Annotated in this window: 60 protein-coding genes and 2 tRNA genes (1 of these 62 only partly in view); 32 read left to right on the top strand and 30 right to left on the bottom strand. The window is 61.3% G+C overall.

What is annotated here, in order from left to right; genetic code table 11:
* From rfaD to RTQ83_RS17990, 3 genes are all read right to left on the bottom strand, one after another.
* Positions 1-834 carry the 5' portion of an ADP-glyceromanno-heptose 6-epimerase gene (gene rfaD, locus RTQ83_RS18000; RefSeq protein WP_312517397.1) on the bottom strand. 174 nt of this gene lie to the left of the window's left edge, so only the first 834 of its 1,008 coding nucleotides appear in the window; the start codon lies at positions 832-834; its stop codon lies beyond the left edge, outside the window.
* Positions 835-876: 42 nt separating this feature from the next.
* Complete coding sequence (gene waaF, locus RTQ83_RS17995) at positions 877-1,899, bottom strand: lipopolysaccharide heptosyltransferase II (protein ID WP_312517394.1); 1,023 nt, start codon at positions 1,897-1,899, stop codon at positions 877-879.
* Between the two features lie 100 nt (positions 1,900-1,999).
* Positions 2,000-3,613: an ABC-F family ATP-binding cassette domain-containing protein gene (locus tag RTQ83_RS17990; RefSeq protein ID WP_312517391.1), complete on the bottom strand. Its 1,614-nt coding sequence runs from the start codon at positions 3,611-3,613 to the stop codon at positions 2,000-2,002.
* A 227-nt stretch (positions 3,614-3,840) separates the two neighbouring features.
* Here RTQ83_RS17990 and RTQ83_RS17985 point away from each other — a divergent pair, with 227 nt between their 5' ends.
* The 3 genes from RTQ83_RS17985 (at position 3,841) to RTQ83_RS17975 (ending at position 8,144) form a co-directional block, all read left to right on the top strand.
* Positions 3,841-4,245: a DUF2946 domain-containing protein gene (locus RTQ83_RS17985; RefSeq protein WP_312517388.1), complete on the top strand. Its 405-nt coding sequence runs from the start codon at positions 3,841-3,843 to the stop codon at positions 4,243-4,245.
* 130 nt (positions 4,246-4,375) lie between these two features.
* Complete coding sequence (locus RTQ83_RS17980; RefSeq protein WP_312517385.1) at positions 4,376-6,529, top strand: TonB-dependent receptor; 2,154 nt, start codon at positions 4,376-4,378, stop codon at positions 6,527-6,529.
* Between the two features lie 13 nt (positions 6,530-6,542).
* Positions 6,543-8,144: a PepSY domain-containing protein gene (locus RTQ83_RS17975; RefSeq protein WP_312517382.1), complete on the top strand. Its 1,602-nt coding sequence runs from the start codon at positions 6,543-6,545 to the stop codon at positions 8,142-8,144.
* Positions 8,145-8,337: 193 nt separating this feature from the next.
* Here RTQ83_RS17975 and RTQ83_RS17970 read toward each other — a convergent pair whose 3' ends face one another.
* Positions 8,338-9,144: a fatty acid desaturase gene (locus tag RTQ83_RS17970; RefSeq protein ID WP_312517379.1), complete on the bottom strand. Its 807-nt coding sequence runs from the start codon at positions 9,142-9,144 to the stop codon at positions 8,338-8,340.
* A gap of 351 nt (positions 9,145-9,495) precedes the next feature.
* On the opposite strand from RTQ83_RS17970, the gene RTQ83_RS17965 reads away from it, so the two are divergent.
* The gene (locus RTQ83_RS17965) at positions 9,496-10,539 is read left to right on the top strand and encodes a biotin carboxylase (RefSeq protein ID WP_312517377.1); all 1,044 of its coding nucleotides are present in this window, start codon (positions 9,496-9,498) and stop codon (positions 10,537-10,539) included.
* A 73-nt stretch (positions 10,540-10,612) separates the two neighbouring features.
* Here the strand turns inward: RTQ83_RS17965 and RTQ83_RS17960 are convergent, their stop codons facing one another.
* The 5 genes from RTQ83_RS17960 to RTQ83_RS17940 form a co-directional block, all read right to left on the bottom strand.
* A complete protein-coding gene (locus tag RTQ83_RS17960; protein ID WP_312517374.1) occupies positions 10,613-12,178 on the bottom strand; it encodes a TerC family protein in 1,566 nt (521 codons plus the stop codon).
* A 90-nt stretch (positions 12,179-12,268) separates the two neighbouring features.
* Positions 12,269-13,621: an amidohydrolase family protein gene (locus RTQ83_RS17955; protein ID WP_312517371.1), complete on the bottom strand. Its 1,353-nt coding sequence runs from the start codon at positions 13,619-13,621 to the stop codon at positions 12,269-12,271.
* A 75-nt stretch (positions 13,622-13,696) separates the two neighbouring features.
* Positions 13,697-14,518, bottom strand: coding sequence for a sterol desaturase family protein (locus RTQ83_RS17950; RefSeq protein WP_312517368.1), 822 nt, complete (start codon positions 14,516-14,518; stop codon positions 13,697-13,699).
* 21 nt (positions 14,519-14,539) lie between these two features.
* Entirely contained in the window at positions 14,540-15,277 is a 738-nt protein-coding gene (locus RTQ83_RS17945) for a PEPxxWA-CTERM sorting domain-containing protein (protein ID WP_312517366.1), read from the bottom strand.
* Between the two features lie 348 nt (positions 15,278-15,625).
* Positions 15,626-16,069, bottom strand: coding sequence for an FKBP-type peptidyl-prolyl cis-trans isomerase (locus RTQ83_RS17940; protein ID WP_312517364.1), 444 nt, complete (start codon positions 16,067-16,069; stop codon positions 15,626-15,628).
* Positions 16,070-16,338: 269 nt separating this feature from the next.
* Between RTQ83_RS17940 and RTQ83_RS17935 the strand changes: the two genes are divergently transcribed.
* The gene (locus RTQ83_RS17935) at positions 16,339-17,886 is read left to right on the top strand and encodes a carboxylesterase family protein (RefSeq protein WP_312517361.1); all 1,548 of its coding nucleotides are present in this window, start codon (positions 16,339-16,341) and stop codon (positions 17,884-17,886) included.
* A gap of 252 nt (positions 17,887-18,138) precedes the next feature.
* Entirely contained in the window at positions 18,139-19,230 is a 1,092-nt protein-coding gene (locus RTQ83_RS17930; RefSeq protein WP_312517358.1) for a DUF4062 domain-containing protein, read from the top strand.
* A 391-nt stretch (positions 19,231-19,621) separates the two neighbouring features.
* Here the strand turns inward: RTQ83_RS17930 and RTQ83_RS17925 are convergent, their stop codons facing one another.
* From RTQ83_RS17925 to RTQ83_RS17900, 6 genes are all read right to left on the bottom strand, one after another.
* Complete coding sequence (locus RTQ83_RS17925) at positions 19,622-20,095, bottom strand: hypothetical protein (RefSeq protein WP_312517355.1); 474 nt, start codon at positions 20,093-20,095, stop codon at positions 19,622-19,624.
* A 1-nt stretch (position 20,096) separates the two neighbouring features.
* Positions 20,097-20,444, bottom strand: coding sequence for a hypothetical protein (locus RTQ83_RS17920; RefSeq protein WP_312517352.1), 348 nt, complete (start codon positions 20,442-20,444; stop codon positions 20,097-20,099).
* 283 nt (positions 20,445-20,727) lie between these two features.
* Entirely contained in the window at positions 20,728-21,756 is a 1,029-nt protein-coding gene (locus tag RTQ83_RS17915; RefSeq protein ID WP_312517350.1) for a hypothetical protein, read from the bottom strand.
* A gap of 84 nt (positions 21,757-21,840) precedes the next feature.
* Positions 21,841-22,413 (bottom strand): hypothetical protein, encoded by a 573-nt coding sequence (locus tag RTQ83_RS17910; RefSeq protein WP_312517347.1) that lies wholly within the window; start codon positions 22,411-22,413, stop codon positions 21,841-21,843.
* A complete protein-coding gene (locus tag RTQ83_RS17905) occupies positions 22,406-23,236 on the bottom strand; it encodes a hypothetical protein (protein WP_312517344.1) in 831 nt (276 codons plus the stop codon). The genes RTQ83_RS17910 and RTQ83_RS17905 overlap by 8 nt, the downstream gene beginning before the upstream one ends.
* A 228-nt stretch (positions 23,237-23,464) precedes the next feature.
* Positions 23,465-23,555 (bottom strand) — tRNA-Ser (locus RTQ83_RS17900).
* A gap of 201 nt (positions 23,556-23,756) precedes the next feature.
* Between RTQ83_RS17900 and RTQ83_RS17895 the strand changes: the two genes are divergently transcribed.
* Positions 23,757-26,441, top strand: a complete 2,685-nt coding sequence (locus RTQ83_RS17895) for a polysaccharide deacetylase family protein (protein ID WP_312517341.1) — start codon at positions 23,757-23,759, stop codon at positions 26,439-26,441.
* Between the two features lie 122 nt (positions 26,442-26,563).
* Here RTQ83_RS17895 and acs read toward each other — a convergent pair whose 3' ends face one another.
* A complete protein-coding gene (gene acs / locus RTQ83_RS17890; protein WP_312517338.1) occupies positions 26,564-28,564 on the bottom strand; it encodes an acetate--CoA ligase in 2,001 nt (666 codons plus the stop codon).
* Positions 28,565-28,841: 277 nt separating this feature from the next.
* Here acs and RTQ83_RS17885 point away from each other — a divergent pair, with 277 nt between their 5' ends.
* The 6 genes from RTQ83_RS17885 (at position 28,842) to RTQ83_RS17860 (ending at position 34,659) form a co-directional block, all read left to right on the top strand.
* Entirely contained in the window at positions 28,842-29,441 is a 600-nt protein-coding gene (locus tag RTQ83_RS17885) for a TIGR00645 family protein (RefSeq protein WP_312517335.1), read from the top strand.
* Positions 29,442-29,494: 53 nt separating this feature from the next.
* Positions 29,495-31,030 (top strand): fumarate hydratase, encoded by a 1,536-nt coding sequence (locus RTQ83_RS17880; RefSeq protein ID WP_312517332.1) that lies wholly within the window; start codon positions 29,495-29,497, stop codon positions 31,028-31,030.
* Positions 31,031-31,118: 88 nt separating this feature from the next.
* Positions 31,119-31,988 (top strand): glutamate racemase, encoded by an 870-nt coding sequence (gene murI / locus RTQ83_RS17875; RefSeq protein WP_312517329.1) that lies wholly within the window; start codon positions 31,119-31,121, stop codon positions 31,986-31,988.
* 80 nt (positions 31,989-32,068) lie between these two features.
* Positions 32,069-32,144, top strand: a tRNA-His gene (locus RTQ83_RS17870).
* Positions 32,145-32,213: 69 nt separating this feature from the next.
* Positions 32,214-32,885 carry a pentapeptide repeat-containing protein gene (locus tag RTQ83_RS17865; protein WP_312517326.1) on the top strand — a complete coding sequence of 224 codons (672 nt, stop codon included), beginning with the start codon at positions 32,214-32,216 and terminating at the stop codon, positions 32,883-32,885.
* 202 nt (positions 32,886-33,087) lie between these two features.
* Positions 33,088-34,659 carry a sensor domain-containing diguanylate cyclase gene (locus RTQ83_RS17860; RefSeq protein ID WP_312517323.1) on the top strand — a complete coding sequence of 524 codons (1,572 nt, stop codon included), beginning with the start codon at positions 33,088-33,090 and terminating at the stop codon, positions 34,657-34,659.
* A gap of 54 nt (positions 34,660-34,713) precedes the next feature.
* Here RTQ83_RS17860 and RTQ83_RS17855 read toward each other — a convergent pair whose 3' ends face one another.
* The 4 genes from RTQ83_RS17855 to dusA all read right to left on the bottom strand — a co-directional run bounded on the left by RTQ83_RS17855 (position 34,714) and on the right by dusA (position 39,010).
* Positions 34,714-35,115 (bottom strand): YXWGXW repeat-containing protein, encoded by a 402-nt coding sequence (locus RTQ83_RS17855; protein WP_312517320.1) that lies wholly within the window; start codon positions 35,113-35,115, stop codon positions 34,714-34,716.
* 267 nt (positions 35,116-35,382) lie between these two features.
* Entirely contained in the window at positions 35,383-35,727 is a 345-nt protein-coding gene (locus tag RTQ83_RS17850; protein ID WP_312517318.1) for an energy transducer TonB, read from the bottom strand.
* A gap of 148 nt (positions 35,728-35,875) precedes the next feature.
* The gene (locus tag RTQ83_RS17845) at positions 35,876-37,654 is read right to left on the bottom strand and encodes a methyl-accepting chemotaxis protein (RefSeq protein ID WP_312517315.1); all 1,779 of its coding nucleotides are present in this window, start codon (positions 37,652-37,654) and stop codon (positions 35,876-35,878) included.
* A gap of 357 nt (positions 37,655-38,011) precedes the next feature.
* Positions 38,012-39,010: a tRNA dihydrouridine(20/20a) synthase DusA gene (dusA, locus tag RTQ83_RS17840; RefSeq protein ID WP_312517312.1), complete on the bottom strand. Its 999-nt coding sequence runs from the start codon at positions 39,008-39,010 to the stop codon at positions 38,012-38,014.
* A gap of 112 nt (positions 39,011-39,122) precedes the next feature.
* On the opposite strand from dusA, the gene RTQ83_RS17835 reads away from it, so the two are divergent.
* Positions 39,123-40,076: a site-specific integrase gene (locus RTQ83_RS17835; RefSeq protein ID WP_312517309.1), complete on the top strand. Its 954-nt coding sequence runs from the start codon at positions 39,123-39,125 to the stop codon at positions 40,074-40,076.
* Positions 40,077-40,172: 96 nt separating this feature from the next.
* Entirely contained in the window at positions 40,173-41,267 is a 1,095-nt protein-coding gene (locus RTQ83_RS17830) for a hypothetical protein (RefSeq protein ID WP_312517306.1), read from the top strand.
* Here the strand turns inward: RTQ83_RS17830 and RTQ83_RS17825 are convergent.
* From RTQ83_RS17825 to RTQ83_RS17810, 4 genes are all read right to left on the bottom strand, one after another.
* The gene (locus RTQ83_RS17825) at positions 41,258-41,734 is read right to left on the bottom strand and encodes a hypothetical protein (RefSeq protein WP_312517303.1); all 477 of its coding nucleotides are present in this window, start codon (positions 41,732-41,734) and stop codon (positions 41,258-41,260) included. The genes RTQ83_RS17830 and RTQ83_RS17825 overlap by 10 nt on opposite strands.
* Positions 41,734-42,045 carry a hypothetical protein gene (locus RTQ83_RS17820; protein WP_312517300.1) on the bottom strand — a complete coding sequence of 104 codons (312 nt, stop codon included), beginning with the start codon at positions 42,043-42,045 and terminating at the stop codon, positions 41,734-41,736. The genes RTQ83_RS17825 and RTQ83_RS17820 overlap by 1 nt, the downstream gene beginning before the upstream one ends.
* A 193-nt stretch (positions 42,046-42,238) precedes the next feature.
* Positions 42,239-42,397 carry an HNH endonuclease signature motif containing protein gene (locus tag RTQ83_RS17815; RefSeq protein WP_312517297.1) on the bottom strand — a complete coding sequence of 53 codons (159 nt, stop codon included), beginning with the start codon at positions 42,395-42,397 and terminating at the stop codon, positions 42,239-42,241.
* 142 nt (positions 42,398-42,539) lie between these two features.
* Entirely contained in the window at positions 42,540-42,758 is a 219-nt protein-coding gene (locus RTQ83_RS17810; protein WP_312517295.1) for a hypothetical protein, read from the bottom strand.
* Between the two features lie 230 nt (positions 42,759-42,988).
* Here RTQ83_RS17810 and RTQ83_RS17805 point away from each other — a divergent pair, with 230 nt between their 5' ends.
* Positions 42,989-43,726 carry a PEP-CTERM sorting domain-containing protein gene (locus RTQ83_RS17805; RefSeq protein WP_312517293.1) on the top strand — a complete coding sequence of 246 codons (738 nt, stop codon included), beginning with the start codon at positions 42,989-42,991 and terminating at the stop codon, positions 43,724-43,726.
* Positions 43,727-43,902: 176 nt separating this feature from the next.
* On the opposite strand, the gene RTQ83_RS17800 is transcribed toward RTQ83_RS17805, so the two are convergent.
* A complete protein-coding gene (locus RTQ83_RS17800) occupies positions 43,903-44,505 on the bottom strand; it encodes a hypothetical protein (RefSeq protein ID WP_312517291.1) in 603 nt (200 codons plus the stop codon).
* A 222-nt stretch (positions 44,506-44,727) separates the two neighbouring features.
* On the opposite strand from RTQ83_RS17800, the gene RTQ83_RS17795 reads away from it, so the two are divergent.
* Positions 44,728-45,033: a hypothetical protein gene (locus RTQ83_RS17795; protein ID WP_312517289.1), complete on the top strand. Its 306-nt coding sequence runs from the start codon at positions 44,728-44,730 to the stop codon at positions 45,031-45,033.
* A 370-nt stretch (positions 45,034-45,403) separates the two neighbouring features.
* Positions 45,404-45,964: a hypothetical protein gene (locus RTQ83_RS17790; protein ID WP_312517287.1), complete on the top strand. Its 561-nt coding sequence runs from the start codon at positions 45,404-45,406 to the stop codon at positions 45,962-45,964.
* A gap of 48 nt (positions 45,965-46,012) precedes the next feature.
* On the opposite strand, the gene RTQ83_RS17785 is transcribed toward RTQ83_RS17790, so the two are convergent.
* Together RTQ83_RS17785 and RTQ83_RS17780 are read right to left on the bottom strand one after the other, a co-directional pair.
* A complete protein-coding gene (locus RTQ83_RS17785; protein WP_312517285.1) occupies positions 46,013-46,372 on the bottom strand; it encodes a RusA family crossover junction endodeoxyribonuclease in 360 nt (119 codons plus the stop codon).
* Positions 46,369-46,803: a nuclease domain-containing protein gene (locus RTQ83_RS17780; RefSeq protein ID WP_312517283.1), complete on the bottom strand. Its 435-nt coding sequence runs from the start codon at positions 46,801-46,803 to the stop codon at positions 46,369-46,371. Before RTQ83_RS17780 ends, RTQ83_RS17785 begins: the two co-directional genes overlap by 4 nt.
* Before the next feature lie 103 nt (positions 46,804-46,906).
* Here RTQ83_RS17780 and RTQ83_RS17775 point away from each other — a divergent pair, with 103 nt between their 5' ends.
* Together RTQ83_RS17775 and RTQ83_RS17770 are read left to right on the top strand one after the other, a co-directional pair.
* Positions 46,907-47,320 (top strand): hypothetical protein, encoded by a 414-nt coding sequence (locus RTQ83_RS17775; RefSeq protein WP_312517281.1) that lies wholly within the window; start codon positions 46,907-46,909, stop codon positions 47,318-47,320.
* Positions 47,321-47,420: 100 nt separating this feature from the next.
* Complete coding sequence (locus tag RTQ83_RS17770; protein ID WP_312517279.1) at positions 47,421-47,756, top strand: hypothetical protein; 336 nt, start codon at positions 47,421-47,423, stop codon at positions 47,754-47,756.
* Between the two features lie 7 nt (positions 47,757-47,763).
* On the opposite strand, the gene RTQ83_RS17765 is transcribed toward RTQ83_RS17770, so the two are convergent.
* The 3 genes from RTQ83_RS17765 to RTQ83_RS17755 all read right to left on the bottom strand — a co-directional run bounded on the left by RTQ83_RS17765 (position 47,764) and on the right by RTQ83_RS17755 (position 49,901).
* Complete coding sequence (locus RTQ83_RS17765) at positions 47,764-48,684, bottom strand: DNA cytosine methyltransferase (RefSeq protein WP_312517277.1); 921 nt, start codon at positions 48,682-48,684, stop codon at positions 47,764-47,766.
* Positions 48,685-48,891: 207 nt separating this feature from the next.
* Entirely contained in the window at positions 48,892-49,617 is a 726-nt protein-coding gene (locus RTQ83_RS17760; RefSeq protein ID WP_312517276.1) for a phage antirepressor KilAC domain-containing protein, read from the bottom strand.
* Positions 49,618-49,634: 17 nt separating this feature from the next.
* Complete coding sequence (locus RTQ83_RS17755) at positions 49,635-49,901, bottom strand: hypothetical protein (RefSeq protein ID WP_312517275.1); 267 nt, start codon at positions 49,899-49,901, stop codon at positions 49,635-49,637.
* Positions 49,902-50,214: 313 nt separating this feature from the next.
* Here RTQ83_RS17755 and RTQ83_RS17750 point away from each other — a divergent pair, with 313 nt between their 5' ends.
* The 12 genes from RTQ83_RS17750 (at position 50,215) to RTQ83_RS17695 (ending at position 55,072) form a co-directional block, all read left to right on the top strand.
* Positions 50,215-50,721 carry a hypothetical protein gene (locus RTQ83_RS17750; protein WP_312517274.1) on the top strand — a complete coding sequence of 169 codons (507 nt, stop codon included), beginning with the start codon at positions 50,215-50,217 and terminating at the stop codon, positions 50,719-50,721.
* Between the two features lie 7 nt (positions 50,722-50,728).
* Positions 50,729-50,866, top strand: coding sequence for a hypothetical protein (locus RTQ83_RS17745; protein WP_312517273.1), 138 nt, complete (start codon positions 50,729-50,731; stop codon positions 50,864-50,866).
* 5 nt (positions 50,867-50,871) lie between these two features.
* Entirely contained in the window at positions 50,872-51,054 is a 183-nt protein-coding gene (locus RTQ83_RS17740) for a hypothetical protein (protein WP_312517272.1), read from the top strand.
* Entirely contained in the window at positions 51,051-51,440 is a 390-nt protein-coding gene (locus RTQ83_RS17735) for a hypothetical protein (RefSeq protein ID WP_312517270.1), read from the top strand. The genes RTQ83_RS17740 and RTQ83_RS17735 overlap by 4 nt, the downstream gene beginning before the upstream one ends.
* Positions 51,441-51,534: 94 nt before the next feature.
* Positions 51,535-51,660 (top strand): hypothetical protein, encoded by a 126-nt coding sequence (locus RTQ83_RS17730; protein WP_312517268.1) that lies wholly within the window; start codon positions 51,535-51,537, stop codon positions 51,658-51,660.
* Entirely contained in the window at positions 51,657-51,839 is a 183-nt protein-coding gene (locus RTQ83_RS17725; protein ID WP_312517266.1) for a hypothetical protein, read from the top strand. The genes RTQ83_RS17730 and RTQ83_RS17725 overlap by 4 nt, the downstream gene beginning before the upstream one ends.
* Complete coding sequence (locus RTQ83_RS17720) at positions 51,839-52,519, top strand: DUF551 domain-containing protein (RefSeq protein ID WP_312517264.1); 681 nt, start codon at positions 51,839-51,841, stop codon at positions 52,517-52,519. Before RTQ83_RS17725 ends, RTQ83_RS17720 begins: the two co-directional genes overlap by 1 nt.
* Before the next feature lie 2 nt (positions 52,520-52,521).
* Entirely contained in the window at positions 52,522-52,920 is a 399-nt protein-coding gene (locus RTQ83_RS17715) for an HNH endonuclease signature motif containing protein (protein ID WP_312517424.1), read from the top strand.
* Entirely contained in the window at positions 52,917-53,909 is a 993-nt protein-coding gene (locus RTQ83_RS17710) for a hypothetical protein (protein WP_312517262.1), read from the top strand. The genes RTQ83_RS17715 and RTQ83_RS17710 overlap by 4 nt, the downstream gene beginning before the upstream one ends.
* Complete coding sequence (locus RTQ83_RS17705; protein ID WP_312517260.1) at positions 53,902-54,576, top strand: hypothetical protein; 675 nt, start codon at positions 53,902-53,904, stop codon at positions 54,574-54,576. The genes RTQ83_RS17710 and RTQ83_RS17705 overlap by 8 nt, the downstream gene beginning before the upstream one ends.
* Positions 54,573-54,758 carry a hypothetical protein gene (locus RTQ83_RS17700; RefSeq protein ID WP_312517258.1) on the top strand — a complete coding sequence of 62 codons (186 nt, stop codon included), beginning with the start codon at positions 54,573-54,575 and terminating at the stop codon, positions 54,756-54,758. Before RTQ83_RS17705 ends, RTQ83_RS17700 begins: the two co-directional genes overlap by 4 nt.
* Positions 54,759-54,802: 44 nt before the next feature.
* Positions 54,803-55,072 (top strand): hypothetical protein, encoded by a 270-nt coding sequence (locus RTQ83_RS17695; RefSeq protein WP_312517256.1) that lies wholly within the window; start codon positions 54,803-54,805, stop codon positions 55,070-55,072.
* Positions 55,073-55,083: the final 11 nt, after the last annotated feature.

Genomic DNA, 55,083 nt, shown 5'->3' with positions numbered 1-55,083 from the left:
GTCCAAGATCTGCTGCAGCGACAGCGGCGCGTTGCCCTCGTTGGCCAGCGCATTGACCGTGGCCACCGCCAGGTCGTTGAACGGCTGCGCGCGGCCGGTGCCGAGGTTGAAGATACCGCTTTGCTCCGGGTGATCCAGGAAGAACAGGTTGACCTTGACCACGTCTTCGACGTAGATGAAGTCGCGCATCTGGGCGCCGGCCTCGTAGCCGTCGTTGGCGCCGAACAGCTTGACCTTGCCGTCTTTCTGGAACTGGTTGAACTGGTGGAACGGCACCGAGGCCATGGTGCCCTTGTGCCCTTCCAGCGGACCATAGACGTTGAAGTAGCGCAGGCCCACCACCTGGCTGCCGGCGTCCTTGCCCTTGCTCTGCCAGTAGCGGCGCAGGTACTGGTCGAACAGGAATTTCGAGTAGCCGTAGACGTTCAGCGGGCGCTCCAGCGGACGCTCTTCGCGGAAAGTGGTGCCGGCGCCGTACACGGCGGCCGACGAGGCGTAGATGAAGGGGATGCCCTGGCGCTGGCAGAACTCGAACAACGCGACCGTGTAGTCGTAGTTATTCTTCATCATGTAGCGGCCGTCCATCTCCATCGTGTTGGAGCAGGCGCCCTGGTGCAGCACGGCGCTGAACTTGTTGTCGAATTCGCCGGCCTTCAGGCGCACCAGGAAGTCTTCCTTATCCGCGTAGTCCGCGATCTCGGCGTCGACGATGTTGTGGAATTTTTCGGGACGCGACATATTGTCGACCGCGAAAACGGAAAACGGCTGGCGGCTTGAGAGCGCGTGCACCAGGTTCGCGCCGATGAAGCCTGCTGCGCCTGTGACCAGAATCATGGGATGTCCTCTTCGATATTCAATGGAGCGGCCGCGCGCGGATTACGCTGCGGCCAGCATGGGTTGCAAGGGCTGCCACACGGCGCTCGGCAGGATCTGCTTCATGCAGTTCTGGTGCCCCAGCGGGCATTCGCGCTGCTGGCACGGCGAGCATTCGATGTGCAGCCACAGGATCTGCGCCAGTTGCGACAAGGGCGGCGTGTGGCGCGGGTCGGTGGGGCCGTAGATCGCCACCACCGGGCGACCCAGCGCGGCGCCGATGTGCATCAGGCCAGAATCGTTAGTGACCACCGCGGCGGCCTGCGAGATCAGGGCGATCGCCTCCGACAACGAGGTGGATCCGGCCAGGTTGTGCGCCTGCGGCACGATGGCGGTGATCTCGTCGCACACGGCGCGGTCTTTCGGGGAGCCGAGCAGCAGTATCTGGGCGTCCGGACGGTTGGCCAGGATGGTCTGCGCCAGTTCGGCGAAGTAGGACGCCGGCCAGCGCTTGGCCGGGCCGAATTCGGCGCCGGGCGCGAAGGCGACGTACACGCCGCTCGGCAGCTGCAGGCGTTCGATCGCGGCCTGCGCTTCGCCATCCTTGACCGCCATCCTTGGCTCCGGCAGGCGTTCGGGCCGCGCCAGATGCCGCACCGGTTCGTCGGCCAGCGCCTGGTAGAACTGCGCCATCGGACGCGGCGCCGTCTTGTCGTCGTGGTGCATCACGTTGACCAGGCCATAGCGCATCTCGCCCTTGTAGCCGACCCGCTTCGGGATCCCGGCCAGCCAGGGAATCAGGGCGAACTTGAGGGTATTGGGCAGCACGTAGGAATCCGCATAGCCGCGCGCTTTGAGCATTTTCGCGAACGCCTTGCGTTCCTTCCACTGCAGCGAACCGTGCTTGAACGGCGACTCGATGACGGTATCGACTTCCGCCATCGCGCGCCACACCGGCGCCACCCAGGTCGGCGCCAGCACGTCGATCGGACGATCCGGGTGGTGCTCCCTGAGCCGGCGCAGCAGCGGCTGGGCCATGACGGCGTCGCCGATCCAGTTCGGGGAGATGACAAGGGTGCGCTGCATGGTGTGGTCTGGCGTTGGTTGGCTGCGATATGGTCCGGGTCCGGCCCCGGCGGGCCGCAATCCCCGATTATAGCAATCGAATACGGGGCCTGCGGAGCGTTCAGCATTCCTCCAGGCGCCAGCCGGCGTCGGTGGCGCGCAAGCGATGGGTCAGCTCCACGCGCTCCAGAAAGACGCGGTCGTGCGAGACCAGCACCAGCGCGCCGCCGTAGGCGCCCAGCATCGCTTCCAGCGCGCCAAGGGACGCCAGGTCGAGGTGGTTGGTCGGCTCGTCGAGCAGCAGCAGGGATGGCGGCGGATCGGCGTACAGGGCGCAGGCCAGCGCCGCCTTAAGGCGCTCGCCTCCGCTCAGCTGCCCGCTCGGCTGGTTCACCAGGCGCGCGTCCAGGCCAAGCTGCACCAGCCAGGTGCGCAGCATGTCCTGGCCGGCGCTGCGGTTCACGGCCAGCAGCTGGTCGAGCGTCGAACGCGCCGGATCGAGGGTGCTCAATTGCTGGTCGAGATAGGCAACGTCCGGCACCAGGCTGCGATGGCCCGCGACCGGGTCGAGCCGTCCGGCGAGCACCTTGAGCAGGGTCGACTTGCCGCAGCCGTTGGGGCCGACGATGGCGATGCGCTGGCGTCCGTCCAGGTGCAGATCGATGCGCCCGAGCGGCGGCGCTACATAGGGCAGCGTCACCGCCTCGAGTTCGGCCACGCGGCGCTGGGCCGGCTGCGCACCGGATACGACGTGGATGCGAACGGCACTGTCCTGATCCGCCTGGCGCGCCGCATCCTGCACCCGCGCCAGGCCCTCGCCGCGGGCGGCATCGTGCAGGCGCTGCAAGCGACCGGCACTGCCCTCGCTGCGTTCCCTGGCGCGTCCCAACAGGATGGCGGCCTGGTTGGCGTCCTTGCCGCTGCGGTTGCCGTGCGCCTGGCGCCGTTCCTGGCGTTCGCGCTGCTCGCGCCGCGCCTGTTCGTCGCGCTTGAGTTCCAGGCGCGCATGCGTCAGGGTCTGCTGCGCGCTGTCCTGTTCATGCCGGCGTGCCTGCTGGTAGAAGGTGTAATCGCCGCCGTAGCTGCGCAGGCCGTGCGCCGACAGTTCGACGATGCATTCCATCTCTTTCAATAGTTCGCGGTCGTGGCTGATCACCAGCAGGCCTTTGTTCCATTCGCGCAGCTGGGCGATCAGGGCCTGGCGGTGCACCGCATCGAGGTGGTTGCTCGGCTCGTCGAGGATCAGCATGTCGGGCTCGGACAGCATGGCGCCGGCCAGCGCCACGCACATCGCTTCGCCGCCACTGAGAGAAGCAACCGGCGTATCGAGCACCACCCCGCCCAGCCCTTGCCGTTCGAGCGCCTGCTGCAGGCGTGCAGCGATGTCCCAATGCTCGCCAACGGAGTCGAAGTCGGCGGCATCGACGCTGCCGGCCTCGATCCGCGCCAACGCGCGTGTGATGGAGGCGATGCCGGCCAGCTCGGCGACCGAGTGCGCACCACAGTCACCGGCTTGCTGCGACAGGTAATGGACCGAACCGCGTCGCGTGCAGCGGCCGTGCGTCGGCGTCAGTTCGCCCGCAAGCAGCCGCGCCAGCACCGACTTGCCTGCGCCGTTGCGGCCGACCAGGCCCGTCCGGCGCGCGTCGGATTGCCAGGTGAGATCGGAGAACAGCGTCCTGCCGTCGGGCAGGATGAAGGAGACGCCTTCCAGCGTCAGAAGTGGATTCGTCATGTAAATTTTTCCATAGGATGCCCGAACGCTTCCCGCTGTTGGCTGGGAAGAGGAAGAAGAACCGTCATGGACGGCGGCATCGGGGAAAAATTACACTGAGGTCTCCGGCGGGAATCGAACCCGAATGGTAGCAACGACAACAGGGCATGACAAGTAGCGGCGCCGCGCCGTGTGGACAAATTGCCCACCCGTGCGCGCCCTTGTACTGCCGACGCTATAATTTTGCCATGCATACGCTCCGCACAACGCGCGTCTTTTATGGCTGGACCGTCCTGGTGGCGTTCCTGTTCGGCCTGATCGCGCCCGCGGTTTCACAGGCGATGCCGCACCACGCACCAAAGGCGGACCTGTCGTACATGACCGAGATCTGCAGCGCCAGCGGCACCCGCCACGTGATGGTGCTGGCCGACGATGGCGCGCATGACAGCATCCCCGCCGTGCCGGACATGTCGCACTGCGACCTGTGCTGCCCGCAGCACCACGCCTCGCTGGCGCCCCCGCCGCACCTGACGCCGGTGCTGGTCCTGGATCAGCAGCGCGATGCCTACCCTCCCCTGTTCTACCACGCACCCAGCCCGCAGTTCGCCTGGTCGCCCACGCAGTCGCGCGGGCCGCCGTCTTCGCTTTCCTGATCCCTTCGCAGGTTTCCGGCGCGCTCGCACCGGAACCCCTTGACCACTGCCGCCCGCAAGCACGCATCGTGCGCTGCGCCGGTACACCTGCGCGACGCCGCCATCGAACCGTCGCGCTCCAGGAAGCATCATGAAGACACGTTGTACCCATCCGCGCACCCGGCTCGCCTTCGGCATCGCCTGCGCCCTCGGCGCCTGGCAGGCGCAGGCCCAGACCAGCGGCGCCATCCCCACCGTCGAAGTCAGCGCCGAAGCCCCACGCGCGGACGGCCTACTCAATCTCGATACGGTGACTGACACCGGCAGCCGCCTGGGCCTGAGCGCGCGCGAAACGCCGGCCACGGTCACCGTGGTCGACCGCGGCATCATCGACGTGCGCGGCGCCGCCGACACCCAGGAAATCCTGCGCGCCATCCCCGGCGTCACCGCGCACAGCGCGCCGGGCAATATCGGCGTCAGCTACCGCGGCTTCGGCAGCGGCTCGGTGAGCCAGCTGTTCAACGGCATCAACGTCCAGTATTCGATCGCGGCGCGGCCGGTGGACAGCTGGATCATCGACCGGGTCGAGGCGATCGGCGGGCCGTCCAGCTTCCTGTTCGGCTCCGGCGCGGTAGGCGGCTCGATCAACTACGTCACCAAACTGGCCGAGCGGCGTGACTTTTCAGAGGCGCGGCTGCGCCTCGGGTCCGATCAGTTGAAGGAAGCCTCGGCCGGCATCAACCGCCAGGTGGGCGACAACCATTACGCGCGCATCGACGTCAACCACCGCGACGGCGGCAACTGGACCGACGGTACCGACAGCCGCTCGACCCAGCTGGCGGCGTCGCTGCGTTCCGACTTCGGCGGCGGCTTCACCCACGTGCTGGCCTACGAATACCAGGAAGAAGACGTCGACCGCCCCTACTGGGGCACGCCGCTGCGCAACCCGGTTGCCGGCCGCCTGCAGATCGACGAAGGCACGCGCTTCAAGAACTACAACAGCCAGGACGGCGTCTACGACCAGCGCGTCAACTGGCTGCGCTCGGTCGCCGGCTGGAAGGCGAGCGACGCGCTGCAGTTCACCAACACCTTCTACGTGTACGATGCGCTGCGCGACTACCGCAACGTCGAGACCTACCGCTTCAACCCGGGCAATACGGCAGTCATTCGCTCCGCCGCCCTGCTCCAGCGCCACGACCAGCGCCTGGTGGGCGACCGCATCGATGGTCTGTACAAGGGCCGCATCGGACAGCTGCGCAGCGACTGGGCCTTTGGCCTGGACTACAGCGTCAACAAGCAGACTCGCTTCCCGAACAGCCTGTCGGCCACGGTGAGCACGGTCGACCCGTACGACTTCGTCACCGAGCGCTTCTTCGACGTGCCGGGAATGACGCCGGGCTTCCGCCCCGATCGCGACAACAAGGTCACCACCACCGCGCTGTACCTGGAAAACCGCACCTTTCTATCGCCGGCACTGAACCTGGTGACGGCGCTGCGCCACGAGCGCATCGAACTCGATCTGACCAACCGGCGCGACGTCACCGCCGCCAGTCCGGCCACCTTCTCGCGCCGCTATTCGCCGACCACCGGCCGCGTGGGCCTGGTGTGGGACGTGGCGCCGAACATGAACCTGTATGCCACCTACGCCACCGCCGCCGATCCGCCGTCGGGAGTGCTCTCTACCGCCTCGTTCGCGGACGTGACCAACAACAGCGAACTGACCACCGGACGCCAGTTCGAAGCCGGCACCAAGCTCGATTTCTGGCAGGGCAAGGGTATGGCGACGCTGGCCGCCTACCACATCACCCGCAAGAACATCGCGACCCAGGATCCGGACAACAGCCTGCTCACCATCCTGGTGGGCGAGCAGTCGGCGCGCGGTGTGGAACTGGCGGTCGGCCTGCAGCCGACCCGCCAGCTCTCGGTGCAGGGCAACTTCACCTATGTCGATGCCGAGTACGAGAACTACCGCCAGGGCGGCGTCTCGCTGGCCGGCAAGACGCCGAACAACACGCCGTCGAACGTCGCCAACCTGTGGCTGTCGTACGCCTTTACGCCCGCGCTGCAGGCGCACGTGGGCGTGCGCCGCGTGGGCAAGGTGTATGCGGATGCGGCCAATACCCAGACCTGGCCGGACTATACCTTCGTCGACCTGGGCCTGAGCTACCAGGTCAACCGCAATGTGTCGGTGGTCGGGCGCGTACGCAACGCCACCGACCGCCTGTATGCGGCCAACGTGACCAGCACCATGGCCTATCTCGGCGCGCCGCGCACCGCGGACGTGTCGCTGCACCTAGCCTTCTGACGGGAGCCTCACGATGCAAACGCACTTCAAGCGCTGGCTGTTCCTGATCCACCGCTGGCTCGGCATCGCAGTGTGCGTGCTGTTCGCGATGTGGTTCGCCTCGGGCATGGTGATGATGTACGTCGGTTATCCGAAGTTAACCGAGGCCGAACGGCTGCAGCACCTGCCGCGCCTGAACGCGGATGCGGCGCTGCTGGCGCCTGCGCAGGCCCTGGCGAAGGCCGGCATCGCCGGGCCACTGGACGAGTTGCGACTGGCTGCTGCCAGCGGTGGACGGCCCGTGTATCTGGCGACGCCACCACGTGCGGCGGCAGGACACGGGCACAAGCCGGAACCGAAAGGCAGCGGCGCGGTGGCGATCGATGCCGTCACCGGCGCACGCCTGCAACGGGTCGACGAAGCGCATGCGACGGCCAGCGCGGCAGCTTACGCAGGCCCGGACGTCGCGTTGCATTATCTCGGCACGGTGGACGAAGATGCGTTCACCCACTCGCGCGGGCTGGACGCGCACCGTCCGCTGCACCGGGTGCAGATGCTCGATGAAGCGCACACCCTGCTCTGGATCTCCAGCCGCACCGGCGAAGTGGTGCGCGACGCGCCGCGCACCGAGCAGCTGTGGAACTATGTCGGCGCCTGGATCCACTGGCTGTATCCGTTCCGCGGCAATGCCTTTCAGCCGTATTGGACGGACATCGTCAACTGGTCGTCGATCGTGGGGGTAGTGGTGGCCTTGACCGGGACCGTGGTCGGCATCATGCGCTGGCGATTCAGGAAGCCCTACCGCAGCGGCGCGCGCACGCCGTATCCAAGCGCGATGATGCGCTGGCATCACATCAGCGGGCTGCTGTTCGCGCTGGTGACGATCACCTGGATCTTCAGTGGACTGATGTCGATGAATCCGTGGAAGATCTTCGACAGCGGCGCGCCGAAGCTGCAGCTGGCGGCGATGCAGGGCGGGCCGCTGGCACCGTCATCGCAGGATGCGGCGCCAGCGGCCTTGTTGCAGGCGGCCGGGGGCGACGTGCGTGAACTGCGCTGGGTGCGCGTGCTGGGCGAGGACCGGGTGCTGGCGCAGCGCGCGGGCGGTGCACCGCTGGTGCTCGATGGCGCGGCGGCGCGTCCGGTGGCACTCGACGAAGACGCCTTGCGTGCTGCGGGATCGAAGCTGGTGGCCGCGCCGCTGGCGCGCGTGGAGCGGCTGACGCAGTACGACCTGTATTACTACGCGCGCGATGCGCACACCATGATGGGCGGCGTGGAGAAGCCGCTGCCGATGCTGCGCTTCGTGTTCGACGATCCGCATGCGACCTGGGTGCATGTCGATCCGCATACGGGGCTGGTGCTGGGGCAGCTCGACAGCGGCAAGCGCACCAGCCGCTGGCTGTTCGCGATGCTGCATTCGTGGGACTGGCTGCCGTTGCTGGAACGGCGGCCGTTGTGGGATCTGGTGTTGATCGTGTTGAGCGTGGGCGGGTTGCTGCTCAGTGTGACCGGAGCGGTGATCGGGTGGCGCAGGCTGGGGAAGAAGCTGGGCGAGGAGCGGCAAAAGCACGACATTCTCGCTGAAGATGTACCAGTGCTGGCGCGGTCAGCGGCTAGCTCCACCAACCTTTGATCCGTCATTCTCGCGAAGGCGAGAACCCGAGTTCTGCATGCTCTGTTACTAGCGTAAATGTCAGTGGCTGAGCGTGGAAACTTGGGTTCCCGTCTTCGCGGGAGTCATCGCTGCCAGTGGCAGGGATGACGGTTTTTAGGGTAACGATAGAGCTCAGATGACGAAGGATGCAAACATCTGAGCGTGGCAGCGCTTACTGCCCCGCCGCCCCCGCCACATGCCTGCGCACGCGTGGCTGATCCCCCTCCGCCAGGCGATCCACGTGATTGATCTTCACCAGCCTGACCAGCGACAGCGTCCGGATCACCAGCCACCCCGCATCGAACTCCCACCACTTCATCGACAGCTTGGCCGACGCCGGATTGGCGTGGTGGTTGTTGTGCAGCTCGGCGCCGCCGAAAATGATCCCGATCGGGAAGAAGTTGCGCGAGTCTTCCTTGCTCTGGAAGTTGCGATAGCCGACCACGTGGAAGATGCCGTTGATGAAGCCGGACGCCCAGAACGGCAGGATCGACAGCTGGAACAGCCAGATCCAGAACCCGTTGGCCACGCCGAACAGCGCCATCTCGACCGCCAGGAACACCAGCGCGCCGTGGAAGCGGTGCTTGGTGTACAGGTGCTGGTCCATCCAGTCTTCCTTGATGCCGACGCCGTAGGCCTTCACCAGATCGGCATTGCGCGCAGCCTTGCGGTACAACAGCGTGCCCTTGGACAGGATGGTCCACAGGCCGTGGATGCGCGGGCTGTGCGGATCTTCTTCGGTGTCGCACTTGGCGTGGTGCTTGCGGTGCACCGCGACCCAGGTCTTGACGGTAACGCCGTAGGTGGTCAGCCAGATCCACATCCGGAACAGCTGGCACAGCAGCGGGTGGAAGGTGATCGCACGGTGGCTGCGCGAGCGGTGCAGGTACAGCTCGCTGGCGAAGACGGTCATGATGTAGGAGCCGGCCATCGTCAAGGCGACGCCTGTTGGGCTGAGTTGGATGAATCCTTCGAACACGTTGTTTTCTCCCTGGTGTGGACCGGACGTTGCGACGTCCTGAATTGATGGGAGAAGAATAGCTTGCTACTGCTGAGTTCGAATTGGTGATTAGAGCGGGATTTCGGCCGCTAATTGCTTCAATAATGACAAAAGATGGTTGTGCGGTTTGCGTGTCCTGTCTGTTACCAGATGCCTGGTGGCTATGCGCGGGACCTAGGTCCCCGCCTTCGAGGGGATGACGCTCAGGGGCTAACAAAATAACAAAATTGAAGGGCTGTTATAGTTACCTTTAACGTAATTATCCATGTGAGCCGCATGCTGAACTGTCCAGACCCACGCCAACAAACCGTCGCCCTCCTCTATCAAGCCATGCCGCCGCCAGTCATCGATGGACTGCGCAAGGATGCCAAGCCAGGCGGCTATTCGGACAGTGGCGCCGATATCGCCTTCGCACTGCGCAGTGCCGGCGTGCGCGTCGTGACGCCGCAGCCGGAACCCGATCCCGCCGATGCGATGGACTGGGTCTTCCCCGACACGCGGGAAGGCATCGCCGCCGCGCTAGATGCCGGCGCTACCCTGCTGTGGGCCAACACCGTATTGTTCGCTGGCCATCCGCTGGAACGCGTGATGGACAAATGCTGGATCGTCGGCCAGTTGCCGGCGGCAATGCAGACCGCGGACGACAAGTTCGCCACCAACGCCCGCCTGCGCGCACAAGGTCTGCCGGTGGCCGCGTCGCTGCTGGCCGCGCCAGTGGCTCGCGAGGGTGTCCACGCGCTGGCTTCGTTGACGCAGCAGACGCTGGCCGAAAATGGCCTCGGGTTTCCCTTGATCGTGAAGCCGGTACGCGGCCGCGGCAGCCAGGGGGTGACGCAGGTCGACAACCACGCCGCCTTCATGCAGGCGGCCGACCAACTGATCACATCGAAGCTGTTTGGCGCCGACCTGATTGTCGAGCAATTCCTGATCGGCACCGAAATGACCGTCACCGTGATGCCAGCGCAAACCGGCCAGGACGGCGTGACGCGCGCACCGTTGCCGCTGCCACCGGTGCGCCGCTTCAACCACGATCACGGCGTGGCGCCCTATAACGGCACCGTCGCCGTGACCAGCAACAGCAGCGCGCTGACGGCGGACGAGCAGAGCGACCCGCAAGTGGGCGCCATGCTGGAAGCCTGCATCCGCGCCACCCGCTTGGTGGAAGCACGCGCGCCGATCCGCATCGACTGTCGCGCCGATGCCGATGGCGTCCTGCACCTGTTCGACCTCAACATGAAACCGAACATGACCGGCGCCGGCCGTCCTGGCCGCGACGACCAGGACAGCCTGAGCGCCATCGCGGCGCGCGCTTACGGGTGGGATTACAGCGAAGTGCTGCTGCGCATGCTGGACGATGCGTGGAAGGAAGCGTGAACCGAACGCCGCGGCATTGCGCCGCAGCGTGATACCGGGCCGATGCACCTGAAGTGCACCGGCCCGTTGCCAATTACGTCTGTGCGGACGGCTCGTCCGCATCGGCCGCGATGCGGGTGATCAGCACGGTGGCGATGCGGCGCTCCAGCACCTGCACCACCTCGAAGCGCAAGCCCTGCACCTCGACCGACTCGCCCGGCTGCGGCAGCGAACCGAAGCGCTCAAGCATGAGGCCGGCCAGCGAGGTGTAGTCGTCGTTCTCGCTGACCAGCTCATCCACCTCGAGCACCTGCTCCAGATAATGCAGGTCGGCCGTGCCGTCGACGCGCCAGCGGCCCGGGCCGTCTTCCTGCACCACCGGTTGCTCGTCTTCGTCCGGGAATTCGCCGGCAATGGCTTCCAGGATGTCGATTGGCGTCACCAGGCCCTGCAGCGTGCCGTACTCGTCGGCGATCAGCACCAGCTGGCCGTGCGAACGTTTCAGGCGCTCCATCACCTTCAGCACGCCGCTGGCTTCCGGCATGATGATCGGGGCACGGATGTGGGCCGGGTCGATCGCGCCCAGTTGCGTCAGGTCGCCGATCAGGTCCTTGGCGCGCGCCATGCCGATCACTTCGTCCAGCTCGCCGCGGCAGACCGGGAAGAAGCCGTGCGGCGTGGCCAGCAGCTGCTCGCGGATGACCTCGGCGTTGTCCTCGATATTGATCCAGGAAATGTCCGAGCGGTTAGTCATGATCGAGCGTACCGAGCGTTGCGACAGGCTCAGCACGCCGCTGACCATATGGCGCTCTTCGGCCTCGAAGGCCGGCTCTTCGGCGGTCTCGGCCACGGCTTCGGCTTCGTCGCTGTGCTCGTTACGCGGCTTGCTGCCCAGCAGGCGCAGCACGGCGTCGGCGGTACGGTCGCGCAGCGGGATGTGCGCTTCCTTCTTGACGAAGTTGCGGCGCGCCAGCTGGTTCAGCGCCTCGATCACGACCGAGAAGCCGATAGCAGCGTAGATATAGCCCTTCGGAATGTGGAAGCCAAGGCCTTCCGCGATCAGGCTCAGGCCGATCATCAACAGGAAGCTCAGGCACAGCACCACCACCGTCGGATGCGCATTCACGAAGCGCGTCAGCGGCTTGGAAGCGAACAGCATCACGCTCATCGAGATCACGACGGCGGCCATCATGACCCACAGCTGCTCGACCATGCCGACCGCGGTGATCACGGCGTCGAGCGAGAACACGGCGTCGAGCACGATGATCTGCGCCACCACGGCGGCGAAGCTGGCGTACTCGCGCTTGCCGGTCTGGACGTGCGACTTGCCTTCGACGCGCTCATGCAGTTCGAGCGTGGCTTTAAAAAGCAGGAAAATACCGCCGAGCAGCAGGATCAGGTCGCGGCCGGAGAACGACAGCGCAGCGATGGAAAACAGGGGTTGTGTCAGCGTCACCATCCACGAAATCACGGATAGCAGGCCGAGGCGCATGACCATGGCGAGCGTCAGACCGACGATACGGGCTTTCTCGCGCTGATGCGGGGGGAGTTTGTCCGCCAGGATGGCGATGAAGATCAGGTTGTCGATGCCGAGGACGATCTCGAGCACGACGAGAGTGAGCAGGCCGACCCATATATTCGGGTCTAAAAGCACTTCCATTAGGGTAAGTTGGTAGTTAGGGAGAGGTCATTGTACGACATGGCGCCCGGACGCCGGAAAAATGCGGCACCGGGCACCATTGAGAACATCTCAGCGCGCCGCCGCTCCGGTGCTGCCCTCGCCCGCCACCGGCACGCCGCGCAGCCATACCGCGTGGATCTTGCGGGTGTTGCGGATATCGTCCAGCGGATTGGCGTCGAGCACCAGGATGTCGGCCTGCTTGCCGGCCACCAGCGCGCCGCGCTCCTTGTCGATGCCCAGGATCGCCGCGTTGACCGAGGTGCCGGCCTGCAGCGCCTGCATCGGCGTGAAGCCGGCAATCGTCAGCAATTCCAGTTCGCGGTGTTCCGCAAAGCCCTGGATGCGCGGGATGGTGGCGCCGGAATCAGTGCCGAGGCCGACCTTGATGCCGGCCTTGTGCAGCGCCAGCGCGTTGGCCTTGGCCACCGCCAGGTCTTTCTTCGAGACCTCCTTGACCTTGTAGTTCGGGCTGTTGAGCCACTCCCACACGCCCTGGTCGAGCGCCCCCTTGAAGAACGGCTGCTCCATCCAGTCAGGCTTGTCGGCATAGACGAAGAACGCTTCGTCCAGGTCGAGCGTTGGGATGTAGGCGATATTCTTCTGCTTCATCAGGCCAATCAGCTCATCGTCCACCGGCTTGTCGCGCACGCTGTGGCCGAACAGGTCGACGCCGTCGCGCGCCAGGCGCTTGGCGTCTTCCAGGTAATACACGTGGGCCGCGACCTTCAGGCCGTGCCGGTGCGCCTGCTGGATGACTTCGCGGTACAGGGCCGGGGCCATCTTGCTGGTCTTCTTGTCGCCGAAGTCGTCGACCCAGACCTTCACCAGATCAGGCTTGAGGGCGACCAGTTTCTTGAAGTCTTCGCGCACCGCGGCGACCGTGGTCGGACGATACACCTGGTCCATGCCCATGGCGATCGGCGGCGCCCCGTCCTTGACGCCGAAGCCGTGGCCGGCGGTGAGGATGGTCGGCAGTGTCAATTTGCCGGCGCGCTGGTCGTCGCGCATCTTGAAAATGAAATCGTGGTCGGTGCCGAACACGGCCACCGTGCCGATGCCGTGGCGCATGTACTTCTGCAGCTGGCGCGTGACATTGGCTTCGGTAATGTTGGCCGCGCCCGAGGTCGTGCCGTCCGTGATGCCGAGGTGGGCGTGGCCGGCGATCAGGGCCGGCATCAGGGTCTTGCCGCGCACGTCCACCACTTTGGCGCCGGCTGGCGGCTGCGCGCCCTTGGCCTGGACCGCGGCGATGTGTCCGTCGCGGATCACGATATCGCCATCCATTGGCGCACCGCCATTGCCGTCGATGATGCGGCCACCCTGCAGGACGGTGACCTGAGACGCCGGCTGGGCCATTGCTGGCGCCGCCATGGCGAAGGAAACGGCGCCGGCCATGGCAGCCAGCAGCTTGTGAATACGCATCGGACACCTCTGTCTGAATGTGGCTAATTGCTTAATGTTAGCCCATCGATAAGGATCGTGCGGTGCGCCTTGTGCTCAGCCCTGCGTCGCCGGCGCCTTCCTGGATGGCAGCAGCGGGTCGAGTAATTGCCCCGTCAACGTATCCGCATGCGGCGTGTCGGTGCCGACCTCGGCCGGCCAATGTTTTGGCAGATAGTGGCTACCAAACAGACGGTCCAGGAACGGCAGCGTGGACGCGTAGTTGCGGTCGATGTGGTCGTGGCGCGTGTGGTGCCAGTGGTGGAAGGCCGGCGTGGTGACCAGCCACTCGAGCGGGCCCAGGCGCCAGCGCAGGTTGGCGTGGATGAAAAAGCCCCACAAAGTGCCGAGCACCAGCAGCGCGGCCGGCGCCCCGCTGCCCGCGACAGTCGGGCTCGCCAAACCCAGCAGGTACAGCGGAACCAGGCCGAACAGGCGAGTGACAACCATGTCGACCGGATGGCTGCGCGTGTTGGCCAGGAAATGCATGCGCTCGGTACTATGGTGCAGCGAGTGAAAGCGCCACAGCCAGGGCAGCTCATGGCTCAGGCGATGGCCCCAGTAGAAACCGGTCTCGGCAACCAAAAAGGCGAGCGCCAGGCGCGCCGCCAGCGGCAATCCGGCAATCGCCTCAACGAAACTCGACGGCACCAACTGCTGGGCCAGCGCCGCGAGCAGCGCCATCGGCAGCGTCAGGAACACGATCGGCACCAGGCTGCTGATGAAGTAGTACGCGAGGTTGTGGCGCAGTTCAGGGTTCGACCCCTCGTGGCGCTGGCCGAACCAGCGTTCCAGCGGCACGAACAGGGCCGTCAGCAGCGCCAGCCAGACGCACAGGCGCAGCGCCCCGGTAGCAAACTCGATCGGCGAAAAGTGCACGGACAGTGCGGTCAGCAGTACTTAGACCGGCGCGACCATGCGGCGGCGTGCCAGGAAGGCCAGCAGGCCGAGGCCGCCGAGCAGCATGGTCCAGGTCGCCGGTTCCGGCACGGCCGCTTCCAGCGCCACGTCGTCCAGCAGCATGAACGGCGGCGCGCCCGGCGCGATGCCCTTGGCCAGGAACGACAGCACTTCGCTGACGCCGGTCGCGGTGAAGGTCATGGAAGCGGTCTTCCAGCCGCTGAAGCCGCCGTCCGCCAGGTCCAGCCCCTGAGTCTGCTGGGTAGCGTTGCCGAAGCCGACTTCCCAGTAGTTTTGCTTGTTGACACCGCTGAAGCCGGACTGCTGGGCCATCGCGTAGTCGAAGGTCAGCGTGTAGGCCTTGCCGATCGTCAGGCCGGTGACGGTTTGCGACAGCACGCCGGGCCAGTACACGGCGTCCGAGGCGAACACATTGCCGCCGCCGGGGGAGGCGGTGTAGCCGTTGCCATTGTCACGCAGCCAGATCGCCGAGTCCCAAGTGTTGGCGATGGTGCTGTCGAGCACGAAGTTGTAGCCGCCATCGTTGCCGTTGCTGCTGGTCCAGCCGGTAAGCGTGGTGCGATCGGCACGGTTGGTAACGTGGGAAGACAGCTGCTTGTTGCCGCCGTTGGTGGTCGACTCGAAGTTGCCGTTGACCAGGATCGGGGTCGCGTTGGCAAAGGTGCTGCCAAGCGCGGCGGCAGCGGACAGGCACAGCAGGACAGACTTGATACGCATAGGGCGCAAGCTCCAGTAAGGATGGAAGTAGGTAGACACTGTCGGCGTTTTCCGGGCCGACGACAGATCGACGATGGACTCTCTGTCGAACTGGAGATGCAGTCTGCGGGTTGAGGCAGAGTATTAATTACTACTGGAAAGATTCTATCAGAATCTAACTAGATGTATTCAATATCTCAAGAGTGTGTGAGCGGCAATAACGTAAATACAACACATTGCCGGAAAGAACTTCAATTACGGAGGCATTTGAAGCTGATCGCCGCGTGTGGAACACTAACCTGATGACTCGTCCTCGCCTCGATCAGCGTTTGCGCACCCATCGATCGACGGGCGCGCAGAAAGTATCACTTAGCGGACGTCGAGCAATTCGACTTCAAAGATCAGGTTGGCGTTTGGCGGGATCGGACCGGCGCCACCTGCGCCATAACCCATTTCCGGCGGCAGGATCAGCGTGCGCTTGCCGCCGACCTTCATGCCCTGCACGCCCTCATCCCATCCCTTGATGACCTGGCCACCACCGAGCGGGAAGCTGAACGGGTTGCCGCCCCGCGACGAATCGAACTGGGCGCCGTGCTGCGATGGCGCGGTCGGATCGAACAGCCAGCCGGTGTAGTGGACGACGGCGGTGGAACCTGCGATTGCTTCCTTGCCGGTGCCTGGGACCGTGTCGATTTTCTGGAAGGCCACGACGTTGGCCGTTGCGGCCGGGCGCGGCTGCTCCGCGCGCTTGCAGCCGGCGACTGCCAGCGTAAGGGCCAGGCCGAGGACGGAGTAGGAAAGCAGTCGTTTCATCTTGTTCTTTCGTGGGGTTGATCGAATGGGCGCAGCATACACCAGGAAGCCTGGGCTTGCCTCAGCAATATCTTTCAGGCACCTTTGCTATATCTACAAGCCATTGCTCATCTAAAAACATGCGGGGTCAGATCCGAAAAGTCGACACGGGCTGAACATTACGTATTTTGATTGTTCCGTGTGAAGCTTGTAGATGTTCAGCCGGCGTCTATATCGGCGCTGACCTTGCGCGACAGATTCGAAGTCATCTACCGATAAGGAAAATAAGAATGGTGTTGTTTTCGTTGAAAACCTTGCTGGGTGTGTTGCTGCTTCTGCACCTGCCGATCACCATGGCCCAGCAGGTCTCGGTGTCCGGCGGCAGAGTTAGCGGCCTCGCCATGCCCGATGGCAGTACCATTTTCTATGGCATCCCCTACGCGGCCGCGCCAAGCGGCCAGCTACGCTGGAAGCCGCCGGCTCCGCGTGCGCCGTGGGCCGGGGTGCGGGATGCCGGCAAACAAGCGCCCGCGTGCGTGCAGGCGGATGCAGGATGGAACGCCGCCCTCATTAAAGACGCCAGCGAGGATTGCCTCACGGTGGCGATTCACACGCCGACGCTCGATCGGCAAGCACGGCTGCCAGTGCTGGTGTACATCCACGGCGGTTCCAATGCCGCTGGCGCCGCCGGCAGCCTGGAGCAAGACGCGCTGCATCGTGAAGGCATCGTGCTGGTCAAGATGCAGTACCGGCTCGGTGCGTTCGGTTTTCTCGGGCTCGAGGCGCTGCGCAAGGAAGATCCGCATCAGTCATCGGCCAATTACGGCCTGCTCGACCAGATTGCGGCACTTAAATGGGTACAGACCAATATCGCCGCTTTCGGTGGCGATCCGGCACGCGTCACCATCAGCGGTAGCTCGGCAGGCGCCACTGACGCTTTGTTCCTTACCTACTCTCCACTGGCGAAGGGACTGTTCCAGCGAGCCATTATTCAATCGGCGGCCCCTGGCGCACCGCGCACGGCCGCGCACAGCGACGCCATGGGCAACGAACTGCTGGCGCGACTAAAGCTGCCGGCGGGGACTGCAGGCCTGGCGGCTCTGCGCAAGCTGCCTGCGGACAAGATCAACGCGGCCGCGCTCAATCTCCCGGTATCGCCTGGTGTCGATCCCAGCTTCACGTGGGAACAATTGAACCTGGATGGTTACGTCCTGCCGCACAGCTACGCTGCTGCCCATGCCAATGGTGCCGGGCGGGATATAGCCATCATCATCGGAAGCAATACGCAGGAGCTAGGGGGTGATCGCAAGCAGGACGCCGGCGCAGCAATGGTGCAGGCGGCATTCGGCGCGAAGGCGGCCGCTGCGCTGCCCTTATACGGCTACCGCGATGGCAAGGCGCCGGACGCCGATCCGCTGCTCGGCAACGTACCGACCCAGGTCATGACTGATATGTGGTTCCGCTGCCCTGCGCGCTGGCTGGCGCATCGCATGCGCGACGCCGGGACACGGGTGTGGCGTTACGAATTCGGCTTCGGCGCGCCTGGTTCGGGCAAGCCGCCTGAACACACGACCGAGATGGACTACGTGTATCACGCGCGACCGTCTGCGACGCCGCCGGGCGACTGGCCGCCGGTGCAGCGCTACTGGGCGAATTTCATTCGCAATGGTGATCCCAATGGGGATGGCTTGCCGGTTTGGCCGATGGTAGCGCAGCGCGACAGTTCAATCTCGATCGCGCCGCATGGCATAGCGGCCAAGGTTAATGCGCGTGCTGAGTTGTGTGATTTGCTATTCCGGGGAGTCGACTATCCACCATCGGCTGTCGTTCCGAATTAAGTTCGAGCGGGGCAGCAAAACAGAAAAGCCCCTGCAACGAGACTTTTGAATGTTGTTGGGAGAGGGGTGGGAATTCGCCCCCCGATAGGCTATGAACCAGGCATCCTATCGCGATACAGTGGTTGCAAATCAACAACTACCTTCTACTGAGTTGCGCTATAGTACTAGTATGATCGGTTACCTACTATCTAACGTGCGACCGATCATAACCTCTCAATAGCACACTTAAACTCATACACTCTTTCAATAATTATGAAACGTCGACTTCAAGTGTTCATTTCAAGCACTTACAAAGATTTGTTGCTGGAACGTCAAGCTGCAGTAAGTGCTATTTTGAAGGCCGGCCATATACCGGCAGGCATGGAATTATTTACTGCGGGCGATCGTTCTCAAATGGAAACGATCAAACAATGGATCGATGAGTCTGACGTATACATGCTCATCTTAGGCGGCAGATATGGATCAGTTGAACCTGAATCGGGAATGGGATATACTGAGCTCGAGTATGATTACGCGCTTGAACAAGGTAAGCCAGTTTTCGCAATCGTAATTAAAGACGACGCTCTTGAAAGAAAGGTAAAGAAAGAAGGCTTGGATTTTATTGAAAGAGATAATCCAAAGCTACTAAAAACATTCCGCGATAAAGTTCTAACGAACATTTCCTCATTCTTTGAAGACGAAAAAGACATTAAACTTTGCGTCTACGAGAGCCTTGCTGACTTTGCTTCAAAACGCGAACTTAGAGGCTGGGTGCCAGCCGATGCCGTTGTTGACACGAAGCCCATGTTCGATGAAATAGCAAAACTTGCTGAAGAAAATCGAAAACTTAAAGAATCTCTAGCAGCACTGGAGCAAAAGGCGGCTCAACAGAAAAGCAAAGCACAAGATTTATTCGCCGAGTTGCAGAAAGTGCTTACAGCAATTGAAATAACTGTCCCTGCGTCGTTAAATAAAGGTAAAGAAGAAAAAGCGGATCTACTCAACCTCTTCTATGCCAACAAGGAAACTCTTATAAGTGGAGTGACCAACGCAATGAATGCTAACGAAGCAGAGATGTTTTACTACACCACGATTTGTCCTAAGTTGCAGGTGCATGGCTTAGCAATTAACGAGAAAGTGGCTGGTGTTAGGTACCGTCGCTTTGCTATTACTGCACTAGGAAATAGTTTCTTGGCGTATATGGAGCGAAATATTTTACTAAAAAGCAAGGATCTGACCAAATCCTCGGTGATTTCGACTCCTAACGGAACTGTCAGCGACTCCACTCAAGCTGCGAAAACCGACACAACCAAAACTACGGCCACTAAAACCATTAAGACCGCTACGAAATCTAAGAAACCCTAGTAAGGCTTCTGCGGTTATCCACGGCGCCGCTCGCCGCCCAATGAACAGGGCAAGAGCGAGCGGCGCGTTGGGTAGTAGGCTTGTCGATGTATAGGACGAGAAGTTCGCACTTGGGGTCGAGCGACAAAGGGCACACCGGCTCCAAAAAATCTTTCCTTTTGGGACCACCTCCGCCCTGTTTGTCTAAGGGGGACAGCGAAACACGGCTCTCATTAGCCTTCCTGGCGAAGCTAGCTCTGTGATTCGCGATTGGCGATTGGCGAGCAGTGATTGCATAGTTCTCTTCGCTCCCCTCTTCCCGAGTTTGCATAATTAGGATAAAGGAAATAACGGCAAAATCAACTAACCAATGATATCGAATTTTTATAGACGAAAAAAGCCCCGAAGGGCTTTAATCATAGTGGATTACTTGAGCTACAAAGTATCGCCAGTCAGAGCTATAAAATTCATTTTCTAAATGCTTGGCTTGCACCCTTTTAAAATCTGCCCTTCTTTCTTCCAGACTCATACTACTTTGAGATACTAAAGCTTGAGGGGTTGTAAACCTCAATGATAGCTGCCTGCTGATTTCTTTCGCATAATATCTATCAAAAATTTCTTGCTTTGAGTGACCAGCAGAGTTGAAAAATTTACCGTCTTGCTTGAGCAAGTAAATATCAATCCAGAAGTAGCAAAAAGCTGAAATTGCTAAAACAAAAAAAATCAAAAGGTCAAGATTTTGAAGCAAAAAACCTAATGAGATACCGACGACCAAACCGACAACATAGAAATATTTGTTAGCTAAGTAAAGCAACTTTATTTTTCTTCGCTCACTCTTATCGAAAACCTCTTCTACTTCTTCCCGTAGTCCTGGAACTCTTGCCATATCAACCTACAATTTTAACTACAATATCATAAAGCTCTTCTGCTAATGCAGGAGCTTTCTCCACCTCAATATCAAAATAGTAGACAAGCCCAAAACCGTCTATACGAGGCTTAGACTTTGGATTGCGATACTTCTGAAAAATTGCCTCAAGCTCTTCGACATAAATGTTTTGATTGTCAATTATTTTTTCTTCATTTTCTTTAGTATAACTAAAGTAGTCCCAGCGAACGGTTGCATATTTCGTCCGTTTTTCAATGATGATGTAGGGTAGCTGTTTATCTTGACAAATACGATACCAAGCATTGACCGTTTGACTATTATCGTCTTTATCAACAACAAATTTTTGCATTTTTATCCCATTTAAAACCTTTGAGCACGGCCCCAAACCCGTTCATTCTCAATGTTGAAGCTATCGAGAACTTCGTTAAAAATCTGACTTCATGATCCTGAGGACTACCACCTAGATCAACCAACAGACAACACTGAATTCTGACTGCCCCGCCTTTAGGAGACAGTTGGTAGTAAAGTGTTTAATCTGCGTCAAATTTAACCACCTGCATGAGGATTTGAGCTTCAGCACGGCAAGTACATTAGTCTGCATGGAACTGAATATATGCCAAAACCTGCAGAATTCAAGGCTTGCTGCTCGTAATCAATCGAGGAACACTTCGATAGGGGATTTGCTTACGCGAATCCTCTCTGACTCCTGAAATTTCAAGTCCATTCAGAATAATGGAAGGTTGCTTATCAAGCAGTGTATCGAGATCTTTAGCGATGGCATGGGCTGATTTTGCCACATGCTCATCTATTGCCGTTGTATCTACACCTGCGTCTTTCAACTTTTGAGTGAGGCCAATTACCTTATCCAGCGACTCTACTCGTCTTGGAATTGCGTTAATTCGCCCCTCGACCGTATAGTTATCGTAAGCATAGGTCGCACCACTTTGGATAAACTGAACCATTAGACCTATGACAACAGTACTACCAGCTACTTTCGCCAGCAAACTACCCGACTCGACCTTAGCCATCTCCAAAGGGTGGTCAATTTCAGAAATTTTCAGCAACTCACATAACTCAGAATATATTGACTGAATTGCCTGCAGCCTTAACACAAAGCTTTTAAAATCAAAAGTACCTGACAGTATAATCGTAAGTACATCACCACCAGTATCGCGAGATGGTAAGGGTTGTATTAGCCCCTTGAAAAAATTTAAAGAATTCCTGAAATCGTTAAGCCTTTGGGCCAGCCGAGGTGCCGCGAGTGCGAGAGGAGCAGCATTAGCTGCATTGGGAGTCGCCAAATATGTATCGAAAGCCTCCGCGAAACCGTCGACGTCGAGTATAAGGCTGTCAAGATATTCTGTGCGTTGATTTGTCTTACTCTGAAAATCAATCAAAGAGTCGTGGACGACTTCAAGGGCGGCATAGAATTTCCTTGGAATGATTGACGATTTTCTCTCATGGAACGAATTCAACACACTGAGTAGCGAGCTTGCGTAGGCTGGATTATTCGTATTGGTGCCGACGCCATACAGAGCCTCAGCTATTTGAATCAATGGTTCAGACAGAAGATGAACGGCTCCAACGAAAGCATTCGTCTCGGAAATTCCCTCAACAACCTCATCGACTAACTCAGCAATCTGAAACGATAACATTGACACCTCAAATTTCCATTGATCTGTTGAACAAATCCTCTATGGTCCTGCATATCAGACAGTCTCGGCACCATGCGTGGATGTTAGCGATTAAAGGCTTAGATCATGCGGCGGCCCATCTGGATGCTGATCGAGATAATCTCGCGAATCTGCAGCAAACTGGTATAACAAACCCCAGTATTTTTTGGAAGTATCGATGCCCGAAGCGAAATTTTTACCGGTCAGGGCACAATTTGCATAATATCCAAACATATAATACGCAACATGCGCATCAATTTGACCGGACTTAACAAGTAACGCAATCTCTTCCAAAAAGGTCAAAAACTTTCGCTTCTTATCAGGCATCCCAACACCGGTTGCAAGAGACAGCTCATCGCCATCGATCAGACATAGCACAGAAAACAACTCCGTATTATCGAATAGCCGACGGTGCTGATTTAAAAAAAATTCCGTGCGTTTTAGCTTCCCTGCCGCATTCTTGTCTTCTATATCCTTTTGCCTTTGTTCGTAAAGACGCTCAAGCTCGCGATAAATCTTGTAGAGACCCACGGCACCAACAATTACGGCACAAATAGTCGACAACGCTTGCCAAAAGACGCCCCACTCAGCCATAAGTCGGCAGTCTAATGTTCTTGGGAAGCAGTAAAGCGACGGATCACTCATCTTCAACCTTGAACTCTGCAATCGTGAGTCGCTTAAGTGTATTTGACGAATTGCGAACTGCGTAAGCTCCGATTCTCCGTTTCCCGGCTTCTTCATGAACTCGTTCGCTCATTGAGGCTGCAGCTGCTCTCTGCGCAGAAACGTTTTCCTTGAAACGATCTATCTTGAATGGGATAGTTTCCCCGATTTCATCTAAATAAACGCGGCCATACCCTGATAGCGAATTATATTTCGTTACATTACCGCGCCAATAGGTGAGGTCTTTTTCTTGCTCTCGTATACTGACATAATCTAAAGAGTCGCGGTCCAGCGTAACCATATCACGTACATAGGGTCGAGAAAATGTGATCGTATGTGCGCCCTGTGATTTAATCGGACGATGTAGGCGTTGAAGCGAATTTTCAAGCTCTTCCGCTATTTCCTCAAAGAAAGTCTCGTTCTTTTCTGAGATTTTCCTTACCATTGGTGTATTAGGATCATAGTCCCTACCAATAGCAGCAGAAATACTAGCCGTGAAAAAGTCCCAGAAATTTCCCACTATGACGCTTGGCTTAATTCTTTCAACTACTTCCGCGCCGAATACAACGGTCACGGATTCTTCGAAACAGCCTTTTTTTGCGGCTGAAAGATAGGTTTGGGCACCCTCAGGGGCGGTCAGTCGCTCCCTAATTTCCCCTTGATTGGCGAAGGCGTGAACCACTACGTTTACTACACGCGCAATCCCATCAAGTGACTCTGCCGCTTGATAAAGATTTAGATGACCAGCATCTGCAGTGCTGCCGTCATACCTAATCACGACTTCCAACGATTTGGTCTCTTTCATGCAAATGCCTAGTGGTAAAGTTACCTAATGTTACTAGAGCGTTTGCAATGTGGCAATGTAGTTTGCGCGCTGATATTGCAGGAAGGCAGAAACGAAAGTTGGGTAGCAGAGAAGGCAGAGGCGGAACAAAAAAGCGTCGTCCACTACTCCAAAACCCTACTCCAACCAGAGAAGAAGTTTTGATGGAAAACGCTTTAAATTCAACGACTTGAAAGCAAAGGAAAATTCTGGCGGAGAGAGGGGGATTCGAACCCCCGATAGGCTATGAACCTATACACGCTTTCCAGGCGTGCGACTTAAACCACTCATCCATCTCTCCTGATGGGTGTTCGCGGGACTCCCACGAAGCCACCTATTATAGCAAGTATTCCCATCAGTACAAGACCGATAACCGTATCGCGCTGGCGCATGGTCAGCAGACCCGACAAGCGTTGCTCCCGGCACACCAAGTCTCACGTGACAAATGGTATTGTTGTTCGGATACACATCCGTCGAACACGCTCCCATTCCGGACCTTCAAGTGAAGCGCAAAGCACTCTACCTCGTCATCTTCGCCGTCGCCGCAGCGGGCGCCGGCACCGGCAGCTGGCTCGTCAGCCGCAAGCCCGCCTCCTCCGCTCCGCCATCCCAGCAACAAGCGCCAAGCCCCGCCTCCGACGTCAGCGCCATCTCAACCGACCTGCGCGCGATGCTCGACGCCTACCGCAAGATCATCGTGCTGACGCATGACGAAGCCACGCTGTCGTCCGACGAACGCGCCCAGGCCAACCGAGTCGGCCAGCAACTGTTCCACGAAAACCAGGAACGCATCGCCAAGGTCGACACCGCCCTCGCCGCGCTGGTGACGTCACCAAACCCGCGCCGCTTCGACGCCATCGGCACCCTGCTCGACTACGTCGAATCCGGCGAAGGCCTGTACGACGCCGACCGCCTGGCCTTCCGCGAGACGATGCACGGCCTGCAGGCGCTGGTCGCCAACGATTCCTCGTTGCCGGCGATCAAGCTGCACAAGCGCATCTCGGAAGACCTGGACGCGCTGGCCGAGATCGAGCGCAACTATGAAAAAGAAATCCGCGCCATCTTCGGCCGCTTCGAGACCCGCTCTATCGAACTCAAGCGCGAGAAGTGGGACAGCTACGTCGCCTACCTGAAAACGCTGTATCAGCGCGAGCGCATCCTGAAGGACTACGGCGTGGTCATGCCCTACCCCGCCAGGCCGGAGCCGCAAGAACCGCCAACGCCGTCCCAGGCCGGACGCGAAGGCGAGGAAATCTTCGGCAAGTCGCTGCCGAAGAAGACGGTGCTGCTGACCTTCGACGACGGCCCGCACCGCCGCTACAGCGAAGAGATCGCCGCCATCCTGAAGCAGTACAACGCGCCGGCGATCTTCTTCAACGTCGGCCGCAACCTGGGCTCGCTCGACGCGCAAGGCACCGCCAAGCTGAACCCGGGCGCGCAGGTCAGCCGCAAGCTGAAGGATGCCGGCTACGTGCTGGCCAACCACAGCTTTTCGCATGCTCAATTGTCGAAACAGAGCGGCGACAACCTGAAGGCCGAGATCCTCAATACCGACACCCTGCTCAAGGCGGTCGACCCGCAGCGCTCGAGCCTGTTCCGCTTTCCCTACGGCGCACGCAACCGCGAAGGCATGCAGCTGCTGGCCAATGCGCAGCTGAAATCGATGATGTGGAATATCGATTCGCTCGACTGGGCCGATCCGGTGCCCTCCTCGATCGCCGACCGCGTGCTGCGCGCCGTGGAGAAAGAGGGCCGCGGCATCATCCTGTTCCACGACATCCACGAGCGCACCGTCAAGGCGCTGCCGGCCGTGCTCGAACGCCTGGCCGCCGAGGGCTACCAGTTCGCCGGCTGGGATGGCGAGACCTTCAAGGTCGCCGGCGATGCCAAGCCGGCGCCGGTGCCGCGCGCGGCCGCGACCGGCTATGCCAACTCGTGGGCGATCCTGGTCGGCATCGACAATTATCCGAAGTGGCCGCGCCTGGAATACGCGGTGCGCGATGCCGAGGGCGTGGGCCAGGCGCTGGTGAGCAAGTTCGGCTTCGCCCAGGAGCGCGTGATCACACTCAAGAACGAGCAGGCCACGCGCGAAGGCATCCTGGCCGCTTTCCACGGCCAGCTGGCACACCGCGGCCTGCAGCCGAACGACCGCGTGTTCGTGTTCTTCGCCGGCCACGGCGCCACGCGCAAGCTGAGCTCGGGACGCGACCTCGGCTATATCGTGCCCTACGACGCCGACCCTAATAATCTAGCTACCGACGCCATCCCGATGACCGAAATCCAGAACATCGCGGAAAGCCTGCCGGCCAAGCATGCTTTATTCGTGATGGACGCCTGCTACAGCGGCCTGGGCCTGACGCGCGGCGCGGCCAACGCATCCTTCCTGCGCGACAATGCGCGCCGGCTGGGACGGCAGATGCTGACCGCCGGCGGCACCGATCAACTGGTCGCCGACGGCGGGCCGAACGGGCATTCGGTGTTCACCTGGACCTTGCTGCAAGGCCTGGGCGGCAAGGGCGACCTGAATGGCGACGGCTTGATCACCGCCACCGAGCTGGCGGCCTACGTGGCGCCGGCGGTGTCGAGCGTGTCGCGCCAGACGCCGGCCTTCGGCAGCCTGCCGGGGTCCGAGGGCGGCGACTTCGTGTTCGAGCTGCCGGAAGAGACCGAGTTCCTGAATACCTCGACGGCGCAGCTGTCGAACGATGCGATCGCGCTCAACAGCAAGCTCGATGCCCAGGCGTCGGCGCCGTCCGCTACCGTGGTGGTAAAGGACTTGCAGGGTGGCGAGACCAGGATCAAGGCGCCGGCAGCGGTGCCGGTATCCAGCCGGCAGGCAGCGCAGCGGGCCAATGACCTGGGGCTGCAGCTGTATAAAGAGAAGCAGTACGCGCAGGCCGAGGCGCAATTTACCGAGGCGCTCAAGCTGCGGCCGGACTTTGCGTTGGCGGCCAATAATCTCGGGTTCGTGTTCTACAAGCAGGACCGTTTCATCGAGGCGGCGCGCTGGTTCGAGAATGCGATCAAGATGGATCCGTCGCGCGCGGTGGCGTATCGCAATCTGGGCGATGCGTATGCGCGCGCGAACCAGGGTGATAAGGCGAAGGCGGCGTTCAAGACCTATCTAGAGCTTGCGCCGTCCGGGTCTGGCGCCGATTACGCGAAACAGCAGCTGCAGAAATTGTAGGGTTGGCCGGGGCGCGTGGACGACAAGCCCTACACCCGTGACACGGACAAAAAAATGCCCGCCCCTCTCGCGAGGAAGCGGGCAAGCCTGCGCGGCCCGAAAGCCGCGACAGGTTACGGACCTTACGCGCTTTCCTTGAGCTGCTCCAGGATCGCAGGATTTTCCAGCGTCGAGACGTCTTGCGTGATGTTCTCGCCCTTGGCCAGCACGCGCAGCAGGCGGCGCATGATCTTGCCGGAGCGGGTCTTCGGCAGGTTGTCGCCGAAGCGGATCTCTTTCGGCTTGGCGATCGGGCCGATTTCCTTGCCGACCCAGGTGCGCAGCTCGGCCGCCAGTTTCTTGGCATCCTCGCCGGTCGGACGCGCCTGCTTGAGCACGACGAAAGCGCAGATCGATTCGCCGGTGGTGTCGTCCGGCTTGCCGACCACTGCCGCCTCGGCCACGATCGGATGCGCCACCAGCGCCGACTCGATTTCCATCGTGCCCATGCGGTGGCCCGAGACGTTCAGCACGTCGTCGATGCGGCCGGTGATGGTGAAGTAACCGGTGTCCTTGTTGCGGATCGCGCCGTCGCCGGCCAGGTAGTATTTCCCGCCCAGTTCCTCAGGGAAGTAGCTGGTGCGGAAGCGGTCCGGGTTGTTCCAGATGGTGCGGATCATCGACGGCCATGGACGTTTCACCACCAGGATGCCGCCCTGCCCGTTGGCCACGTCGGCGCCGGCTTCGTCCACGATCGCGGCCATGATGCCCGGCAGCGGCAGCGTGCACGAACCCGGCACCATCGGGGTCGCGCCCGGCAGCGGAGTGATCATGTGGCCGCCCGTTTCCGTCTGCCAGAAGGTGTCGACGATCGGGCAGCGTTCCTGGCCGACGTTCTTGTAGTACCACATCCAGGCTTCCGGATTGATCGGCTCGCCGACCGAACCCAGCAGACGCAGGCTGGAGAGATCAAAATTCTTCGGATGCACTTTCGCATCAAGGTCCGAGGCCTTGATCAGCGAACGGATCGCCGTCGGCGCGGTGTAGAAGATCGAGACCTTGTGCTTGGCGACCGTTTCCCAGAAGCGGCCGGCGTGCGGGAAGGTCGGCACGCCTTCGAACACGACTTGCGTGCCCCCGACTGCCAGCGGGCCGTAGGCAATATACGTGTGGCCAGTGATCCAGCCGATGTCGGCGGTGCACCAGTAGACGTCTTCCGGTTTCAGGTCGAAGGTCCACTTCATCGTCAGCGCGGCCCACAGCAGGTAGCCGCCGGTCGAGTGCTGCACGCCTTTCGGAGTGCCGGTCGAGCCGGACGTGTAGAGGATGAACAGCGGGTGCTCGGCATCGACCCATTCCGGTTCGCACAGCTCGCTCTGGCCTTCGATGAAGTCGTGCAGCCAGATGTCGCGCCCTTCCTTGAAGGCGATGTCGCCGCCGGTGCGCTTGTAGACGATCACGTCCTTCACGCTGTCGCAGCCGCCCAGGTTCAGCGCTTCGTCGACGATGGCTTTGAGTGGCAGTGATTTGCCGCCGCGCTGTTGCTCGTCGGCGGTGATGACGGCCACGGCGCCGGCGTCGATGATGCGCTCCTGCAGCGACTTGGCCGAGAAGCCGCCGAACACCACCGAGTGGGTGGCGCCGATGCGGGCGCAGGCCTGCATCGCGGTCACGCCTTCGATCGACATCGACATGTAGATGACGACGCGGTCGCCCTTCTTGATGCCACGCGATTTAAGGGCGTTGGCGAACTTGCCGACCCGTGCATGCAGCTCGCGGTAGGTGACTTTGGTGACGGCGCCGTCGTCGGCCTCGAAGATGATCGCGGTTTTATCCGCGTTGCCGTTCTCGAGATTGCGGTCGAGGCAATTGTAGGATGCGTTGATCTGGCCGTCGGCGAACCATTGGTAGAACGGTGCGTTCGATTCGTCCAGGGTCTTGGTGAATGGCTTGTGCCAGTCGATGTTCTCGCGCGCCAGGCGCGCCCAGAAACCTTCGTAGTCGTTGGCCGCTTCGGCGCACAGCTTGTCGTAGGCGGCCATGCCGTTGACGGCGGCCTTGTCGGCGAAGCCGGCTGGGGGATTGAACACGCGGTGTTCCTGCAGGCCCTGGTTCTGGTCCTGGGTGGTCTCGTTCTCGGCCATACTAGTCTCCATAGTAGTGTGTTTTGCCAAATACCTTAGGGGCGCTCGCTTACTTCCCCCTTACACTGAGCCCTTGCATGGCGCCGTCCATACGGGCGACCGGCCACGGGCTTCTTGTCTCGGCGCCTGCGGCACATTCGTCCGGCGCCCACGCGACGATTCTACCGCCGTCCGTTGCAAAGCGTGCAAGAGCACAGCGCGCCACACCTCATCGCCAGGCGCCGGTGTAAAATGCTGAGTTGAATTTTCACGCATTCCCCCTGGAGTCTTGTTCCCGATGTCCGCGCTACCACCGAATCAACCCGCCAAAAAACTGACCCCGCTGAACAACCTGATCTTCGCCAGCCGCTGGCTGCAGCTGCCGCTGTACCTCGGCCTGATCCTGGCGCAGTGCGTCTACGTGTTCCATTTCTGGGTCGAACTCGTCGACCTGATCGGCGCCGCCATGGGCAATGCGGATGCCCTGAAACACATCATCGACGCCGTCAGCGTGCCTGGCGCCGTGCGTCCTACCCGCCTGAACGAAACCATCATCATGCTGGTGGTGCTGGGCCTGATCGACGTGGTCATGATCTCGAATCTATTGATCATGGTGATCATCGGCGGCTACGAAACCTTCGTCTCGCGCATGCACCTGGAGGGTCATCCAGACCAGCCGGAATGGCTGTCGCACGTCAACGCATCGGTGCTGAAGACCAAGCTGGCGATGGCGATCATCGGCATTTCGTCGATCCACCTGCTGAAAACCTTCATCAACGCGTCATCGTATGACGTGAAAACACTGTTCTTCCAAACCTTGATTCACTTTGCTTTCCTGCTGTCGGCCATGGCCATCGCCTATACCGACCGCATCGTGATGAACACGCACAAGCATTAACAACTGGCCGCACGAGCCGGACTTTTTCCTGGTACCCCTGAACGAGAGCGACAATGGCAACCGTGATTACCCAAGACGACCTGATCGAATCGGTCGCGGCAGCACTGCAGTACATCAGCTACTACCATCCGGCGGACTACATCCAGCACCTGGCGCGCGCTTATGAAAGCGAGCAAAGCCCGGCTGCCAAGGACGCGATCGCCCAGATCCTGACCAACTCGCGCATGTGCGCCGAGGGCAAGCGTCCGATCTGCCAGGACACCGGCATCGTCAACGTGTTCCTGAAGGTCGGCATGGGCGTGCGCTTCGAGGGCTTCACCGGTTCGGTCACCGACGCCGTCAACGAAGGCGTGCGCCGCGCCTACAACTTCGCGGACAACAAGCTGCGCGCCTCGATCGTGGCCGACCCGCACTTCGAGCGCAAGAATACCAAGGACAATACTCCGGCCGTGGTGCACATGGAACTGGTCGAGGGCGATACCGTCGACGTCAAGCTCGCTGCCAAAGGCGGCGGCTCGGAAAACAAGACCAAGTTCGTCATGCTCAACCCTTCCGACTCGCTGGTCGACTGGGTGCTCAAGACCGTGCCGCTGATGGGCGCCGGCTGGTGCCCGCCGGGCATGCTCGGCATCGGCATCGGCGGCACCGCCGAAAAGGCGATGCTGATGGCGAAAGAGTCGCTGATGGAAGACATCGACATGTACGAGCTCAAGCAGCGCGGCCCGCAAAACAAGCTGGAAGAACTGCGCATCGAGCTGTGCGAGAAGATCAACGCGCTCGGCATCGGCGCCCAGGGCCTGGGCGGCCTGACCACGGTGCTCGACGTGAAGATCAATATGTACCCGACCCACGCGGCCTCCAAGCCGGTGGCGATGATCCCGAACTGCGCCGCCACCCGCCACGCCCACTTCGTGCTGGACGGCTCGGGCCCTGCCTACATCGAACCGCCGGCGCTGTCGACCTGGCCTGAAGTGCACTGGACCCCGGACACCGAGAAGTCGAAACGCGTCGACCTCAACACATTGACCCGCGAAGAAGTCGCCTCGTGGAAGCCGGGCCAGACCCTGCTCCTGAACGGCAAGATGCTGACCGGCCGCGACGCAGCCCACAAGCGCATCCAGGACATGCTGGCCAAGGGCGAATCGCTGCCGGTGGACTTCACCAACCGCGTGATCTACTACGTCGGCCCGGTCGATCCGGTGGGCGAGGAAGTGGTCGGCCCGGCCGGTCCGACGACCGCCACCCGCATGGACAAGTTCACCGACATGATGCTGGAAAAGACCGGCCTGATCTCGATGATCGGCAAGGCCGAGCGCGGCCCGGCGGCGATCGAATCGATCCAGAAGCACAAGTCGGCCTACCTGATGGCGGTCGGCGGCTCGGCCTACCTGGTCTCGAAGGCGATCAAGTCGGCCAAGGTGGTCGGATTCGAAGACCTGGGCATGGAAGCGATTTACGAGTTCGACGTCACCGACATGCCGGTGACCGTCGCGGTGGACTCCACCGGTACCTCGGTCCACAACACCGGTCCGAAGGAATGGTCGGCCAAGATCGAGTCGCTGAAAGGCATCCCGGTCAACGCCGCCTGATAGCGAAATGTGCGATGCCCACCCGGGCATCGCGTAGGGTTGGCGGGTCCCCCGCCGACGCGTCCAACCAGCCCAGAATGGTCACCCAATGACCGCGTCCCTCCCCACCGCCGCCCCCGTCGGCATCTTCGACTCCGGCCTCGGCGGCCTTTCAGTCCTGCGCCACATCCACGCGCAACTCCCGCACGAACACCTGCTCTACTTCGCCGACTCCGGCTTCGCCCCCTACGGCGACAAGCCCGAAGCCATCGTGATCGAGCGCGTGCTGACCATCGCCGACTACCTGCTCGGACAAGGCGCCAAGGCCCTGGTGGTCGCCTGCAATACCGCGACGGTGGCCGCCGTGCGCGAACTGCGCGAACGCCATCCCGCCCTGCCGATCGTCGGCGTCGAACCGGGCCTGAAGCCGGCCGCCGCCCTGTCGAAGACCGGCAAGGTCGGCGTACTGGCCACCGAGCGCACCCTGCGCGGCGCCAAGTTCCTGGCCCTGCGCGACCAGATCCATCAGAGCACCGGCGCCGAGTTCCTGCTGCAGCCATGCATCGGCCTGGTCGACCTGATCGAGACCGGCGACCTGGATTCGCAAAACACCCGTGCCATGCTGGCGCGCTACATCTGGCCGCTGCTCGACCATGGCGCCGATACGCTGGTGCTGGGCTGCACCCACTATCCATTGGTGCGCACCGCGATCAGCCACGTGCTGGCTGCCTACGGCAAGCCGGACGTAGCCCTGGTCGACACCGGCGACGCGGTGGCGCGCCAACTGGCGCGGCTGCTGGCGGCAGGCGCCCTGCTGCGCGATCCGGATGACAGCGGCACGGCCGCCCTCAGCGGCTATACCAGCGCCGGCGCTGCCGCGTTGACGGCCGCGTTCAACAGCCTGCTCGGCATCGATCCGCCCGTGCTCGAGGTCGACTTGCCGCTGCCCGCGGGCTGGCTGAACAGTCCGCACATTTAAATTTGCCAGTTTGCGAAGTAGCTCGTATAATCTCGTTCTGTCTCGGCAACACAGAGATAGAAAAGCAGTAACAAGCAATGGTGGCTGTAGCTCAGTTGGTAGAGTCCAGGATTGTGATTCCTGTTGTCGTGGGTTCGAGTCCCATCAGCCACCCCAAAGAATTCAGCAAACAAGGTCACCTGCTCCGGCACGTGGCCTTTTTTGTTTTCCGGAAGGTGGCGTCACATGCAGGTTGTTGGAGAAACGCTCGGCCGCGCCGAGATCGAGGCGCTGCTGGCGCAGCACGCCACGCTGGCATTCCAGGAGTGCGCGCTCGACGGTGTCGACCTGTCGCGGCTCGATTTGCGCGCGTGCTCTTTCAGCAGCTGCTCGATCGCCGAAACCTCGTTCTATGCCGCCACCCTGGCGCAAACGGTCTGGCATCGCTGCCGCGGCCGCGAAGCCGACTTCGAAGCGGCCGATCTCACCGATGCCCAGTTCCAGAGCTGCGACCTGAACAACAGCAGCTGGCGCCGCGCGCGCCTGGCATCGAGCACGCTCAAGGGCTGCAAGCTGACCGGTGCCAACTTCGAGGAAGCCGCCCATCTCGGCCTGGTGTTCGAAGAATGCCTGATGAATAGCGCCGACCTGCGCCGCATGTCGTTCCGCAAGGCGCACCTGAGGCAGCTGGACCTGGCCGACGCCGACCTCGGCGGCTGCGACTTTCGCGACGCCGTGTTCGAAGGCGGCAGCCTGCGCGGCGCCAACATGAAAGGCGCGCGCTTCGACAATGCCGACCTGCGCGAAGCCGACCTGGGCGGCTTGCGGCTGGCGGACGCCAAGCTGTTCCAGGGCGCCTGGATCACCCCGCGCCAGGCGGCGGAACTGGTGGCCAAGCTCGGATTGCGCGTCGGCTGATCCTATGCCGCAGGCTTGGCACGACTGTATTGGCAACTGCAACGTCGCGCCATGTTGCGCGGACACCAATGTAAAAGAGCTCAACTTTACAAGCACGCCACGACCGATGTGAGACAATCTGCGAGTTTTTCAAAAGAAATAAAGTGAACCGCTTTCAGTGCCAGATGGTATGCTCGTGGCGGATGACTTTCAGTTCAAATCCATGCCAGACAAGAGTGCCAATCCCCGTATCACCCGCCTGAACGCCGAAAAGCGCCCCGCCGTCCGTTACGCCGTCCTGTTCGTGGTGGCGCTGTGCCTGCTATTGCTGACGATCCAGAGTTCCGACGCATGGCGCGCACGCGAAGACCGGCTGCGCGAAGTGAGCATCAGCACCACGAACATGTCGCATGCGCTGGCGGCGCAAGGCGAAAGCGCGATGCGGGTGGTCGATACGGTGCTGGCCGGCGTGGTCGAGCGGGTCGAGACCGAAGGCATGCAGGGCGTGGTCAGCGGCGACAACAGCCGCCTGCACCAGCACCTCAAGAACATGGTGGCCCAGGTCGAGGAACTGCACGGCCTGTTCGTGTTCGGCGCCGACGGCAGCTGGCTGATGACCTCGCTCGACCGCACGCCGCTGCACAACAACGCCGACCGCGGCTACTTCAAATACCATGCCACCCATCCCGACCGCGGCGTGCACATCGGCAAACCGGTGCGCAGCCGTTCGACCGGGGACTGGGTGCTGCCGGTCTCGCGCCGCTTGGAGCGCCCTGACGGCAGCTTCGCCGGCGTGGCGCTGGGCACGATCCGCATCGACTATTTCTCCAAGCTGTACGAAAGCTTCGACGTCGGCCGGGAAGGCGTGATCTTCCTGACGCTCGACGACGGCACCCTGGTGTATCGCCATCCGCACAGCGAAAAACTGATCGGCACCGACATCAGCGGCGGGCCGGTGTACCAGATGTACCGCGAGAAGGGCCCGGCCGGCAGCGCCATGCTGCGCTCGAACATCGACAATATCGAGCGCTTGTACAGCTACCGGCATCTGGAAACCTATCCCCTGATTATCGCCACCGCCCAGTCGCGCGACGAGATCCTGCGCGACTGGTGGCACTCGACGCTGACCCAGGCCGCGATCACGGTGGTGGCGATCGTGCTGCTGCTGGTGTTCGGCGGGCGCCTGGTGCGCCAGATCATGATCCGCGACCACCTCGAACACGAGCTGGTGCAGGCGCGCGAGACGCTGCAGCAGCACAACCGCGAACTGGCGGTGCTGGCCGATCACGACGGCCTGACCGGGATCGCCAACCGGCGCCGCTTCGAGGAAGCGCTGCAGCAGGAAACCGCGCGCGCCACCCGCAGCGGCACGCCGCTGTCGCTGGTGATGTTCGACGTCGATTACTTCAAGCGCTTCAACGACACCTACGGCCACGTGGAAGGCGACGCCTGCCTGCGCCGGGTGGCGGACGCCTTCAGAGGCAGCCTGGCGCGCCCGGCCGACCTGGCGGCGCGCTATGGCGGGGAAGAATTCGTGGCGCTGCTGCCGGATACCGACGCCGCCGGCGCGCGCATGGTGGCCGAGCGCATTCGCGCGGCGGTGATGGCGCTGCAGATCCCGCATGCCGGCAACGGGCCCGGCATCGTCACCATCAGCGCCGGGGTGCATACCCTGGCCGGCGGCATCCCGGCCGAGTCGGCGGCGGTGCTGGTCGAGCGCGCCGACGTGCTGCTGTACCAGGCCAAGCAGTCGGGCCGCAACCAGGTGTGCGGCGGCGATTACGCCGTTACCTAGCAGCCATTCCATGTGCAAAGGCCCGCATCAGCGGGCCTTCTTTATAGTGACGTCTTAGTTGCGGTACGGGTTGTTCGGACGGCTGTCATAGCGGTTCGGGACGCCGTCGCGGTCACGGTCGCGCAGTGCGGCATGGCGTTCGGCGCGCCAGCCGCCGCGCTCCAGGTGCCAGCCGTTGCGGTCATGGCGCCAGTTGGCACGCTGGTAGACATAGCCCGGACGCAGTTTTTCCCAGTGACCGGCGACCCATTCATGGCGGCGGCCGTTCCAGTTCCAGTAACCCGGTACCCAGTCGTAACCGCGGCGCGCCTTCGGCACGGCTTCATGGCGCGGCGCCGGCGGCGCCTGCTTGATGATGATCACGTCGGCGCGCGGATGGTGCGGCTGGGCTTGCGCCGGCGCGAAGCTGGCGGTGGCGATCAGGGCGGCTGCGGTAGCGGTGAGAATGGCTTTCATGGTGCTCTCCTTCGGTTTGTGTGAAACCACTATAGCCAGCCAAACGCCGAAAAAGGTAATTTGAAGGAAGTCTTTACAGTGGATACATGCCGCAACAAATTTGTAACAGCGAACGTGAAACGGCGCACGCGGCGATCGAAGCGCGGCTGGACAACAGAGGATGCGTGGTGCCGGGAGACGGCGTGGGAACTGCTGGAGGGTGGGTGCTGCAGAAGGGTACTGCGGAAATAAAACAGCCGGCCCGAAGGCCGGCTGTTCAGAGGAAAATCAGTCCAGCTTGAAGGCGTAGTCGACCTTGGTCCAGGTCTGGGCCGGTGCGCCGTCCTTGGTGCCCGGCTTGAACTTGCACGAGGTCAGACCCTTGACCAGCGCCTTGTCCAGGTTCTTGAAGCCGCTCGACTTTTCGATCTTCGAGTCCGCCACCGAGCCGTCCGCATTGACCAGGAACGACGCCGAGGTCGTGCCCTGCTCTTCGTTCATCAGCGATGCCTTCGGATATTCGATCGAGCACTTCTTCGGATCGAACGATGCAGGCACTTCGGCGGCGACGCTCGCGCCAACGGCGCCGGTCAGGGTCAGTGCGACGAACAGCTTAGCGGACAGGTTTTTCATGATTTCCCCAAAAGGTTTTTAAGTAAGGTTAGTCAGTCTCTCTGTGCACCGGCCTGAGGGCCGGCGCTACGTACATCTTGTGTGTTACGTGTTTGCTGCGTATTTCCTGATCACTTCTCGATGACGTCTCCCGTCATCCGGGTACTGCTTAGAATTCTTCCCACTCGTCGGCGCCGGCGGTGGCGGCAGCCTTCTTCGGCTTCGGCTGGTCTTCGGCCTCGTCCTTTTTCGCTACGACCGGCTTCTTCAGCGCAGGCGGCGCGCTGCGCTTGGCCGGTTGGCGCGGTACCACGGCGACCGCGGTGACCGGCGCTGCCGGTGCAGCGGCAGCCGGGGCCGGCGCGTCGAACTGGAACTGCTCGCCCTCTTCCAGCTTGAAGATGCTGACCACGCGTGCCAGTTCGGCGGCCTGGTCCTGCAGGCTCTGGGCGGCGGCGGCGGCTTCTTCGACCAGCGCGGCGTTCTGCTGGGTCATGCTGTCCATCTCGATGATCGAGGTATTCACCTGGGCGATGCCGGCGCTTTGCTCGGCGCTGGCGCTGGCGATGTCGCTCATGATGTCGGTCACGCGCTTGACGCTCGACACCACCTCGTCCATCGTCACGCCGGCCTGGCCGACCAGCTTGCTGCCGCGCTCGACCTTCTCGACCGAGTCGCTGATCAGGGTCTTGATTTCTTTCGCTGCCGCAGCCGAACGCTGGGCCAGGTTGCGCACTTCGGAAGCGACCACCGCGAAGCCGCGGCCCTGCTCGCCGGCACGGGCTGCCTCGACGGCGGCGTTCAGTGCCAGGATGTTGGTCTGGAAGGCGATGCCGTCGATCACGCCGATGATGTCGGCGATCTTGCTGGCCGAGGTATTGATTTCGCCCATGGTGCCGACCACTTGCGACACCACTTCGCCGCCCTTCAGCGCCACGCTCGAGGCGGTCGCGGCCAGCGCGTTGGCTTCACGGGCGTTGTCGGCGTTCTGTTTCACGGTCGAGGTCAGCTGCTCCATCGCCGAGGCGGTCTTTTCCAGCGAGCTGGCCTGCAGTTCGGTACGCGACGACAGGTCAATGTTGCCGGCGGCGATTTCACGCGAGGCGGTGCCGATGGTTTCAGTGCCGCGGCGCACTTGCTGGACGATACCGACCAGGCTGTTGCGCATTTCCTTCATTTCGACCAGCAGGCTGCCGCGGTCGGATTCCTTGGTGTCGATCGCGATCGACAGGTCGCCGTGGGCGATGCTGCCGGCGATCTTGGCGGTGTAGCCGGGCTCGCCGCCGAGCTGCTTGATCAGGCTGCGGGTGATGAACCAGGCCGCTGCGGCGCCCAGCACCACGGCGATGACCAGCAGCGCCAGCATGAAGTTACGGGCATTCGAGAAAGCGGCTTCGGCGTCGACCTTGCTCTGGGCGTTCTGCTTTTCTTCCTGCGCCGCGAGCTGGTTGAGCGAGTCGGTCCATTTCTTCTGCACCGGGCGCACTTCGCGGATCATGACGCGGGTGGCGTCCATCGCGTTATTCGCCAGGTACAGTTCGGAAGCGCGGGCGATGGCCGGCATGGCGGTCGCTTCGTGTTCCTTGATCTGCGCCAGCAGGCTCTTCTCTTTATCGTTGGCATGGGCCGCGAAGATGCTGGTGAGCTTGTTCTGGGTTTCGGTGTACTTGGCGGTCTGTTCCTTGAACTTGGCAAGCTCCGGCTCCATGTCGGCCGGATCGGTCATCAGGGTCAGCACACGGAGCGATGCCAGACGGTCGCTGACGTTGTTGCGCATGTCGATCACCAGGCCGGTCGAGACGTTGCTGACGCTGACCACGTGGTCGAGACGATCCTGGATCTGCGCCATGCGCAGGATGCCTACTACCGCGACTGCGACAAGCAGGACCAGGACCAGTGCGAAACCGAGGGCCAGACGGGTGCCGACCTTCATGTTGTTCAAGTTCATTCGTGTTTTTCCCTGTAACTTTATTGATCGAAACTCGCGCGGAGAGCGATGGCGCCGTGCGAAGCGCGTGTGAATGTGATGTTGCTCATCCATTTCACTTGTTTCCCACAGGATAAATCAAAAACTTTGCTTTATCGCCGGAAAATCTCTTGCTCTACCGAACTGTTTCAGCACTACAACAACGTTGACACTGCACAACTGCTGGGACAGAACCGCATTATGGGTTTATGGTTTCCATACAGCAAGCTTCTTCATGGCAACAATGGTGTTTTTGCAAATGAATTGTCGCGATTTGTCTACAGGAAATGAAAAAAGGCGTGCCGTGGCACGCCTTTTCTTGTGTTTACGATAAAAAACTTATGCTGCGATCGGCATCTGTGCAGCTGCTTCCAGCAAAAGGCGCGGGTCACCCGCTGCCAGCCGCTTCGAGTCGGACATGATTTGGCGGAAGGCACGCGCACCCGGCAGACCGGCCATCAGGCCCAGCATGTGGCGCGTAATGCTGTTGAGCTTCAGGCCGAGCGGGCCGTACAGGCGCAGCTGTTCTTCGATATAGGGGATCATCGCTTCCAGCACCTCCACGCGCGCACGCGACGTGTGTTCGGCGCCATAGAAGCGCGCGTCCCAGTCGGCCATCACCCACGGGTTGTGATAGGCCTCGCGGCCCAGCATCACGCCATCGACGTGTTCCAGGTGCAGGGCGACTTCGTCGCTGGTCTTGATGCCGCCGTTGATGATGATTTCAAGGTCCGGGAACTCGCGCTTGAGCTCATAGGCCACAGCGTAGCGCAGCGGCGGGATCTCGCGGTTTTCCTTGGGCGACAAGCCCTTGAGCACGGCATTGCGGGCGTGCACGATGAAAGTCTTGCAGCCGGCGTCGGCAATCGTGCCGACGAAGTCGCGCACGAAGCCGTACTCGTCGTTGTAATCGATGCCGATGCGGTGCTTGACCGTGACGTCGATCGATACCGCGTCGCGCATCGCCTTGACGCAATCGGCCACCAGCTGCGGCTCGTTCATCAGGCAAGCGCCGAATGCGCCCTTCTGCACCCGCTCGGACGGACAGCCGCAGTTCAGGTTGATCTCTTCATAGCCCCATTGCTCGCCCAGTTTGGCGCTGTGCGCCAGGTCGGCCGGGTCGCTGCCGCCCAGCTGCAGCGCTACCGGATGCTCGATGCCGTCGTAGCGCAGGTGGCGCTCGACGTCGCCATGCACCAGGGCCCCGGTGGTGACCATCTCGGTGTACAGCCAGGTGTACTGGGTGATATGGCGGTGGAAGACGCGGCAGTGGCGGTCGGTCCAATCCATCATGGGGGCTACACTTAAGCGCCTGCCCTTATATGTAGTTGATTTCATTGCGTTTTATACGATTTCTGGCTTATTCCGCCCTCCGCAATTCTTGCTGTAATTTGCGGATTTTTGTGGTGTTTTGCGCTACCACTACGGAGAAATTGCAGAGAATTGCGGTATGGCCTCGATCAGAAAGCGGGAGGGAAGTTGGGTTGCGGAGATCCGGACCGGCCATAAGTCGGTCAGCAAGTCGTTCCCGACGAAGTCGCTAGCGTCGGAATGGGCGCGGAAGGTCGAGTCAGAAATGGACGCAAGCCTCTACCGCGACAATCGAAGCCTGAATTCTATAACATTCGGCGACCTGATTGATCGCTATACCGAGGAGATCGGCGCGATCCGGCCGTTTGGGAAGAACAAGGCTGCAGCCCTCAAGACGCTGAAGGCAGCGCTCGGCAGCGTGCCGCTGTCGGGGCTGAACACGGACCGCTTGGGGAAATACGTCGACCAGCGGCGCGCGGGCGGCGCCGGCGGCGTGACCGTGGGGATCGACCTCACTTATACAGGCGGCATCCTGAAAACCGCCAGCGCCATCTGGAAGATGCCAGCGGACCAGATGGCGGTCTCCGATGCGCGCGCGCGACTAGCGCACCTGGGCGTGTCTACCAAGTCGCGAGAGCGCACCAGGCGCCCCACCACGGCCAAAATTGACAAGCTGTGCGAGCATTTCCATGCGAAGGGCAGCCGTCAGCGCGTACCGATGCCGAACATCATTATATTCGCCGTGGCCACGGCGATGCGCCTGGGCGAGATCATCGGCCTCAAGTGGGCCGACCTGAACCAACAGGATCGGACGATCATCATCCGCAATCGAAAGCACCCGACCGAAAAGGTCGGCAACGACCAAGAGGTGCCGCTGCTCGGTGAGGCATGGGAAATCGTCAGACGGCAACCCGAAAAAGGCGACAGGATCTTCCCGGTGACCGAAGGAACAGTGAGCACGATATTCCCGCGCGCCTGCCAGGTCCTTGGAATCGAAGATCTGAAATTCCATGACCTGCGCCATGAAGGCGTATCGCGCCTGTTCGAGCAGGGCTACACGATCGAGCAGGTGGCGCTCGTGTCGGGGCATTGAGATTGGAAAATGCTGGCTCGATATACACAGAGCAGAGCAGAGCAAAAGATCTACACTGAGAACTGACGATCAATACGCATTCGAGCGGGGTTGGCCATGGAAACTAAGACATACAAATATCGGTTGATATTTCAATTTGCATATAAAGGAATTATCAACGTTCCAGATGCCGCCGAACCTTATCTAACACAACTGGAGTATGGCCAAGATGATGGCAATTCCATAATTTTGCGAGCGGACGGAAAATCATTCCATGAGGCAAAACAATTTAAATTAATGCGCGGAGGTTTTCCATCGCCTAAAGAAGCATGGGAAGAGGCTAGAGAATGCTTGTTAGCACTGTCTTTAGTTGCAGCAGAACTTGGATTAGGGTTCAAAGCTGGAGATATAAACGTCGGAGAATATGAGCCTGCTAAAGCACTACCTGGACAGGACACGATATTTAGCAAGAATACTTTTTCTGACCAAGAGAGCAAAAAGAAAACTCGTGCAGTACCTCATAAGTTAGGGATCACAATAATCGAAGAGCTAGATAAGACACATGGAATAACCAGCATAAAGATGAGCGCCCAAATCGCGCCATTTTCCCTCACGCCAGCAGGTCTAATCAGCGCGATGTGTCTTATGGCAGACCAAGAGCCTCGAATTGATACACGTAGTTCGCTAGCACTTGAAATTTATCATCAATCTTTCTTTGAGCAATCCCGTACCGCATTTTTGATGCTAATACAAATGCTTGAGACTCTCAGTGCAACGATGGAGCGATCGCCTAAAGTCATTGCATTTATTGAGTTACTTAGGAGTGAAACCATCCAAGAGAGCAAAAAAGCAAAGTCAGAACAGAGGGATGCTGATCACCAGTCGCTAGAGCGGATCGCAAGCTCACTCTCGGACTTGAAGAAAGAATCAATAACTCAATCAATAGTTAAGTTAGCTGAGGAATGTTGCAGCAAGAGTTTCATAGATGGCGGGAGCGTGGCATCGCTGATCAGAAAATGTTACAAGATACGCGGGTCATTGACTCACAAAGGAATTACAGGTGTTTCCGAAAAAGATTTTTTAAACTATCTTGCTGGGTTGCGCAATGTATGTCGCGAAATCCTTTGGGTAAAGATGCGCTTTGCAAAGCTCAATTTACATCCTGATGACATTTCACCAACAGTTATTAACTCTGATATGACTCAATTTTGATTATTTCTCATCCGACCAAGCCTGCACTGCCTTTGCATGGCGCGCAGAGCACTCGGCATACTGGCGCAGCAGCTCGGTCGCCCATTTCTGCCGGCGTCGAGGTCGGCCGCTGCAGAGCGCTCCACCGGTGGGCACCAGTAGTCGTGGTCGGCGGAGTCCCGATCATTGCCGCTGCGCTCGTAGATGCCGACCGGCAGCGTGCTGATCGCGCCGGCAACCAACGACATGCAGCCGTAGGCGGCCGACACGCGCATGCCGGTCTCGGCCGTCACCTGTGATCCTGACGACGACCGGTGCGCGGCGCCAATCAGGTTGGCCAGCTCGCTCATGGTGAGGCTGCCGCTGGAGTTCTCGCCCAGGGCGACAACTCCGGTGCGCTCGGCGGCGCCATCGCGACCGGCGATCCAGGAGTCGAGCACGCGCGAGCGGTGCTGGTTCGCCTCCAGGTTCAATAGTTGTCCGGTCATCAAAAGTCCAATACGTAAATTTCCGGCGCGGCTGCCCCGACGGGGTTCAGCGCCATCAGCGACACCGCGCTGAATGCGGACATCAGTGGGTCGATCTTGGCCTTGCCGGAGGCCTGCTTGGTGATCAGGATCGCGTTGCCCTTGTCCTCGACGCGGGCATTGCCGACGCACCAGACCATCATCGGCCGGCCGCCGTGCAGCAGCTCGCGCCCGGCCACCTTGCGCTCGGTGTCCTTGATCGCACCATTCAGGCGGTAGCCCTGCGAAATAGCGATGATTTGCTTCATCTCGATGCCGCGTTCGGCGGTCACTGCCCGTGCTGCCCATGCGACTGGACAGGTAGAGCCAATCGACACGGACAGCGTGCCGATCAACGGTCACACCGGCGGCTTTCGCGACTGCCTCGATAACAAGCGCCTCCAGCCGCTTGCCGTCGAGGACCGCGTGATAAATGGTCTGGTCTTGCCGTTTCGTGCTGACCTTGATCGATCCCATCCATCCTCCTCACGCACGCTGCCTCGCCTCGCGCGCCGACTTGGCGTCATGGCATGGCTGACACAGCGTTTCCTTGTTGTCGTCGTCATCCGTGCCGCCGTCGGCAAGCGCGATGATGTGGTCGACTGGATAGCCGACGGTGGTGCGGCCCTCACGCAGGCATTGCATAGGCCGCAGTCACGCTCGCGGATGCGCTTGCGGTCCAGCACGCCGGCATAGCCGCGCTTGCGCTCGACCACGCCTGGCCTCTCGGTGAGCGTGGGCAGGCGCGCGCCGGCGGACTGCAGGCGCGTCTTCAAGGTGGTGAGCTTCATGGCTTGGCCGGCACCAGAGCGGCGACCTCGTGCAGCAGCAGGCCCGGCTTGCCGTAGCCCTTGGCCTGCAGGATCTCGGCGGCGCGCTCGGCCTCGACCAGGCGCGCGCAGATGCGATCGAGAGCGCCGGTGTTGGTGACGCTCCGGGTGATGGCCGGCGCGCGGCCGGTGACGGCGCGGACGATCTGCTGGCGGTAGCAGGTAGCGGTGGTCATGCTGTCGCCTGGTCGCGCTGGCGCTGCACCGTATAGCGCAGCCATGCCAGCTCGTCTTCAACACTGATGGGCATAGCTGACCTCGAAAAAAGAAAAGCCGCCCGGCGCATTGCTGCGAGGGCGGCGAGAGCTTGCGCCTGCATGTCCAGCAAGCTCCGTGAAATATAGAAACTGAGGAATCTATGCAATGTGGATGTCGAATAAATTTACACCACATCTCACGACGGTATTTGCAAAACAGGCAACGTCATGATTTTAAAGAAACTTTTCTTCATGGCATGGAAAATGCTTTGTTCGCGACGCAGTCCATGCCCATAACGAAAGTAAAAATGCTTAATAAAATACTTGCAATTGCAGTAGGCGCCGTCCTGTCGTTCAACGCCAATGCTGGATACACCCAATACAATATCACTGGCCCAATGACCGGGCATTTCATCCAAAACGATGAAGACCAGTCGATAGCGTATTTCGACCTTAGGGTTCCAGTTAAAAACTATCCAAGAGAGGAGCCGTTCGCACTCTCTCTCTGGCCTACGTTCGTTGAGGGGTCCACAAACCTGACTGATGCCAGCACTTACTTTGGTTATGGTGGCCCTACGAATTTCAAAGTCTATAGTAACTTTGCAGGTGACCAGTTCACAAACTTCGGCATCACATTTGCACGCGTAGATGGCGGAAAGTTCTCGTACACTGCGAGCTATGACAGCTCCATTTTTGGCTGCTATGACACGTGTGATTTCGAACGCTTCTCTGGCACCCACAGTGGCCTCATCACCGTTGGCACTGTACGACCAGACTTGGCAAGCCAACTAGATCAGATGGGTGGCCATTTCGAGGGCATTAACCACATTATCCCGACCTTTATTCCTGCTAACGAGGTGCCGGAGCCTAGCAGTATTGCATTGTTAGCACTCGGTGCTGCAGGAATGCTCCGCCTGACCCGGAAGCAGAAAAACAAAGCAGTGTGATCCAGGCCCGCTAAACAGCGGGCTTTTTTACAGACGAGCGAAAGCACTCAATGTTCTTGATGCTGTTGCAAGTTCCGGTTATCGGTGGCGCCAATGCGCGCATTACGAGGCCGGAAGAATGACGAACTGCAGTTTACAACAAATTGCTGTACGTATACACAGTGTTCAGCAATAAATCATGCGGGCTGTGGGGTACGCATCTTTCGCGCTGCCCGCGCGGCATGGCTGCCGGCAATGCCGTGCAGCTCGCTCACCATGTTCAGCGCGTGCTCGCGCACGAAACCGGCCGGCATCTGCAGATCGGGGGCGGCGCTATCGCTGAGCCAGTGTGCCAGGGAGTGCTCGGCCACGGTGCGGTACAGCTTGATCGCGGCCGCCGCATCCCATGCAGTGTTCTCGGGAACCCAGCGGCGCGCCCGGCCGCGCTTCGTCACCTCCGCAGTCCACAGGCGCAGCAGCTGCGCCAGGTGGGCAACGCCACCTTCGATCACGGTCGCATCACCCTGCAGCGCCTGGCGGCACTCTGCTTCGCGGCTGGTGTCCTTGTTGCGCACCGCCTCGAGCAGCTGCTTCTCGATGTGGTCGCGCACGGCAAGCGCTTTCGCCAGGTCCTGCGATGCGGTGCCGGCGTATTTTGCACGGTGTAGCAGCGCGCCGAGATCACCCGGAACGGCGGAAGCCAGCGCCGACGCCAGAAACGGCTCGGCCTGGTTATGGCGGGCATTGTCCTGAAGGCTCGATGCGCTCAATGCATGGATGTAGCGGTCAACGAACCCCATGATTTAATGCTCTCTGCAAGACGACCGGGCTAGCGTAGCATATGCCACCAAGAAATTTCCGAATTGAATTATTTAATTTTGTCATTCGAACTCATGAGGCTTTTTGCACACATCACCTCTTTTGCTACTAGGCGTCTATCGAAGTTTGATCTAGGTCAAGGAATTTGCTAGAACTTTTGATAATTTGTTAACGCCAATTCCGGCAGACTGAGGGAGAGAAAAATGAAAATCCAAACATCGACCGCTGTGACACCAGATGCGATCGCTGAAGTTGAGCAGACCTTGCGGGAGGTCGGAGCGAAGCACGGGCAGGATAAATTCTTCCGCAAGGACGAGCGGCTGGAAATCACTACCGATGCGTCCGCGCCATCAATTGACGAGTTGTCGAAAAGCGCCTCTCAAGACACTAAGCCAATGGGCAACCCAGTCTGCGATATAGCGTATGCCGAAGCAAAAAAAGCTTGTAAGGGGAATACCCTTTGCCTGATCGCTGCAGCTCTCGCTTATGAGGCGTGCAACGAGCTGTGACTCGTAAGCGCGTGCTCTATGCTCACCGGCGCCTTTCATCAGAGGCGTGGTGAGCCTTCTTCGCAGATGAATCGTCACACTTTCAGGCAGCCTCCGCACCGGCCGTCATCACCTCCACCAGCGCGCCGGGCGTCTCCGAATCCCGCTTCTCGATGTGGATGCGCACCACCTAGGCGTCGTCACGCCAGATGCTCCAGTTATCACCGCCCCTTGGTCCGTTGAAAAACTTTACATTGCTCTTTCCATGGGAAGCATGCCGCCTTTTATGTTGCTTATTGGAAAAGGTAATTATCAATTGGCATGAACCTTGCCTTAAAGTCGCGGAGTGACATTTACTCGGTCTACCATAAATATAATTAGGGAATCTCTGATGATCTTTAATACTCTTCGCGCTTCACTCATGGCAGCAACCTTAACGCTGGCCGCAGCTCTGCCTGTCCAAGCCTCAATGCTAACGTGGAATCTATCCGGCGTTCAATTTGACGATGGTACGATCGCCACTGGTTCAATCAAGATGGATATTTCTGAGCACGCTTGGAAATTCGACAGTTTTAGCTTCTCAACCTTTAACGGCGCCGTAAGCGGGTACACCTACGACAACAACAGCAACATTTACGATACTTCCATCCGTGGATCCAATGGTTTCTACTTGATCACTGAGGGCGGTGACCGTTACTTCAACTTTGCATTTACTGCGCCGTTGGCCATCGCTGGAGGCAAATTCGCTATCGATACCGCAAACAGCTATGAGTGCATGAACTGTTCACCGTACCGGTTTGTCACAGCTGGGTCGCTGACTACGATTGACGCTGCTGAAATCCCAGAACCTGGCACGGGCGCCCTCCTGCTCCCTGCTCTCGCCATGATGGGATGGATGGCGCGCGTCGCAAGCACCGGGTCGCCAAGTAAAACTCTCGGGCGCTACCGTTAAGCGGCGCCCATTCCTTTCTATGCCTGCGCGGCTACCTCGCGCCACTTTTCAGGCAGCCTCCTTCATTTCCGTGATGACGATGCGCACCAGTCCGCGGCGCACGACCTCGCGGCGCACCAGGTGCAGCTCGTCGATCTGCTCGTCGTCCAGCCACACGCCAGCAGCCGTCAGCGCGTCCTGCAGCGACTTGGCGCGGTTGTCGATGTCCTGGCGGCGCCGGTCAGCCGGGTGGATGGCGGCGAATAGCGACACGCGCCCGAGCAGCGGCTCGACCTGGGCGGCGGCTACGATCTCGGCCACTGCGACGCGGAATGCAATCCCGGCCGGCTTGATGTATTGCCCACCACGCGGGCGCTGGCCATAGTAGTGGTTGATCGTTGGAGGGATGGGTAGAGTCAGGGTGATCAAGCGGCAATTCCTTCGAGCTTCAGTTGTTCCTGGGTGATGGCGGTGGCGCGGTCGAACGTGTCTTCCAGCTGCTGGCGCGTCATCCAGCCGGGCAGCGGGCGCCGGCCGTCGAGCACGTCGTGGCAGTCGCTACAGCCGAAGCACGCCGCGCTGTCCGGAGCCTTCAGGCCCATGCCCTTTCCGTCGGCCAGGCGGTTGGAGTGGCACAGGACGGTGGTTGCCGGGTCGCGGTTGCAGACGCCAGGGATCATCCGCGTGCAGTCGCGGCGGCGTGCGCCGTGCCGGGCTGGCGTCGACTTGGCGCGCGACTTCTTCATCGGCTTGCGTGCTTTCGGTTCCCGCTTGAGCGGGAATGTGGCCTTGGCCTGCACTGCGGCAACGCGCAGCAGGCCGGCGCCGGCGGCGGGCGCCTTGAAGCCGGTCCGGCGCATCGGAGTGTTGCGCGCGAGCGGCTTGCCTTACTTGAGGGTGCCAGTGCGAGAAATTGGAGTTCGCATCATGTTATGATGCCTTTCTTACAACTAGGAGGCTGAAGTGGAAATCACGAGCGAATACCTGCAATCGATCTATAAGGAGTTCGAGATATTTTTCAGGGCTATACAGGACGCTGACGGTCTGTGGCACGTCGACTTCCAAGTCTTCCTCGGCAATAGAAAGATCGACGGTGCGATTTCGCCCCAGACGTTTCCTACGAAGGCAGCGGCCGGAAATGCCGCGCTGGGATATGCAATAGCAAGTGCGGAACAGTGGCGCCTCGCCTTCGAGCAAAAGCAATCTCCGATCGGAGACGTGATACTTGTATGGGGCGTGCTTTACCGCTTTCCATCTGCTCAGGCTGCAGCCGATGCCCGCCAATGGCTCGCTCATACCAACGCGACGCATGAGCAGTTTGAAGCGAAGTACCGCGAGTTCCAAATCTCCCTCCCGCGGCACGGACTCGATTACTAGTTTGAAGAGACAGCCGCTTCTCCAGGAAAGTGCGGTCGTGCCAGTGCGGGCGATGGGGGTGCGGATCCATGCTACGATTCCTTTTTGATAAGGATCTGTGTTGTACGACACCCCAGAAGCTCGGGCGAGAGCGCGGCAGGAGTGCGAAGAAAAGGGGGAGGCCTGGGCCCGAGCTGCCGTTTCGGACTTCGTACCTGGACTCCAGGTCCATTTCCGCGAGTGGCTCGAAGAGAAGAGCCAAGAAGCGGCCACTCGCAGAGAGCAAGAGCAGCGCAGGCAGGCCCAGGAGGCCATCGACGCTGCGCGCGAGTCAGCGCTGGTGGCAAGAGACGCCGCGGAGGCATCAAAACTATCTGCGAAGTGGACGATGATCGCAGCGATCATTGCCGGCCTGAGCGTGCTCGTCACACTAGCGCAAGCCGTATTCCTTTCGTAAGCAGTGCTCATGCAGCCCCCAGCATCGCGGCAATCACGTCGCGCGCGGCTGGCGGGCACACGGCGTTGCCGAGCATGTGGACAGCCTCAGCGTGCTTGGCCGGCAGGATGTAGTCGGCCGGGAATCCCATCGCCGCTCGGCATTCTTGGGCGGTCAGCATGCGCGTGCGCTCGCCGTCGACCACGCCCCAGCGGTCCTTCGTTGTAATCGTGCCGAGGGGGCGGCTTAGGCAGCGGCCGGTCAGGCCAGAGCCGCCACCGTAGTAAGGCATCACGAAGCGGTCGCCGTGCGCGCTCCGGCCGGCCTGTACACGGCGCAACGTCGCGGCGGCGCACCCAGGCTTCTCGATCGGCTGCCATTTGCCAGCGCCGAAGTCGATGATGCTGCTGGCGGGGACGTGCGCGCGCTTCTCCAACTCGAGCATGATCGGGTGCTTGGCGCGGGTGGCGATGATGAACAGGCGCTCGCGGTGCTGCGGCACTCCGTGGTCGGCCGCGTCGACCAATGTTGGCGTGAGCGCGTAGCCCAACGCGTCCATCGCCGCGCACCAGGCCGGGTACAACGCCCAGCGGGTGAACTCGGGCACGTTTTCGATCACGGCGAACGCCGGGCGGTGGTATTCGACCGCCGAGATCACAGCCCAGGCGATCGAGCGGCTTGCGTCGTGTTGCGGATTGCCGTTGGCTTTGCCACGGGCCGGGCTATGCCCTTGGCAGCACGGTGACGCCAGCAGCAGGTCGTGCGCCGGAACGTCGCGCCAGTTCGCCTGCTGCAGGTCTTGGCACAGGTGCGCGGCGTCAGGGTGGTTTTGCGAGTGGATCTCGACTGCGGCACGCCAGTGGTTGGCAGCGAATACGACTTCGATTCCGGCCATGGTGGCGCCGGCGCTGAATCCGCCGAGGCCGGCGAAAAGGTCTGCTGCTTTCACGCTTTCTCCAATTCTTGTTGTTGTTCCTGCTGCTGCGCCACATACCGCGCACGCGGCGCCCTGTCCTTCGCTTCCTTGAACAGCACGCCATCTGGCCGTTCCAGGGTGTTGGGCGCGCCCACACGACGCACCAGCCGTGACCTGGCGGCAGGTTGGCGCGGTCCAGCGTGAAGCGCTCGCACATGGCGCAGGGGTCGTGTTCGCGGGTCATGCCGCGATCTCGGCGCCAGCGCGCTGGCGCAGCGCTACCTGGTGCTTTGCCCATTCGCCCGCGATCCAGGTCACGCCCTTCGGGGTGAAGCGCGCAGCGTTGTAGGCGTGTCGGCTGACCTGGGCGGTGCCGGCCTTCACGCAGAAGCGGCCAGCGTCGATGTGCTGCGCGTGCGGCATCAGCTCGCCGGACAGGCGGTAGAAGATCTTCGAGTCGAGCAGGAAGTCGCGGAATTCGTTCTCCTTCGCGTTCAGCAGCTTGGCCACCTGGCGGAAGCCCTTCGTGCCGGTCGAATCGGCGTAGCGCTCGACGAACTCCACGGCCGGCGCGGCGGCGGCCAGCTGCTCGGCCTGGGCCGCGATCACATCCTGCGGGTCGGCGGCCAGGCGCAGCGCCTCGGCGAATGACTGGGGCAGCGCTGGCGCCGGCGCGGCGGCCTCCAGCTCGATCCAGCGGTCGATGATCTTGGCGCGCAGCGCGGCGCTGTAGCCGGAGATCACGATCAGGCAGTCGCGCTTCGCCAGGTCGTAGACCATCGTCGGGCGGCCGCCGGCCACGCCGGGCGCCTGCAGGCGGGCGGTATTACGACCAAGTCGTAAAACCTCTTCGTTGATCAGGCGCTCGATCGTCGCGATGACGTCGTCGTGGCGCGCTTCGCAGATTTCGGCGATCTCGCGGCTCGACATCGTCGCTTCGGCGCCAGGGGTGTGCAGTGTCAGCATGGTGCGTCTCCTTGTGATCATGGGTTCGGGCCGCCGCGGCGCGCAGCTTCGGCGGCGCGGATCCGAGCGTCGTATTCGTCGTAGCTTTCGTCGGTGCCCTTCGGGTCCATGCCCTGGGGCTTGCGTACCTGGATCGGTGGCGCTGGCTTGCCGTACGACTGGGCCGGCGCGGCGGGCGGGTTCATCAGGTCGCGGACGATCGGCACCAGGTAGTTCGGCGCGATCTTGACGGCCGGGCGCTTCTGCTCGCGCGCCGTGGCGACGGCGGCATGCAGAACCTCCATCGGGACCTTCTGGGCTACCCAGTCCAGCACTGCCGGGTGCGTGAATGTCGCGCTGACGCCAAGCTTTCGCAGTGCGACAGACAGCGCAATTGCCGGGTCCTGGCTTTCGGCCGACTCTTCGCGGGGCGGCATCGGCGCGGCTCGGGGGTGGTCGGGTTCGTCAGCCTGGTCATCGACGACGACAGCGGCGGCGGCAGCCGGCGCGCCTGCGCTGTTGCCGTCGTTGTTCGTCTCTTCTCTACTCTCCTCTTCTCTAGGCGTGACTTGGTATGACGTGGCGTGACTTGGCGTGACACCAGCATCAGAGCCAGCATTGGCACTGTCACCGGGCATGGCCCAGCAATACGACACCGAGTACCTCAGCCAGGCAATCGACGAAGAGATCGAACTGGCCCTGCTCGACAAGAAACTGAAAGGCCTCAAGCCGCGCAGCCTCTACTTCGACGTGCCGGTGCACCAGAAGGTGGCGCGCGGGTCGCTGGTCGGGATGTATGGCGGCCTTCATTCGGTCGACCTGCCGCGCTACCGCCGCAACCCGCGCGACGCCGGCGAGCTGGCGATCCGCCGCGGCGTGAACGTGAAGCACGACCACGACGACTACAGCGTCTCGGCTTCGTACGGCAGCAGCCGGCGCGCGGTGACCGAGTTCTACGGAGCGCACCCTGATGTTGCTGCCGCCACCATGGCCGCGATCACCCGCGCCGCGATCCAGATGTTGGTCGAGCAGCGCGAGGAGATGCGCGAGGAGATGCGCGACCTGAACCCTACCCGCTCGAAGTCGAGCCGCCAGCCCCGCGCCCGGGCAAAAACGAAAGAGTGAGGACGACATGGTCTACCGCATCACCATCTGCACCGAGCCGGGCGCCGACTTGATCACGTACACCGCCATTGGCGAGCGCAACGCGCTTCAGGACGCCGCCTACGACGACGGCGCCATGGGCGTGTCGGTGATCCTCGAAGGCTGACGATCATGCGACAGACGAGACGCCGCGCCTGGCGCGCGCCCAGCACCGACGACCAGAGCCTGGTAGAGCAGGACCGCCAGGCCGTGCGCGCCTATCGCGGCAACCGCGGCTCGCCGCGCTACTACCGCGACCTGAAAGCGATCGACGACAAGACCCCATCCACCCAACCGGACGACACGAAAAAATGAATATGACCGCCAGCACGCAAGCACCGGCGCCAGTGACGCCGCGGCGCCGTTTCGATGACCACGCCCTGCCCGATCGTCCGCTCGAATGGGACGACGAAGGCACGCCGCTCGCATCGACCACCTTTGTGTATCCGTACCGCCCGCGCAATGAGCAGTTCAAGCGCTGGGCTGACATCCGGACGGAAGAGCACCTGCTCGACGTCCAGGCAGCACCGGAGCGCTACGAGCTGCGCATCCTGTTCACCGTCCCGGTTGAGTATCTGGCCCGCGCGCCGCTGGCGCACGTCGCGATGGCGCGCACGCGGTTGGACACCATCCAGCGCGCGGCCGGCGCCGCCATCGCCAACATGCGCGCTGTCGCCTGCGAGCTCAAGGAGCTGTCATGAGCGAGCACCAGCTGCGCGCCATCTGGCGCAACACGATCGCCGTACTGGCCTGGGTCGCCGCGTGCACCACCGCCATCGTCACCGGGCTGCCGCAATGATTCGCCGCATCGCCCAGGCGCTGGTGTTTGTGCTGGCCTTCCTGATCATCGTGGCCGAGATCCAGAGCGCCGACGACGCAGCTGCAGCGTGCGCGGCGGCCTTCTACGGAGCGCGGCCATGACCTTCGAACGACTGCGGGTCACCTACCAGAGCGATGAGCACATGGCCCGCGCCCTGTTCAACCAGGTGGCCGAGCTCCAGGCAATGCTGGCCCTGGCGGAAGCCCAGCGCGACAAAGTGAAAAACAAACTGGCCGGCCCGGTGCCGCGCCGCACATACCGACTGGACGAGGAAAAGTGATGAACAACGAACAAACCACCAAACCCAGCAGCACGCTGACGGATGAGCGGATCGAAGCTATGTATTTTGACGCTGTGGTACAAGCGGAAAATGCTGAAGATACCGATCATAAAAGCATCATTTCCCGCTTCGCCCGAGTCATCGAGCGTGAGGTCGCGGCACAAGCCGGTCATGTAGCGGTGCCGGGCGATGATCAGTGGATATTCGATCTCGCAGCAAATTACGAAGTGGGCGGTAAAGGTCTGTATGGACCATGTACGTTCAGCGCGGAAGGTCTGTCGAAGTTCGCGCATGCTGTTCTCAGGTCGTCAGCAGTAGCACAGCAGGCGCCAGAACAAGCAGAGCCGGGCTGGATCAGTGCCGACGAGCGGCTGCCGGATGGCGGGTACTGCCTGGCTACCTACCGCGACCGCGCCGGTAAGCTGCGCATCATCCGCGCCAAGTATGTGCGCCAGTATGAGGTGGAGGCGTCCGGCGACGAGTGCGGCGGCCAAAGCACGGAATACAACGAGGCCTATGACACCGAATACCTGAAGGCTGGCTGGCTCGAATGCATCGACAACTGGGGCGAATACTCCAGCGTGTACGTCTGCGAAGGCGAGGTCACGCACTGGCGCCGGCTACCGCCCCTGCCCGGCGCCCAGGCATCTACACCAGACGTGCGGGAGAGCGCATCGTGAGCATGCGCCTGACGAAAGCGCAGCGCGCCAGCGTGCACGCCAAGTTCGGCGGACGGTGCGCGTACTGTGGCTGCGAGCTGTGCGCGCGCTGGCACGCCGACCACCTGTTGCCCGTCGAGCGGAAGCTGGAGCTTCGCGGTGGTCGCTTGCTCTCCACCGGCGAGCTGCACAAGCCCGAGAACGATCGCCTCGACAACTTCATGCCCGCATGCGCGCCGTGCAATCTGAGCAAGCACAGCATGCCGCTGGAGGGTTGGCGCCAATGGCTGGCCGGCCACGTCAACTCGCTGAACCAGTACCACCCGATTTACCGGCTCGCCAGGGCCTACGGTCTGATCGCCGAAACCGGCGCGCCGGTCACCTTCTACTTTGAGCGCCACGGCGCGGAGAACGCAGCATGACTACCACCCCTACCGCATCCCCTGAACTGCCGGACCTCGACCGCGAAGTCCTGCGCACGCACGCGCGCCGCGTTTTCGAGCAGCGCCATGAAGTTGACGACACGGCCATGGATAATCTCATCGACGATGTGCGCGGCGTCGCTGCTCGCCGCGCCAAGCCAGAGGGCGAAGCGCCGCAAGCCGAGCATCCTATGATCGCGGCGGTGCGCGGGCTGGCTTGGAAATGGCACTGCGATGCGGCGAACGCCGGGTTTGCAACGAGCGAACCAGCGGTAGAACTGTTCGAGTTGCTGGAAACCGACCCAGCCGCCCAGCCTGCAGAGAGCGACGCTCAGTCTGCCAATGACGAATTGAGCGACGACGACAAGCGCCTGGTCGAACGCGGCATGGAGCGCTGGGGCACGGGTATTGCCGGTGAGTGCAGGCTTCCGCCGGCCGACTGGCACTGCACCCGCGCCGACGGTCATGAAGGCCCGTGCGCTGCCCATCGTGCCAAGCTGGAATATGGTCCAGACAACCCGCCGCGCCTGCGGAGACCAGACGAGAGCGTAGCCGACTACCGCATAGCGATGGGATGGGCCAAGCCGGACGAGCGCGCCCAGCACGCCGCAGCACCTGGCGCGCTGGACGGCTTGCGGTTGGTGTCAGAGCGCGCGACCCCGGAAATGCTCTTGGCCGCAGGCTACCGGACCACCGCAGAGGGACTTTCCGACACTGGACACCGCGCATGGGATCGACTGCTCGCCGCCGCCCCTAGCGCCCCTGGCACACAGGAAGCGCCGCGCTACGCCTTCATTGGCATTGACTGGTCGACCGACTACCTGACCGAGCAGCGCGCTGCCATGCGTGACACTGCCGCCCAGCTGGTAGAGAACGCCCAGGAAGGAAGCCTCCAGGCTGACACCGCTCGCGCCATTCGTGCGCTGGATGCGCCCCCGCGCGCCGCCCAGTTCAACGGCGGCCAGGGAGAGGCTGCAAGCCATGGCTGATACCGAACGCGAAGCATTCGAGGCGTGGCATCGCAGCAAATTCGCGACGAGGCATTCGACGGGCCAGCCCACGCGCGACATGCACAACGGAATTTACGCTGGGCAGTATGGGCCGGCACACCAGCAGCAGATGTGGGAGGCATGGCAGGCCAGCGCCCTTACTTCTCGCCCGCGCGTCACGCTGGACCCAGCGCTGAAGGCGGCGCTCGACGCCGCCGCGAGGACTGGCGCCACGTCGGCAGTGCTCCCCGGAGGCGAATCCGTGTTCATCAATTGCGGCCACGACTATGGCGACAACGCGCACCTGGAGTGCACCGCATGCGGCGGCTCGGGCCACATCGACGACCAGCGCGCCGCCCTTGCTTCTCGCCCTGCTGAGGTGGACGACGAAGGGCTGCCGCCTTTGCCGGCGCCGATGGCGCGCATCTATGCTCAGAACGGCTACCGGCACGCCAGCGTGCTGCCAGGACTAGGCAAGCCGCTGTTCACCGCCGAGCAGTACCGCCAGGGCCAGCGCGATGCGGTGGCGGCGGATCGGGCGAAGGTGGATCGGGACATAGGTCTGCTGCGCGAAGCGCGCGCCGCACTGGAAACTTGGAAGGACGTGGCGCCGGCCGTGAGCCTGCACGCCGATATCGACAAGGTCCTGGCTGGAGGCGGCCGGTGATCCTAAACAGCATCCAGCACACCGCGCGGCACCAGCACCAGTGCGCCGGCTGCGGCCTGACCGTGCACAGCGGCGAGCGGTACGTGCGCGCCCAGGTGCCGGACGGCGGGCGCGCGGCAAAGGCCGCATTCCACAGCAACTGCTACACCCGACTGGCCGCCAGCGCCAACAACACCAAATAGGTAGGCGGGCCTGTCCGCCGAAATCGGAAACAGAAAGGCAAAAAATGCGAACTGAATTCTTGCTTCTTGCAATCTACAACAAGCCGCGGCTCAACATCGACGAAACCTGCCAGGTGCTCGGGATGAGCACGGCAACCGGCTACACGCACCGCTCGCTGGGTAGGTTCCCAGTGGTCATGTCGGGCAGCCCATTGACGGCCGACATCCGCGACGTCGCCGAGGCTTTGGACGAGCTGCGCGAGCAGGGAAAGGCAGCGTCGACGCAGCGGATGGTAATCCCCCCATTTTTAGAGCGCGCTAAAAGTAGAGGTTAAGCGGCAAGGGC

It is taken from the genome of Massilia sp. (assembly GCF_031995545.1).
GTDB lineage: Bacteria > Pseudomonadota > Gammaproteobacteria > Burkholderiales > Burkholderiaceae_D > Telluria.
This window is presented reverse-complemented; position numbering and strand designations above follow the sequence as displayed.

Excerpts from the sequence above, each read along its gene's own strand:
- waaF (WP_312517394.1), bottom strand. The coding sequence starts at position 1,899 with ATGCAGCGCACCCTTGTCATCTCCCCGAACTGGATCGGCGACGCCGTC.
- RTQ83_RS17990 (WP_312517391.1), bottom strand. The coding sequence starts at position 3,613 with ATGACGAATCCACTTCTGACGCTGGAAGGCGTCTCCTTCATCCTGCCC.
- RTQ83_RS17985 (WP_312517388.1), top strand. The coding sequence starts at position 3,841 with ATGCATACGCTCCGCACAACGCGCGTCTTTTATGGCTGGACCGTCCTG.
- RTQ83_RS17980 (WP_312517385.1), top strand. The coding sequence starts at position 4,376 with ATGAAGACACGTTGTACCCATCCGCGCACCCGGCTCGCCTTCGGCATC.
- RTQ83_RS17975 (WP_312517382.1), top strand. The coding sequence starts at position 6,543 with ATGCAAACGCACTTCAAGCGCTGGCTGTTCCTGATCCACCGCTGGCTC.
- RTQ83_RS17965 (WP_312517377.1), top strand. The coding sequence starts at position 9,496 with ATGCCGCCGCCAGTCATCGATGGACTGCGCAAGGATGCCAAGCCAGGC.
- RTQ83_RS17960 (WP_312517374.1), bottom strand. The coding sequence starts at position 12,178 with ATGGAAGTGCTTTTAGACCCGAATATATGGGTCGGCCTGCTCACTCTC.
- RTQ83_RS17955 (WP_312517371.1), bottom strand. The coding sequence starts at position 13,621 with ATGCGTATTCACAAGCTGCTGGCTGCCATGGCCGGCGCCGTTTCCTTC.
- RTQ83_RS17945 (WP_312517366.1), bottom strand. The coding sequence starts at position 15,277 with ATGCGTATCAAGTCTGTCCTGCTGTGCCTGTCCGCTGCCGCCGCGCTT.
- RTQ83_RS17940 (WP_312517364.1), bottom strand. The coding sequence starts at position 16,069 with ATGAAACGACTGCTTTCCTACTCCGTCCTCGGCCTGGCCCTTACGCTG.
- RTQ83_RS17935 (WP_312517361.1), top strand. The coding sequence starts at position 16,339 with ATGGTGTTGTTTTCGTTGAAAACCTTGCTGGGTGTGTTGCTGCTTCTG.
- RTQ83_RS17930 (WP_312517358.1), top strand. The coding sequence starts at position 18,139 with ATGAAACGTCGACTTCAAGTGTTCATTTCAAGCACTTACAAAGATTTG.
- RTQ83_RS17925 (WP_312517355.1), bottom strand. The coding sequence starts at position 20,095 with ATGGCAAGAGTTCCAGGACTACGGGAAGAAGTAGAAGAGGTTTTCGAT.
- RTQ83_RS17920 (WP_312517352.1), bottom strand. The coding sequence starts at position 20,444 with ATGCAAAAATTTGTTGTTGATAAAGACGATAATAGTCAAACGGTCAAT.
- RTQ83_RS17910 (WP_312517347.1), bottom strand. The coding sequence starts at position 22,413 with ATGAGTGATCCGTCGCTTTACTGCTTCCCAAGAACATTAGACTGCCGA.
- RTQ83_RS17905 (WP_312517344.1), bottom strand. The coding sequence starts at position 23,236 with ATGAAAGAGACCAAATCGTTGGAAGTCGTGATTAGGTATGACGGCAGC.
- acs (WP_312517338.1), bottom strand. The coding sequence starts at position 28,564 with ATGGCCGAGAACGAGACCACCCAGGACCAGAACCAGGGCCTGCAGGAA.
- RTQ83_RS17885 (WP_312517335.1), top strand. The coding sequence starts at position 28,842 with ATGTCCGCGCTACCACCGAATCAACCCGCCAAAAAACTGACCCCGCTG.
- RTQ83_RS17880 (WP_312517332.1), top strand. The coding sequence starts at position 29,495 with ATGGCAACCGTGATTACCCAAGACGACCTGATCGAATCGGTCGCGGCA.
- murI (WP_312517329.1), top strand. The coding sequence starts at position 31,119 with ATGACCGCGTCCCTCCCCACCGCCGCCCCCGTCGGCATCTTCGACTCC.
- RTQ83_RS17865 (WP_312517326.1), top strand. The coding sequence starts at position 32,214 with ATGCAGGTTGTTGGAGAAACGCTCGGCCGCGCCGAGATCGAGGCGCTG.
- RTQ83_RS17860 (WP_312517323.1), top strand. The coding sequence starts at position 33,088 with ATGCCAGACAAGAGTGCCAATCCCCGTATCACCCGCCTGAACGCCGAA.
- RTQ83_RS17855 (WP_312517320.1), bottom strand. The coding sequence starts at position 35,115 with ATGAAAGCCATTCTCACCGCTACCGCAGCCGCCCTGATCGCCACCGCC.
- RTQ83_RS17850 (WP_312517318.1), bottom strand. The coding sequence starts at position 35,727 with ATGAAAAACCTGTCCGCTAAGCTGTTCGTCGCACTGACCCTGACCGGC.
- RTQ83_RS17845 (WP_312517315.1), bottom strand. The coding sequence starts at position 37,654 with ATGAACTTGAACAACATGAAGGTCGGCACCCGTCTGGCCCTCGGTTTC.
- dusA (WP_312517312.1), bottom strand. The coding sequence starts at position 39,010 with ATGAAATCAACTACATATAAGGGCAGGCGCTTAAGTGTAGCCCCCATG.
- RTQ83_RS17835 (WP_312517309.1), top strand. The coding sequence starts at position 39,123 with ATGGCCTCGATCAGAAAGCGGGAGGGAAGTTGGGTTGCGGAGATCCGG.
- RTQ83_RS17830 (WP_312517306.1), top strand. The coding sequence starts at position 40,173 with ATGGAAACTAAGACATACAAATATCGGTTGATATTTCAATTTGCATAT.
- RTQ83_RS17825 (WP_312517303.1), bottom strand. The coding sequence starts at position 41,734 with ATGACCGGACAACTATTGAACCTGGAGGCGAACCAGCACCGCTCGCGC.
- RTQ83_RS17815 (WP_312517297.1), bottom strand. The coding sequence starts at position 42,397 with ATGCAATGCCTGCGTGAGGGCCGCACCACCGTCGGCTATCCAGTCGAC.
- RTQ83_RS17810 (WP_312517295.1), bottom strand. The coding sequence starts at position 42,758 with ATGACCACCGCTACCTGCTACCGCCAGCAGATCGTCCGCGCCGTCACC.
- RTQ83_RS17800 (WP_312517291.1), bottom strand. The coding sequence starts at position 44,505 with ATGGGGTTCGTTGACCGCTACATCCATGCATTGAGCGCATCGAGCCTT.
- RTQ83_RS17795 (WP_312517289.1), top strand. The coding sequence starts at position 44,728 with ATGAAAATCCAAACATCGACCGCTGTGACACCAGATGCGATCGCTGAA.
- RTQ83_RS17790 (WP_312517287.1), top strand. The coding sequence starts at position 45,404 with ATGATCTTTAATACTCTTCGCGCTTCACTCATGGCAGCAACCTTAACG.
- RTQ83_RS17780 (WP_312517283.1), bottom strand. The coding sequence starts at position 46,803 with ATGCGCCGGACCGGCTTCAAGGCGCCCGCCGCCGGCGCCGGCCTGCTG.
- RTQ83_RS17760 (WP_312517276.1), bottom strand. The coding sequence starts at position 49,617 with ATGCTGACACTGCACACCCCTGGCGCCGAAGCGACGATGTCGAGCCGC.
- RTQ83_RS17755 (WP_312517275.1), bottom strand. The coding sequence starts at position 49,901 with ATGGAGGTTCTGCATGCCGCCGTCGCCACGGCGCGCGAGCAGAAGCGC.
- RTQ83_RS17745 (WP_312517273.1), top strand. The coding sequence starts at position 50,729 with ATGGTCTACCGCATCACCATCTGCACCGAGCCGGGCGCCGACTTGATC.
- RTQ83_RS17740 (WP_312517272.1), top strand. The coding sequence starts at position 50,872 with ATGCGACAGACGAGACGCCGCGCCTGGCGCGCGCCCAGCACCGACGAC.
- RTQ83_RS17735 (WP_312517270.1), top strand. The coding sequence starts at position 51,051 with ATGAATATGACCGCCAGCACGCAAGCACCGGCGCCAGTGACGCCGCGG.
- RTQ83_RS17730 (WP_312517268.1), top strand. The coding sequence starts at position 51,535 with ATGATTCGCCGCATCGCCCAGGCGCTGGTGTTTGTGCTGGCCTTCCTG.
- RTQ83_RS17725 (WP_312517266.1), top strand. The coding sequence starts at position 51,657 with ATGACCTTCGAACGACTGCGGGTCACCTACCAGAGCGATGAGCACATG.
- RTQ83_RS17720 (WP_312517264.1), top strand. The coding sequence starts at position 51,839 with ATGAACAACGAACAAACCACCAAACCCAGCAGCACGCTGACGGATGAG.
- RTQ83_RS17715 (WP_312517424.1), top strand. The coding sequence starts at position 52,522 with ATGCGCCTGACGAAAGCGCAGCGCGCCAGCGTGCACGCCAAGTTCGGC.
- RTQ83_RS17710 (WP_312517262.1), top strand. The coding sequence starts at position 52,917 with ATGACTACCACCCCTACCGCATCCCCTGAACTGCCGGACCTCGACCGC.
- RTQ83_RS17705 (WP_312517260.1), top strand. The coding sequence starts at position 53,902 with ATGGCTGATACCGAACGCGAAGCATTCGAGGCGTGGCATCGCAGCAAA.
- RTQ83_RS17695 (WP_312517256.1), top strand. The coding sequence starts at position 54,803 with ATGCGAACTGAATTCTTGCTTCTTGCAATCTACAACAAGCCGCGGCTC.